Consider the following 57,671-nt stretch of genomic DNA (forward strand, 5'->3'; position numbering starts at 1 on the left):
TTTTTACGATCTTTTGGTTTTGCAAAATTGACCCAATTTGTTTGTTAGAAGCTCCAAGTGGAATATGCACCTGCTTGACCGCCGTATCCTGTGGATTTAATGGCTTTAACGCTTTTTGAAAGAAATGGTATCCCATAAACCCAATTGTAACTGCTAAAATAACAATTAACGTAATGACGGAAATAATAATCCGGCGCCCAAGACTCCGATTAGGTTTGGGGGTCCGTTCAGTTGACTTGTTACTCATCGGAAGTTCCTCCTTTTACACTCACATTTATTATAGGTTTGAAACTACCTAATTTCCGCATTTAAGTCAGCTGTTAACCGTTTTTTAATCTTTTCAAAGGCAGTATTAACCACTTCATCCTTCAAAGTTTCACGGGGATTGACGTAGGTTAATGAATATGCCATCGATTTTTTACCATCCGGAACATTTTTACCTTCATAAACATCGAAAAGCCGGATTTCATGAAGGTAGGCGCCGCCCCGCTTTTGCATTAACTGAACAATCTGGTCGTTCGTGATTTCACTATCGACAATAATAGAAATATCCCGTTTAATTGACGGATACTTAGCAACTGCTTGATATTGATCATCATTTTTAGGTAAATCAATTAAGGCCTGCATATCAAGTTCAAATGCGTATGTTTCTTTGATCTTAAACTTCTTGGCAATTTGTGGGTGAATTTGCCCAACAAAGCCGACATCATGGCCATGAATTGAAATTTCAGCAGTTCGGCCAGGATGCATCTCTGGATATTGATCAGTAGCCGTATACGAAATATCGCCTTTAATTCCCAGATTAACAATGAACTGGTTGACCATTCCTTTTATTAAGAAAAAGTCGGCCGCTTTGACATGATTATTCCACGATGGGTTCGTCAAATTACCGGTTATCACGCCAGCAATGTGTTCAACTTCCTTTGGTCTAACCTGATCGGCGGAATCTTTGTAAAAGACCCGGCCAGATTCATACAGTGCAACGTCATCAACTTTACGAGCATGATTATAGGCCACATCATCTAATAGCCCGGACAGTAAATTCATCCGTAAAGTTGTGTGGTCCTGAGTCATCGGCCACAACAATTGGGTCGGCTCACTCGACTGCATCAAAAACATCTTCGCTTTTTCCTCAGTTGTTAATGAATATGAAATTGCCTGGGTTAAGCCAATGCCTTCGAGAATTTGTCTCACAGCTCTTTGAAGTCGTTGCGCAGCTGTTAGAACACCAATCGTTTGTCTGCCCGTCGGTAACGTTGCGGGGAGGTTATCGTACCCATAGATTCGGGCAACTTCTTCAAATAAATCTGCATCAATATGAATATCCCAACGGCGTGCAGGGATTGTGACTTGTAATTGATCACCATCAGTAATACTTGAAAATCCTAGTCGATCGAAAATCGCTTTAATTTCATCAAGTTTCAATGAAGTCCCAAGAACATGATTCGTTCTCTCAGCCGTAATCGAAATGACTGGTAATTCTGGATGATAGTCACTTGCCGTAATGGTTCCCTTAGCAATCTTGCCGCCAGCAAGTTGTTTAATGAGGCTCACAGCTTCATTGAGGGCATCCGCCACACCATCTGGATTAATTCCCCGTTCAAATCGTTGTGACGCTTCTGTGTGCAATACATGCCGTTGAGCGGTCTTTCGAATATGGAATGAATCAAAAATCGCAGATTCAATGACGACGTTTTGGGTATCGTTATCAATTTGGGTGTTAAAGCCCCCCATGACTCCTGCAAGCGCAATAGGCTGATCCTGGTCTGCAATTACGATGTCTTCAGTAGACAATTCATGATTGTCTTCGTCTAAAGTCGTCAGTTTCTCACCCTTAGCTGCATTTCTAACGGTAATGTTACCGTTAATTTTATCTTTATCAAATGAATGCAACGGCTGCCCGTACTTCAACAAAATATAATTGGTAACATCAACGACATTGTTAATTGGTCGAATACCAGCATTCCAGAGAATAATTTGTAGCCAAGCAGGACTTGGTGCGATTTTGACGTCCTCGACAACCCTTAGTTTATAAGTTTTTGCCAGCTTACTGTCAGCAGTCGCAGAAATTTCCGCTTGTGCATCTAAAGTAGCATCCTCATCAACCACTGGCTTCTTGATTTCTGGCTGTTGATCATAAATTGCTGCCAGTTCGTGAACGGTGCCAATGATACTAAGCATGTCACCGCGATTAGGCGTAACATCCAAGTCAATAATTGGATCATCCATGCCAAGGTAGTGGTAAATTGGTTCGCCAACTGGAACGTCATCATCAAACACGTAAATGCCATCAGCCCATTCCTTTGGTACAACATCCTTTGAAAAGCCAATTTCATCAAGAGCACAAATCATCCCAGATGACTCAACGCCACGCATTTTGGAGCGTTTGATTTTGACGTTACCACCAATTCGTGAATTTGGTAAAGCAACAATCACCTTTTGTCCGGCGGCAACATTAGGGGCCCCACAAACGATCTGGAGCGGCTCATCTTCACCAACATCGACTGAACAAATATGCAAGTGATCAGACTCGGGATGGTCCTTCATTGATAAAATATGACCAACTACTAATTTTTTTAATCCGTCTTCGGCAACTTTAACGGAATCAACTTCAACAGCAGTCCGTTCGATCTTTTCAGCTAAATCCTTCGCAGGCATATCAAGATCTAAATATTGCTTAAGCCATTTGTAAGATACTTTCATTATTCTAATTACCTCTCTTGCTGAATTGATTTAAGAAGCGGACGTCATTGAGATAAAAGTCCCGAATGTCATCAACGCCGTATCTAAGCATCGCAAACCGATCCGGACCAACGCCAAATGCGAAGCCCCCATAAACATCGGAATCAACACCGGCCATCTTCAACACGTTGGGATGTACCATTCCAGCACCCAGGACTTCAATCCAGCCAGTATGCTTGCAGACGTCGCAGCCCTTTCCCATACAGTTAAAACAGGTCACATCAACTTCAACAGACGGTTCCGTGAACGGGAAATAGCTTGGGCGCAGGCGAATATCAAACTTATCACCAAAAATATTTTGGGCCATTGTGATCAAAGTTCCCTTAAGATCAGCCATCGTAATATGTTCGTCAATGACTAATCCTTCAACTTGGTGGAATTGGTGAGAATGGGTTGGATCATCGGTATCACGGCGATAAACAATCCCTGGTGAAATCATCTTAAGCGGTCCCTCAGAAAAATCGTGCTTTTCAAGTGCCCGCGCTTGCATCGGTGACGTTTGTGTTCTCATTAGAATCTCTCTACTGAGATAAAAAGTGTCTTGCATATCCCGAGCTGGATGGTTCTTAGGTAAGTTCATCATTTCAAAATTATACTTATCTTCTTCAACTTCTGGACCGGTTAGAACTTCATATCCCATCCCTAAGAAGAGATCAACAATTTGGTCAATAATTTGTTGAATCACGTGTGGCTGTCCCTGAGCAACTGGTTTGCCTGGCAAAGTAACGTCAATCTTTTCAGTAGCAAGTTGTTGATTCAACTGAGCGGTTTCTAATTCTTCTCGATGATTTGAAACGGCTTCCGTAATTGCATCCCGAATTTTGTTTGCATAACTCCCAACTTCTGGACGCTCCTCTGGGGTTAATTCCTTAATTCCCCGAAGTGCGGCGGTAATGGGGCCCTTCTTTCCGAGAAGATGAACCCTAATTTCGTTTAATTTTTTTAAATCGTTAGCCTGATCAATATCGGCTAATCCTTTTTCTTTAATCTCGGACAACTTATCCCGTAACGACATAATATCCCTCCAAAGTTAATTTTTAAGCACAAAAAAAGCCTCGCCCACAAAGGGACGAAGCAACGCGGTACCACCCTAATTTGCTATTCAAAAAAGAACAGCACACTTAATATATCTTTAACGGTGATAACCGGAAATTTTTCGTTGGTAGCAACTCCCAATTTCAGCTCGAAAAATGAATTCGCAAAGTGATTTTACTCCGTTCACACCAACCACGAAGTCTCTGGTTAAAATCACAACCTACTACTTTTTTCTCAAACACATTACTCAATGAATAATAAGCTAAAATAAAAAAATGGTCAAGCTACTTTTTCAAGCCAGCATACCATTTTTCAGACCATGAATGAATTGAGTGCATAATTGGTGCTAATTCTTCACCCTGGTCAGTTAGTGAATATTCAATTAATGATGATTCTGGATGCTCTTGGCGATCGAGAATACCATCTTGCTCCAATTCTCGTAACCGTTCAACAAGTACTCGGTCACTGCACTTAGGAATTTGACGTGCTAACTCACGAAAACGCATGGTTCCTTCCTGCAATAAAACGTCAATAATCAAACCATTCCATTTCTTCCCAAGAAACGAAAAGGTTTTTTCAAACTTGGGACAAAGGTAATAGTTAATCTCGTCTTCTACACCAACTGCTTGCCTCATATAACTCCCCCTACTTAATAATATTTAGTTCGTTAATTATTTACTGACTGAAATTCTGCGAACCCGATTCTTAAGGTTATCATACTTAACCTTCATTGGACTCATAAACTCGTGAACAGCTTCATAATCATCAACCAGCGAGACTATAACACTTTCTTCATACTTTGGTCTAGCCAACGTTAATCCCCACATGTGCTTTAAGATAATATCGCGTTCAATAGGCGATAATTTGGTTATTTTTTCGGCATTCCGTAAGGCAACTCGTGGGTGAATAAATGCATGGGAACCAAGATCGAACTTAGTTGTTCTCCAATCATAGAAGAATAAGTCATGAAGGAGTCCTGCCCGCGCAACTGCACGATAATCCAAGCCACGTCTTTTGGCAATCTTATAACTGTCAAAAGAAACGGCTAGGGAATGTTCCAACCTCGTTGAATGATGATGTTGTTTGTAATTTGCTAATTTTTTAACGGTATCATTAGCCAACAAGTCAGCAACTATAGCGCAATATTCGGAATCATTTTTCCATTCATCCTTTTGCATATAATACCCCTTTACCTTTTTATTAATTGTTATCATACATGGAATTACAAGAAATATCAATTAAAAAGAACGCTATTTACATAAATGAAAGATTAGAATTCCAGTTGCCACTGCCACATTCAGAGATTCTGCTTCACCTTTCATGGGAATATACAAATTTTGATCAGTCCATGATAGTATTTCTGGTGAAACACCGTTTCCTTCATTTCCCATCACTAAACCAAAGGAATCAGTTGGTACAACGGTAGAATAAGGAACCGCCTCATCGTTTAATTCAGTACCAAACGTTTTGACACCGTGTTTTTTCAGCGCCGCTAACCAATCCAAAAGATTGCCGCTAAACAGCTGCATATGAAATTGGCTACCTTGCATTGCGCGGACAACTTTGGGATTATAGATATCGGCAGTTCCTTGACCAAAGACAATCCCACTAATTCCAGCAGCATCTGCTGTTCGAACCATTGTCCCGATATTGCCGGGATCTTGAATGTTATCTAATAATAACCATGACCCCTTTAAGTTATCAGGAAGCTTTTCATGATAATCTTCGGTTTTGAGAACCGCAAAGACTCCCTGTGGCGTTTCAGTTGATGAAATGTGATTGGCAATTTCTGGGGTAATTAAATAAACCGGCGTGTTAGCAGAATCAAAGTCTAATTCGTCTAAAAAGTCTTCATTAGTAACCATAACGGTCAGGAGTTGTTTATGATGGTTAATGGCTTCGCCAACAATATGCCATCCTTCAATTACATATTCTCCGGCTTTTGTTCGACCCTTTTTTGACTGTAACTTTTTCCATTCCTTGACTTTGCTGTTCTGATTCGACGTAATTGTTTCCATAGTATCCTCCTAAAAAAGTGAGCGGAGCAAAACGCTTAGAAACTGGAACATAAGTCTCCTCTGATAGAGATCCCTGGTTTTGGGGGATTTCTGTCAGAGGCGCTTATGTGGAAGTTTCTGTTTTGCGCAGCTGTCCTATAATAAATAATTTGATGGTGGTGATTAAATTGAATTCCTTGATTAAATCGGTTAAAATGACTGTTTCAGGTCGTGTCCAAGGCGTTGGCTTCCGTTATGCAACCATTCAACTTGCACGATCCCTTAAAATATCTGGCTGGGTACGGAATAATCGAGATGGATCCGTTGAAATTGTTGCGAGTGGTTATGAAGAAAACCTTAACAAATTCATTTCCCAAGTAAAAAAGTCACCGACCCCTTACGGAAAAGTTAATCATATCACAGTCAATTATATAACTAATTTTGACTATGACGGCTTTGATGTCAAATATTAAATTGAAATGTTAGCCATAATCGAGTAACATTACTCTTGTTTATGTACTAAATTAAGAAAGGTCTTACAAATGAAAAAACTCAAACGTGTATCGACCCTCGGGCTTCTCGCGGGACTTGCAGTATTACTAAGTGGTTGTGTCCAAACAACTAAATCCGGGAAACCATACGGGATCGTTTATGATTACCTGGCACGCCCCGCTCAAGCAGTTATGGAGGCGATTGCTCAGGTTGTGGGTAGCTATGGCTGGGCAATCATCGCCCTCACCGTTATTGTTCGAATGTTCCTGTTACCCATCATGATTCGTCAACTTAAGGCTTCCACCATTCAACAAGAAAAGATGCAGCTAATCAGACCACAAATGGCCGAAATTCAAAAGCGGCAAAAAGCTGCCAAGACACAAGAAGAACAAGCAGCCGTAAGTCAAGCAATGATGGCCCTGTATAAAAAGAATGGCATTTCAATGACTGGTGGGATTGGGTGTTTACCCCTTTTAATCCAGATGCCAATCTTTTCAGCCCTTTACTTTGCCATTCGCTATTCACCAGAACTTTCTCATACAGTATTCATGGGAATCCGACTTGGTCAATCCAGCATGTTACTGGCAATTTTATCATTCCTATCATATTTACTTCAAAGTTACATTGCAATGCTTGGGACGCCTAAAGCCCAAAAGAAGCAGATGGGAATGATGATGCTTCTTAGCCCAGTTATGATCCTATTCTTTACGATGAGTGCACCTGCAGGGCTCGGCATTTACTTCTTCATCGGTGGATTATTTGCCTGCCTGCAAACATTAATTATCAATTTGTACCGGCCACGGATTCGCAAGAACATTGCTAAGGAAATGGCGGGCCGTGAAACCGTAACAGTTGAAGATTTAATGCCTAATGCGGCCACAACGCCACAACAAGGCAATTCAAGCCTTCAAACCGTTCATAATCATAATAGACAACGAAATTCTGGCAAACAAAGAAACGCAGGTAACCAACAAAGATCCAGTAAAGCTTCTTCATTGGCACAATCAGCTGCACCAGTCAATGAAGAAACAAAGCAGCAAACTAATCATAATCGCAATGCGGGCAAACAGCGTAATGCCGGTAAACAAAGGCATCATCGAAATTAAATAACAATTTATGTTTAGAAAATTCTATTCAGCATTGATGAAAAACTAAAAAGAGAGGCTGCTATTCCAAATCAGGAGTAGCGGCCTCTTTGTATAAACAGTTAAGATTACATTATCAAGATGAGTTCAGTTATTATAAAAGCGATCAGTCAATTTAGATCTATACAGCATCCCTTAATTACTTATCCCCACCCTGATCAGGAGCAATTATCTCATCGTCCTTTTCATCAGGCATATCGGTCAAGATTGGTAAGTTAATTTGAAAGATAGAACCATATCCCAGTGAGCTTTCAATTGAAATATCACCATGGTAAGCTTCAATTAATCGATGGGCAATTGAAAGCCCCAAGCCATTACCACCCTTATCACGACTACGAGCCTTATCCACCCGATAAAAGCGATTAAAGACTTTTTTCATATCTTCTTGGGAAATTCCTTCACCGAAGTCTTGGATGGCAATGTTGACGGTTGCCATAGATGTCGAAAGTGATAAATGGACTTCCTTTCGCTTAGTGGAGTATTTAATTGCATTGTCTAATAGAATCACTAGAACCTGTTCAAGGTGATTTCGGTAAATTTTAACGTAGATGTTCTCGCTCGTATCATCATCAAAAGTAAACGTAAAATCTGGATGGATCATCTTAAAATCATTATAAACCTGGGCAAAGACTTCATTAACGTTGGTAATTTCTTCACCATAGTTAATTTCAATCTGCTCGGCTCGCGATAGATCCAGCATTTCCGAAACCAGACTCTTCATTCGCTTAGTCTCTTGCAACGACGCGTTTAGCGATTCTGAAAGGACTTCAGGATCATCTTTCCCCCACCGTAATAACATTTCGATGTGACCCTGAATAACCGCTACTGGTGTCCTTAATTCATGGGAAACGTCTTCAACAAACTGTTGTTGCTGATCAATATAGCGTTTCGTTTGATCCAACATCCCATTTAGTAATCCAGCCAGGTCTGAAAGCTCGTCATTGGATCTAAGTGCTGGCACCCGAGCATCAGAATCTGGGTCACTCTTAACGTCATTGATGGTCTGTTGAATTTCATTAATTGGTCGCAACAATTCAGCCGCCAAAATATAAGCAAACATCATTGCAACAATCACAGAAATGATTACTAAGATTGCCAAAATGGCTAATAACTTGCCAACCGTTCTGCGGTAATCTCCCAACTTATCAGTTACCTGTGCGTAACCAATAAGTGACCCGTTTTTCTTAGAAATCAGGGGTTCGATTCCCACCAACACCTTTTTTCCGTTGTGCTTAGTTGGCATAATCTTGCGTTTTTCACTCGCTTGAAATTTAACGGGATCCGCTCGTGATTCAAACAACTGTTGTTTATTCACGCCATAAACGTTGACAACAATGTTATCACGGGAAAAATTAACAATTAAAGAATCCGAATAGATGTTATCCGACGTGGAACTTGACTGACTTCCCGTCGTATCTTGGTCACCATTTGAAATACTTGGCTGCAAATAGCGATCGACGTCCGATTTATTCAGCGGTGATGAATAACCTGATAACCTTGATGAAACAGTCGTCAAAGTGTTATCAATATGCATTCGCTCTTGCTGCAAAAGGACATTCGTAAATCGATTGAACAATAAAAACGAAAAAACTAAGACAATCGTCAAGACACCAAGCGAAGTGAAAAATGCCCACTTCCACTTTAACGATGTTTTTCGCTGCTTATTTTTGTGTTGATTAAAGATCATGAACGCATCACGTACCCAGTACCTCTAACCGTTTGGATATAACTGTTTTCGCCAGGGCGGTCAATCTTGTTTCTGAGATATCTAATGTATACGTCAACCACGTTTGTTTCAACTTCTGAGTCATAACCCCAGACTTTTGTGAGTAATACATCTCGGGCAAGTACAACGTCAACGTTCTCCATAAGTGTCAGTAACAATTCATATTCACGTTTGGTCAGGTTAATAACCTCATCACCACGACGGACAATTCGACTTTCCTTTTCGATTGTCAAATCTTTAAAGGTAACTGACTTTTTACTACTCTTTTGTTGATCATTTTCAATTTGAATTCGGCGTAACAGTGCTCGAATTCGAGCTAGTAACTCTTCAATTGCAAATGGTTTAACAATATAATCATCAGCTCCGTGGTCAAAGCCGGAAACCCGATCAATCACTGAGTCCCTGGCCGTCATCATGATAATTGGGGTGTTTTTCTTTTCACGAAGGCGACGTGCAACTTCCATTCCATTTAGTTCCGGCAACATGAGATCCAATAAGATGACGTCAAAATTGTCATCTAATGCTGCTTGCAGCCCTGTGCGGCCATTTAATTCAACTTGAGTTTCATAACCTTCGTGTTTTAGTTCGAGTTCGACGAACCGTGCCAAATTCTTTTCGTCTTCAATAATCAAAATTCGACTCATAAATGATCAGCTCTCCTAAGTGTCTTAATTTATTTATTATATCTCTTGAAATATTTTAACATAACTCTCATTTTACCATAATTGTAAAACGGATAGTGACTAAGTTTGGCGTTTTACGTTTTTTTCAATTTAATTTAAGAAAAGTGGTTATTCCATGGAAATATTTTTCATTATTTGAATTTTGTGTATTTTTTCACTTGAAACTCACCCCACCCATGCTTATAATATAGATGTTTGAAAATATATTACAAAAAGGATGATTAATAGATGAAAGCAGCTGTTGTACGAGATCCAGTAGATGGATACGTTGATATCAAAGATGTTACTTTACGACCAATTCATGAAGGTGAAGCCCTTGTAAAGGTTGAATATTGTGGATTATGTCACACAGACCTTCACGTTGCCGCCGGTGATTTTGGTAAGGTTCCTGGCCGAATCATTGGTCACGAAGGTGTTGGTCGGGTTATTCAAGTTGCCGATGATGTTGACAACCTGAAGATTGGTGATCGAGTATCAATCGCTTGGTTCTACAGAGGCTGTGGTCACTGTGAATATTGTACAACTGGCCGTGAAACCCTTTGCCGTAACGTTCAAAACTCAGGCTTTACCGTTGATGGTGCCATGGCTGAACAAGTCATCGTTCCAGCTGACTACGCTGTTAAGGTTCCAGAAGGCCTTGATCCAGTAGAAGCAACCTCTTTAACCTGTGCTGGCGTTACGATGTACAAAGCACTTAAAGTTGGTGAAACCCGTCCAGGTCAATGGGTTGAAGTTGTTGGTTGTGGTGGCCTTGGCAATTTGGCTGTCCAATATGCCCACAATGTCTTTGGTGCTCACGTTGTTGCCGTTGATGGTAACGAACAAAAATTAGCAGCTGCCAAAGAAAACGGTGCTGATATCACGATCAACCGTCATGATCCAGATGTCGCTGAACAGATTCAAAAGAAGGTCGGCGGTGTTCACAATGCTCAAATTACTGCTGTTACCACCGATGCATTCACAACTTCAGTTAACGCACTTCGCCCAGATGGCAAATTAGTTGCCGTTGCCCTTCCAAAGGGTGATATGGCTTTAAATATTGATAAAACCGTTCTTGATGGTATTCAGGTTGCTGGTTCACTTGTTGGAACCCGTCAAGACCTCAAGGAAACCTTCCAATTTGGTGCTGAAGGCAAAGTTAAACCAATCGTTAAGACTCGCCGCCTTGACGAAGTTAACGATATTATCGACGAAATGAAAGCTAACAAGATTGTTGGCCGGATGGTCGTTGACTTTACCAAATAATTATTAACCAGTATCATTGAAAGCACTAACTTAAAGTATTTAGATCTCAGAAGTTAACGAAAAAGACCCCAATCCAAGTTGGATTGGGTGTCTTTTTCGTTAACTTCTAGCTTTGCCATCTATTGTAGTTATTTTATCAGTATAAGAATAGTGATCAAGTTTACTAATAAAAATAAAAAACAGCTTAGAATCCATGGCGTTCTAAACCGTTTAATAGAGCAGATTATTTGTTATCTTTGATCACTTTGCGGCCTTTGTAAAAGCCTGATGGTGAAACATGGTGTGGCATAGTGTATTCGCCGGTCTTAGGGTCTAGGCTCAAATTAGGAGTCGTCAACTTGATGTGACCACGACGCATACGCTTCTTTGCCTTTGAAGTTCTACGTGCTGGTGTTGCCATATTCTTTCCCTCCTCGTAAAAATAAAATATCCACTAGTGAAATTTTAAAGCCCGGTTATTTTGAATCTTGATCTTTGAAAAGATCTTTCAATTTTGCCAGACGTGGATCAACTGTTTTTAATTCCGCCTTCTGATTTTTATAATCGTCGGTGGACAATACATCCCAACCTTTGCCGCTGGGCATCCGTTTGCCAGCTATCTCATCAGGAGCTAAGATGTGCATTGGAATATGCAAAATCACGTTATCAATAACCGCTGACTGCATATCAATCTGATCGTCTTCATCAACAACGAAGACAACATCATCCTTTCCATATCGAGACTCAGCTGCCTTCGACGGCACATAATACTCTTCAACGGTAAAGTCTAACGGTAAGTCAACTGGCTCAAGTGATCTCGATGACGGTACGGTGAGCTTACCAACAATGTGGGTATCAATGATGACGTCTCCTTGATCGGAAAACGCGGTACCATCAATATTGAACTGAGTTGCATCGATAACCTCGTCGGAATATCGATCTAATAATTCATCCTTAATATCAACCTTCTCGTTAAACGTGAAAGGATCGGTATCAGCGTACTTTTGAAGATCCTTAAAGTACCATTTCAATCTAATTCCTCCAATGCAACAAAACTTATTATACCGGCAACAAATAGGCTTGTCAAGGTGTTTTGCTTGATAGCCGTCTCGCTAATTTTTCACAATAACTGGGTGTTTATAAAAATCTTGAGATGGCTGATCGATCATTTGAAATAACATCCCCGCCTTAAAATCCAATTGAATATATTGATCAACAACATCTTCATTGATCTTGGTTAAAAGCGGCATCGAAAGTGATTTCTTAATTTGACTAAGATACGCCCTACCCTGACTGGTAAAGCCAAGTAACCGTAAGTAATTTGGCTTTACCAACATATCATCATTATAAGCGTGGACCATTACGTAGGTGCATAATCGTTGAATCCGAGTGTACGTATACCGCTTTGTTTTAACGAGTTGTAAAAACTCCTTGAAAGTCGTTGCCTTGATTGCACAACTTTTTAACCGATATTCGATTCCTTCGGTCATCTGGTAAATTCGATGGAGTTCCGTAATCGGGGTTTCCACCAATTCAAACCTAAGCATTGGCCAAAAATCATCCCAGGTAATGGGTGGTTGCGTCTCCGTCAATCTGAGAGTCTCGGCTGGAACCGTTTGAGTAACGTCACCAACACCACTAATGAGTGCTTTACGAATAGCTGAGGCGCTCGCAATCGATCCACCTGATAAATGATTGTCGTTATGTGCCACGCTATTCCGCTTAATCGGGACGAGCTGAAGTGGTGATCCCAAGTTGAAATTCGCGTTAGCATATCCAAACGCCAGAACATCATTAGGCTCACTCAGCCGAATCCCCGTTTTGTTAAATAGATAGTCTTGGAAAATTGAGGCGTAAGGACGATCAAATTGTTTAAAGTGACCGTCCCGCTTTGGCTGATTGTCAATCAACTTCTGATAGTCCATATCAGGATTTTCAGCACCAAATGATAACCAATTACATTGTAGCCCAGCAGCAATTTGAACCGCTCCAGCAGCAAATATGTGAGATGGCTGAACAGCCGAAAAAAAAGGCAACTCAATCACAATATCAATGCCGTTTTTGAGCGCCACGGCTGCTCGCTGCCACTTATCGAAAATAGCAGGTTCACCACGTTGCAGCCAATTACCACTCATGATTGCCACGGTGACATCAGCACCTGTTCGCAATTTGGCCTGCTGCAACTGGTATCGATGACCATTATGGAATGGATTATATTCAGAAACAATGCCAACTGCCCGAAGCATGTCTATTACTCCTTAACGGATTCTACAAACCAACGCTTAGTATGTTCAACAAAAGGCTGCTCACCAAAATCGGTTGTAACCAATGGCGCACTGAAAGCGGCCGCTAGTAACATCTTTTCTATCGTAGCCCGATCATATGCCCGCTCCTGATGAAGTTCACTATAAGCATCATAAGCATCTTTCTCAGGATTATACTGAAAAAAGCTCAAATCATGCTCAACCGATGCGGGAGCAAAATCTGCTTCATAACTGGTCCACATAAACGCAGAATCTTCATTTCGATAATTGTACATATAACCAGGATAAACATCAATTGTCTGATAGGGCGTAATTACATCAAATAACAATTGACCTCCAGGATTCAAATGACCATTCACAGAATTAAGCGTCTGCTGAAAATCTTTTTGGTCAATTAAGTAATTGAGTGAATCATCATAACATGTAATCACATCATACTGACCTAAATCAGCCAACTCACGCATGTCTGCTTGAATAAACGTAATGTCAACTTGTTCAGCCTGCGCCCGCTGATCCGCCAGTGTGAGCATATCCGCAGACAGATCAACTCCGTCCACTGAATAGCCTAATTTAGCCAGTTTAACAGCAAGCCGTCCCGTTCCACAAGCTAAATCTAAAATTTTAACATCAGACTTTGCCGTTTTGGGCTGACTAATCCTACTTGTGGTATAAGCCAACCAGCGATCATACAAAGTTTCATCAAACAAATCATCATAAAACTGAGCAAACTCACTATAAATCATACCTCAACCCATGAGTCGATATTAACCATTGGGGCATCAGACCATAATTTTTCAAGATTATAGAAATCACGAACTTCTTTTTGGAAGATATGAACAATCACGTCTCCAAGGTCAATGAGCACCCAGCGACCACTATCCTTACCCGATACCTGGTACACATTAATATCGCTAGTTTCAACCTGATCAATGACTTCTTCGGCAATCGCTTTGACCTGCCGATCAGAATTTGCGTCAGCAATCACAAAATAGTCAGCCATTAAACTCACTTTTTGCATGTCTAAAACCACAATATCATTGGCCCGCTTACTATCAGCGGCCCGGACAACTATCTGAGAAATTTCTTTACTATCCATATTTACTCCTTATTTCAATCCAGAATCTGGAACCCAGCTATTATAAGTCACAATCGTCTGCGGAAATACTGGCTTATTATTTTCAACTAAGTAAGCTAACGTCTGTTTAGTTTGATACGCAACACCCAATTTAAGGTTATCAAAAGTTAACTGGCGCGCTTCATCCACCCCTGGGAAATCCCTTCCAGGCTCAATATAATCCGCCATATAAACAATTTGCTCCAGCGGCGTCATGTATTCATGACCAACTGTATGATAACGAACGGCGTTTAAAATTTCAATATCACTAATTCGCAGTTCATTTTTGACAAATAACCAGCCAACCACACCGTGCCAGATAGCGTTCCCATAGTTCAGTAACTCAGGATCTAAGTGATAGTGCTTAATGGCCTGAATAAAGTCGGCGTCGGGCCGTTGCTTAGCATAGTCATGAACCAAGCCAGCAATTCCCGCCCTTTTAACATCAACGTGATTCGTTTTAGCTAAATCCATTGCAGTTTGTTCAACCCGTAGTACGTGGTGAAAGCGACTATCCGTAAGGGCGTCTTTGAGCTTTTGAACTAATTGGTCACGTGTAAATGGCAGTTCTGCACTTGATAACTGATCATTCTCCATATAATTGGTGCTCCTTTATATACCTTTCAACACAGCTAGGAACTAAATAACGAATCGATTGATGCTGATGAATTTTCGACCGGATAAAGGATGACGAAATATCAATATACGGCACATCCACCCAAATAATTGGATATTTTGAGGTTGGCGTGTAACCATCCCGCTTCACACCAACAAAGGATACTAACTTAACAAGATCATCAATTCGATGCCATTTCGGTAAATAGTTTACCATGTCACCACCGATAATAAAATAATATTGGTTCTCTGGATGCTTTCGAACCAATTCGGCCATTGTATCGTATGAATAACTTATTCCACCGCGGTTCACTTCAGCCATTTCAATCGAAAAGCTAGGATTGTTCCAAATAGCGAGGTTAATCATCGCAACTCGATCCGCTGCATCAATCGCTAGCTTACGATCAACGTGCGGCGGGGTTGCATCTGGCATAAAGAGAATTTTGTCGAGCCCCAATTGATCCAACACCTGCTGGGCAACAATCAAATGACCATTATGAATTGGATTAAAAGTGCCACCAAGAATCCCGATTCGCTTTCGCTTATTTTGAACAATTGTTTCGGTCTTTGGTAGTGTTTCTACAGTGTGAACAACATTAGTCATTTTAAAATACCCCTAAATTGAGAATACTTTTTTTGATAATTCTTGATTATTCTGATTATTTGAAGGTTTAAATAAAACCAGTGTTTTGCCAATTACTTGAACAACCGTAATATTACTCTTGGTTTCAATGTATTCTTTAATATCCGCTAACGAAGCAGCCGCATTCTGTAATACATTCACCTTAATCAATTCCCGGCTATCCAGTGCTTTTTGAATTTCATCTAGCCAAATTTGGGATAAGCCGTTTTTACCAACTTCAAATATCGGCCGCATCCGGTTAGCGTTTGCGCGTAAAAATCGTTTTTGTTTTCCAGTTAAATTCATAGTTACCTCTTAGTTTCTAAATCATTGCCGGTCGTATGAGTACAGAGACGCCAGTTGGCGCCCATCCAGACACGGAAACCCCTTCTGGGACCGTTATCCAACCCAATCCTTCGATTACAAGATCACTCTTTTGGGTTATCTTAAATTTATGACCTTCCAATGGCGGAAAATCATCCTTGTCATCTTCTGAAGGGGGGGTTAAGAAACTACCAACATGGTTTGTGTAAAAGTCATCCGCATTTTCCAGCTTAGTTCGATGAATAAATAAATTGTTTTCGGCATAAACCGTAAAGCCACGCCTACCCTCACCTGCATTGTAGTCAAACCTTGCCACACCGCCAAAGAAAAGGGTCTGTTCTGGGTTTAATTGATATTCTTTTGGCTTGATTCTCTTCTGTGGCGTGACCAAATTAAGCTCTTTGCCAACAAGATGATGGGCCATCTGTTCTGGTTGAATAATCCCAGGAGTATCCACCAACAATTTGCCATCTTTGAGCGGAATATCAATCCGATCCAACGTGGTTCCAGGGAAACGAGAAGTTGTAATCAGCTCCTTGATTCCAGTAGACTGCCTAACAATCGAGTTAATCAGAGTCGATTTCCCGACATTCGTTACCCCGACCACATAGACATCCTTACCTTGACGATACTTCTCGATTTGATCAAGGAGCCGGTCAACGTCTAGGTTCGTCTTCGCAGAAATCAATTCCACATCAACTGGCCGAATTCCCGCAGCGTTGGCCTGCTGACGTAGCCAATCCTTAACCTTTGTCTTTTTAAGACGGGCCGGCAAAACGTCTAGTTTATTTCCAACCAACAAAATCGGGTTATTTCCTACAAATCGATGAAGACCGGGAATCATACTCCCATTCACATCGAATATATCCACAACGTACACAATCAGTGAATCAGTATCAGAAATACTTGTTAACAGCTTCAAAAAGTCATCGTCAGACAGACTTACCGGAGCAATCTCGTTATAATGGCGCAGTCTAAAGCAGCGTTGGCAATATACTTCACCGTTTTCGATTCCTTTTTTTAATGCCGATTCCGGCGTGTATCCCAATGCTTGCTTATCAGTCGTTTGAACTTTAGCCCCACAACCGATACAACGAACTACTTCACCATCCACAATAACTTCATTTTCTGCCATAAATTCCTCCTATTTCCAATGTAAATCAGGATATTTCTTGATCAACATGTTCCAAACAATCTTTTCAAATCCCCGGTTAATTGTTGTATTCCAGGCATCGGTTCTAACGAGTGGTTTGACAAGAATACTACGGACGCCACAACTGTTTGCTGAAACGACATCCGTCATTAACTGATCGCCAATCATCACGGTGTTTTTTTTACTTAAATGAAACGTTTTGATTGCATGCCGAATCCCGATAGAGAGTGGCTTCATTGCTCGGGGAACGAATGGCAATTCATAATCGCGAACCGCTTCTTGAATCCGCTTATGACTATTGTTAGAAACCACAATCACTTTAATGCCGTATTTCTTAACACTTGCTAGCCAATTGCGTAACTCATCGGAGCCAGCCTTTGAATTCCATGGTACCAAAGTATTATCTAAATCGGTTAGAACACAGTTGATATTATTATCCAACAGGAATTCCGGGGAAATACTATAAATATTTTCGATCATCCACGTTGGTTTAAATCGAGACAACATATGTCGCTCCTTAATAAATAGTTATTTTATTTAAAAAAACTTCCACCAAAGCTATCGGTGAAAGTCATTTTAACACATCAATTACTTGAGCGCTTCTTTAGCAGCATCAGTAAGTGCTTTGAAAGCATCTGTGTCACTAACAGCAAGGTCTGCAAGCATCTTACGGTTCATATCGATGTTAGCAAGCTTCAAGCCATGCATAAATTGGCTGTAACTAAGGTCATTAAGACGAGCAGCAGCGTTAATCCGAGCAATCCATAATTTACGGAAGTTACCCTTGTTGGCACGACGGTCACGGAATGCATATACCTGTGACTTCATTACTTGATCTTTAGCTGTTTTGAATAAACGAGATTTGCCTCCTCGATATCCCTTAGCTAATTTTAAAACACGCTTACGACGTGCATGTGTGACTGTTCCACCTTTTACTCGTGGCATTTTGAATTCCTCCTATATTTAAAAAGCATCATAGTTGATTGTATAGTTGATTTTATAGATGTGGCAATAACTTCTTGTAAGTCTTAATGTTAGTCTTGTCCATCATACTAGTACCACGAAGTTGGCGACGTTGCTTCTTTGTCTTGCCGTGGAAACGGTGACTGGTATAAGCATTAGCACTCTTAAAGCCACCGTTGGCAGTTCTCTTAAAACGTTTTGCTGCGGCACGATTTGTTTTTTGTTTAGGCATTGGTAAAATCCTCCTCAAGTATTTAACAAACTAGTTTATTTTTTGTCTGCGTCATTTGGCGAAAGCATTAAGAACATACTTCTACCATCCATTTTTGGCCGCTGAGTGACAGTGGCAACATCGGATGTTTCTGCAGCCATTCGGTCAAGGACTCTTCGACCAATATCCTTATGGGTAATTGCACGGCCTTTAAATCGAATTGAAACTCTGACTTTTTCGCCCTTTGCCAAGAACTTCTTGGCATTCTTTAGCTTAGTGTTAAAATCGTTAACATCAATCGTTGGGCTCAAACGAACTTCTTTGACACTGATGACTTTTTGTTTCTTACGGGATTCCCGTTCCTTCTTCTGTTCCTCGAAACGATACTTCCCATAATCAAGAATCTTTGCAACCGGTGGCTTTGCTTTAGGGGCAACCAAGACCAAGTCTAAATCGGCATCTTCAGCTAACTGAAGGGCTTCATTCTTTGACTTAACTCCTAGCTGATCACCATTAGCACCAATTAAACGAACCTCGCGAGCGCGGATTCCATCATTAACCATCATATCTTTTGCTATGGTACTTCACCTCCGAAATTTTTGAAAAAGCAGAAAGAGAGCGAGCACAGAAATGCGCCCGCTCTCAATTAAAGAACTTGAATCGTCAAGTTCTTACTCGATATCATGCCCAGCAAATTCAAGATTTACTCAGGCGAGAAGCGGGTAGCCTCTGCTTTCATTTGAACAACTATTAAATAATATCATCCAATCATCTGCATGTCAACCATAACCGACTTACTGGTTGACATACAAGCTGCTTAGCACAAAATTATTCTTCCCGTGAATATGATGCAATGTCTTTTGATACTTCATCAATGAAACTTGGTACTGATTCGGAATTGGTATCTTGTTCGCCATATTTACGAACGGAAACACTATTACCATTCACTTCTTCATCGCCAACAACTAACGTATAGGGAATTTTATGCGTTTGGGCATCCCGAATTAAGTAACCCATCTTTTCACCACGGGTATCAACGGATGAACGAATCTTTAATGCCCGAAGCTGATCATTAATTTGTTTAGCATAGTCAAGATGCTTATCTTGGCTAACGGGAATAATCTTAACTTGATGTGGTGCCAACCAAGTTGGGAAAGCACCCTTATAAATTTCAGTCAAGTAAGCAACAAATCGTTCCATTGTTGAAACGAGACCACGATGAATCATAACTGGGCGATGCTGCTTACCATCTTCACCAACGTAATGAAGATCAAAACGATCAGGCAACATAAAGTCCAACTGAATCGTTGATAGCGTTTCTTCGTTACCCAGAGCGGTCTTAGTTTGAACATCCAGCTTAGGACCATAGAAAGCAGCTTCACCTTCTGCTTCAACATAATCCAAGCCCATTTCATCCATGGCACCCTTAAGCATTGTTTGGGCCCTTGTCCACATTTCGTCGTCATCAAAGTACTTTTCAGTATTCTTTGGATCACGGTAACTTAGACGGAATGTGTAGTCATTAATATCGAAATCATGATAGACATCAACCATTAAGTTCAAAATGTTCTTGAACTCCTCTTGAATTTGATCAAGGGCAACGAATGTATGACCATCATTCAAAGTCATTTCACGAACACGTTGAAGGCCGGACAAGGCACCAGATTTTTCGTAACGATGCATCATCCCAAGTTCAGCGATTCTAAGTGGAAGCTCACGGTATGAACGAATATGGTGGTTATAAATTTGAATATGACTCGGGCAATTCATTGGCCGTAATTCAAGTTCTTCCCCATCACCCATGTCCATTGGTGGGAACATATCCTCACGATAATGATCCCAATGTCCTGATTGCTTATAAAGATCTAAGTTGGCAAGAACTGGCGTATAAACGTGTTGGTAACCGTTGGCAACTTCCTTATCAACGATGTAACGCTCAATCGTTCTTCTGATTGTGGCACCATTTGGCATCCAGTATGGAAGACCAGCCCCAACTTTAGGGTCAACAAAGAATAAGTCAAGTTCATTACCGATGACACGGTGGTCACGTTCATGAGCTTCCTTTCTCTTCTCAAGGTCAGCGTCCAGTTCCTTTTGTTTGTTAAATGCTGTCGCATAGATCCGTTGCAACATTGGGTTAGATGATTTGCCTTGCCAATAAGCACCAGCTACGGACAGCAACTTAAAGATTTTAACTTTCCCAGTTGAAGGTAAAACGGCTCCTTCAGCAATTGACTTAAAGTCATCAATCTTGAAAAATTTGACCTTCCCATCAACTTCGTTTTCCTTGATTAATTCTTTTTGGTAAGGATCGTTACCGGCAACCTTAGCTGCTTCATCGGCACTTAAGAAGACAACTTCAATTGGTAAATCCTGTTTGATAATTTTGTGCATTGACTGGCTTAGGCTTTCCAATTGATCAACACTAATTTGTGTATCCGGCTTGTCAGTATCAACAAAGAAGCCATCCTCGTCAGCGGCACTCTCGCCAAAGTTAATATTGTCGAAATCACTAGCAATGGCCATCTTCAAAATTTGGGCGGCAGTTGCTCGTAAAACACTGAGACCGTCATCACTATCAGAAGTGATAATTTCAATTTTGCCACCCTTATGTAGCGGTTCATCATTATTGACAAATTGACCATTAACCTTACCAGCAACAGCCTTTTTGCCCAAACTTACTGCGATTGATTTAGCGATTGCCTGGGCAGTAACACCATCATCAAACTGCTTAATACTACCATCTGGAAACTCAAATGAAAGTTGTGACATTTCTCTTACTCCTTTTTATTTTATTGGAACCACAAAAAAATCCCTAATATACAATTAAGTATATTAGGGACGCAATTAGCGCGGTTCCACCCGTATTGGATTTTTGGCCACATCAAAATAGTAAACCAAAAAGCTCTCAAGTGGTTGCTAACGGTACCAACCGGGATAGCATTCTCCGCAATCCGTCTTCAAGAAGTGGTAACAATTATCTTCTAAACAAATGGTCTTCCAGGCTAGAACCATTCTCCCTGTGATGAGAAACAATCGTCATGTCTCCTTGATTCATTGTTTATAAGTATAGAAGGGCTATTTTGAAAAGTCAATTCTAAATCAAAAATAGTGAGCGGAACAAAGTGATTAGAAATCGGAATGTAAGTCTCCTATCGAGGAAATTCCTGAACTTGGAATTTTTTCTGAAGGTGCTTACACTCCGATTGCTGCCTGGAGGAGCCTTCCTAACAAATTATCCAGGCCGACGATTGTCACCGGTCATTTCAACCTCGCGGGATAAGAATCGGACACGCTGCATCAACCGTTTCGCCTTAAGCGGCTCATCATCACCTCGTTGATTAATTCGAAGATGCTCTTGCTCAAGTTGATCCATCGAAAAGTTTGAGGTAAAGAATGTTGGCAACTGCTGTTGCATCCTATACTCCAAGATCACACCGAGGACTTCATCACGAACCCAAGATGACATCGAATCAGCACCAATATCGTCAATCATAAGAACTGGTGATTTTTTAATAACATCAATTTTGTCAGCAACGCTATTAGTAGCAATCGCCGCCTTCATTTCAACGGCAAAACTTGGAAAATGAACCATCGTTGTTTGAATATTTCGATCAGCGAGTTCATTTGCAAGAGCACCAGTTAAATATGTTTTACCCACACCGAACGGGCCATAGATATATAGTCCAGGATGAAAATGGCCTGGATCCGACTTCACCGCATTAATGAATTCGATTCCCTTGGTTAAAGCCTCAAACCGAGAAGCATCCTTATCAAACCCCTCAATTCTTGCCTGCTTAATATCCTTGGGCATCGAAATCGTCGTAATTCTGCGTGCTAAAGACTGTGATTTTTGCCTTGCAAGCGTCTGTGGTGAAGCGGTATAGGAGATATCAATTAAATGATCATTCACTACTAATTGTGGTAAATAACCAGGCGCAAATGATTGCTTATCTTGTTTGAGCTGACGCTTAACGTTGGCATATTCATACAACTTGGAAGCCGATCGTTCAATTGCGTTATCCGCTAGTTCATCGTGATGATCTTTAATAAACTGGGCAATTTCCGGATCGCTTTTGATATCGTTCATAATCTTATTAAAGGTTGCGCTAAAAGTGCCACCATTAAGCTTGCGGTCTTGCATCAGCTTTTTTACGTAGTCACTGACCCGTTCCATTGGTTCTCACCTACTTTTGCTTCTTTAATTTGTTGAGTTGCTGTTCAAGCAGCTTTTTTTGTTCTGCACTCAGTCCCTGCTTTGACTGACTACCTTGTGGCTTTTGCGGCTGCTTAGCCCAATCGGGTAACGTTTCCTTAACATTAATGCGCTTATTGGGATAACGCCGGGTTGCTTTCTTAGCCCTTTGTTTTCCCCGATTTCTCAGTGCCATGATTGCATCATTGGCATCACGAACATTTTTTTGTGACCAGTCATCGGCAATCGTTGAGATTAAGTTCTTATTAAGCGTTGAATGCTGTTCATCTACTAAAATATGATAAACCAAAATATTAATAACTTCGTTTGGAAACGTTCTTAAATTAACCAATTCCTGCAAAATCCGTTGTTCACCGCTCGTCACCAGACCGTGCTTTTGATCCTTAAGTTGCTGAAGGAACAAGGCTGGTGCGGTCGATTTACTAATTGAAATCAACTCCTCAGTAGCGGTATCAAATGACACTGTTGGCCGCTGAGCTGACTCACTAGATGATTCTTTAGCAGGATTTTGTTCCGGCTGTCGCATTTCAAACTGTTGGGAAATAATCAGTTTCAAGCGCCGTTGGTCTAATTGATTATTACTCAAATTAGTGGCCTTTTGAATCAACTTAACCATTTCAACTTCATCAATACCGTATAACAAATGCTCTGATAAAATCAAGTCATGAGCGGCCTTAACACTGGCGTCTTCAACATATGAATTCTCAAGCATTTCTAAGGTTAAGTTAAAATCAAAATCATTGTTTTTGGGGATTAATTTTTGATTATTAACATTTGTGGTGCCGTTATTGAGCGTCCCCTTCGTTTCGTTAACTGTCGCCGGAATATTTTTGATCAGATTACTAGGAACATCAAACACATCTAGCAATGATGCCGAAACGTTTTGTAATTCACCTAAATCCGGAATGGGGACAACTAACCGCGACACAATTTGCTTATAGGTATTATCGCCCACTTTACCCAGTAGCATAACTGCTAATATGTCGGTCTTTAAAAAATCTCTGGCAGATAATGGCTTTTGCACAGCGTACACCAGAGAATCTGCTGGATCTTTTGTAGCAAAGGTTCCTAACAAATTGACAGCTTCTAAGATTCGGCGTTGATCACTGATCTTATCAATTCCCGTATCCAACATACTTTGAAGTTCATAATGATTATGGGCAACTAATTGATTGTGGTCATTCACACTAAAAGTCCATAACAGCCGATAGAGCGAAAGCGCATCCCGACCAATGATTGGTAAATACAGGTTATTGAGAACATTATCGTCAATCACACTGTTTGCATCAGAATTAATGACAACAAATTTTGAATCAGGAGTCAATTTGCTAAATGAATTTGCCATCTATTTTGCCCCCGGATCCGTCTTCGTGTTCTTTTTCTTATCCTTTTCCATAATTTCTTTGAGTTCTTTATAAAAAACTGACATATCTTTAAATTGCCGGTAGACACTTGCAAATCTGATATAGGCGATTTCGTCGAGATTGACCAAGTCCTCCATCACATATTCCCCGATTTGCTGGCTTGAAACTTCATTCTCACCTAATGATCGCAGTTTATTCTCAACTCGATCAACCAGTTCAGTGATTGAATTCATTGAAACTGGCCTTTTTTCAGCAGACCGAACAATTCCCTTCATCAACTTTTCACGGTTAAATTCTTCACGGTTACCGTTTTTCTTAATGACAAGTAACGGTGTGACTTCAACCCGCTCAAAAGTCGTAAATCGGAAACCGCAGTGTTCACATTCTCTTCTTCGCCTAATAACTCGACCATCATCAGTAGGCCGACTATCAACAACTTTGGAACCATTGTATCCACAATGAGGACATTGCATGGATTTCACCTCGTTTGATTTGTTTCAGTGGCCAACCAGTCATCCACTTGGGCATGTGTTTGGTCAATTGTACCAGAATTATAAATAATTGTATCAGCCAAATTGCGTTTTGTCTGCAGTGGCCATTGATTTTTAATCCGATCACTAGCCTGACTAATACTAAGTTGATTACGTTCCATAAGTCGATGCAACTGGGTTACTGGATCACAATAAACCACCACCAGTTCGTCTACGATGTGTGCATAACCATTTTCAAACAGTGTTGGTGCATCCAAAACCGTCAATGGTGATTGGGTGTTTTGAATGAATTGGCGAAGAATCTCATCTCGAATAAAGGGATCGATTGTCCGGACTAATTGCTTCAAGTAGCCCTTGTTGCTAAATACAAGTTTGCCCAACCGTTGACGGTCAATCTGACCATCTTTGGCAACGATCGAATCACCAAACACGGTCAAAATTGCTTGGTAGCCAGCCTGACCCTTCTCTTCAACTTGATGAGTAATCACGTCAGCATCAATTACTGGAATATTCTTAGTTTTTAAATAATGACTAACCGCCGACTTACCTGTCGCAATTCCGCCGGTTAATCCAATTAATCTAGTCATTCTTTTCTCCATGTACAACTTGACAATGAGGGCAAAAATGCGTGCCCCGTTGAGCTAATTTAATTTTAACGATCGGTGTGCCACAACGAAGGCAAGGCTCACCTTTGCGACCATACACATTCAAATGATTTTGAAACTCGCCGGCTTCCCCATAGGCATTTGAGTATGAATGAACCGTAGTTCCATGGCCAGCGATTGCTTTTTGAATTTCGGTAATAATATTATGACGTAATCGCTCGATCTCATCCGCAGTAATCAGGTTAACTGGCTGCTCGGGGTGAATTTTGCTCAACCATAATACTTCGTCAGCGTAAATATTCCCTAATCCGGCAATTTTACTCTGATCCAATAAAAATGGCTTAACCATCTTTTTGCTCTTTGCAAAGATTGTTTTCATATAGTCAATCGTTAGATCGTGATCAGTCGGTTCGGGTCCGATTGTTTTCAAGCCAGCAACCGTCATTTCCTGTCCGGTATCAACGAGGTTCATTCGGCCAAACTTACGGCTATCGTTATACCGAAGCTCACGACCATCTGTGAGGTAAAAAATGACATGCGTATGCTTACCAATGGGGACCCCGTCTGGTTCAACGTCATATTTACCTTCCATTCGCAGATGAGATACGATCGTTAGCCCACCGCTAATTCTAATTAATAGATACTTTCCTCTTCTATCAATTCTCTCAATTATCTTGTTTCTCAAAGCCTGTTCAAAATCAGCCTTGGGAAGGTTAATCATTTTTTCGTATAAGACATCGACAGCCTTAATTTTGCTTCCAACGACCAGTTCAGTTAATCCTCGCCGAACGGTTTCTACTTCAGGTAATTCAGGCATAACACACTCCAATTCAATCCGTTTTTACTAATAGTTTTTATTAATAATTGTAAGCTCATCAGTGTCGTATCCAACTATTTAGCATCATACCACGTTTTCCCCCAATGACTCTCTACTTTCAAAGGAACGTTTAGGCTAATTGCGGAGTCCATTACTTTAGGAATCAGTTTCTTAACAGTTTCAAGCTCCTCATCTGGCACTTCAAAGATCAATTCATCATGAACTTGCAGCAGCATCGTTGTCCGCATTCCCTTTAACGCCTCATCCATATTAATCATGGCAATCTTAATGATGTCAGCAGCACTACCTTGGATCGGGGTGTTCATAGCGGTTCGTTCCGCAAATGACCTTAAATTGAAATTCCGTGAATTAATATCAGGCAAATAACGGCGCCGATGCGCAATTGTTTCAACAAATCGATGATTTCTAGCAAACTCCACGATATCTTCAGTGTACTTTTTTACCCCTGGATACTCTTCAAAATACCGTTCAATAAATTGATGAGCTTGCTTGCGGGTAATCCCCGTATTTTTGGAAAGGCCAAAGTCACTTATTCCATACACAATCCCAAAATTAACTGCCTTTGCCTGCCGACGTAACTCAGGGGTGACCTCATCGTTGGAATTCAGACCAAAAATTCTCCGTGCAGTTGTTGCGTGAATATCTTCGCCCTCCTTGAAGGCTTCTTGCATATTCTTATCGCCAGTAATTGATGCTAAAACGCGTAACTCAATTTGAGAATAATCAGATGAAAATATCTGCCAATTGGGATGAGAAGGCACGAAAGCCTGTCGAATCAGTCGACCTTCATCACTTCGAACCGGAATATTCTGCAAATTAGGATCAACAGAGGATAGCCGACCAGTTTGGGTTAATGTTTGTAAGTAGCGGGTATGAACCTTAGAGTCGTCTTGATGAATGACCTTTAACAAGCCGTCAACGTATGTCGACAATAATTTGGAAATTTGCCGATAGTCCAACACATTTTGCACAATTGGGGCATCTGGAGCTAACTTTTCCAATACATCGACTGCCGTTGAATAACCTGTCTTTGTTTTCTTTAAAATTGGTAACCGTAACTTTTCAAATAAAATAACCCCCAGCTGCTTAGGAGAGCCAATGTTAAATTCTTCGCCTGCTTGCTGATAAATAGTTTGCTTAATTTCACTAAGACGTTCAGTAAATTTACTTCCCATCTCCTCTAACGTTTCTGGATTAACTTTGATACCGCTAATCTCCATTTTGGCTAAGACAAAGGCAATCTTAATTTCAATTTCACGATAAAGTTTCGTCTGATTGTGTTTATCCAGATCAGCAAACATGTCATTATGCAGCTGGTCAATTGCCTTAGCTTTATGCACAATATGGGTCAGAAATTCTGGGGACTCAGCGTCAATTTCACGTTTTGCACCTTTTCCATAAACTTCTTCGTCAGTCTTAATGTTCTGAAATCCATGAAGACGGGCAACCGTTCCAACGTCATTGCTATTATTAGTTGTGTTCAGCAAATAAGACACTAATAACATATCAAAATCAACGTTTTTTAGTTCAATTGATTCGCGGTATAAGCCAACGTAAGTACGCTTAGCGTCAAATACATTTTTAGCAATTGTTGAGCTAGTTAACAGTGTCATCGCATCGGGATTAGTCAACAACGAAATGTCATTGGTAGCATACCATTTATCGCCATGACCAATGGCAAAGCCTAAAATTGGTGAAGTGTGATAATTTTCAGTTGCCATTTCGAGGTGAAACGATACTTCATCTTTAAATTCCTTCAACAACGCGACATTGTCTTTCGTAAGCACTTGATAATTAATCTTAGCAAGCTGCTCTTGATTGTCACCATCGTCGTCAACGGCTAGCTTGGCTAAAAAGGATTTAAAATTCATTCGTTCATAAAAATCCGTTAGTTGATCAAGGTCATCACCTTCATACTTTAGATCAGCTAACGAAATTGTCACTGGGGCATCCCGATTAATTGTTGCCAACGTTCTAGCGCGTTTTGCTTGATCTTGATCGTTAATGAGATGTTCCTTTAATTTTTTCCCAGAAACGTCATCAATGTGATCATATAAATTATCAATCGTTCCAAATTGTTGAACTAATTTGAGGGCAGTCTTGTCACCAACTTTTTCAACACCAGGATAATTATCAGAATTATCTCCTTTAAGCCCCTTGATTTCAATGATTTGGCTGGGTTTAACCCCTAATTTCTTTTCAACGTAGTCTGGCGTATATTTTTCTAACTCCGTAACCCCTTTTTTGGATACTTGCACCGTCGTTTTAGCTGACGTTAGCTGAGTTAGATCACGGTCACCGGTAATAATAACAACCTGATAATTACCGGCCCTTTCAGCTTGCCTAGCAAGGGTTCCAATGATATCATCTGCCTCGTAATCTGGCAATTCATAATCCTTAATTCCCCGAGCGTTTACAAGCTGCTTAATGAATGGAAATTGTTCTGATAATTCACTTGGTGTCTTTGCACGGCCACCCTTGTAATCAGAATACATTTTAGTCCGAAAAGTTACCTTACCGGCATCAAATGCAACTAAAACGTCAGTTGGTTTTTCTTCCTCCAAAACCTTGTCGAGCATCCGATTAAAGCCATAAATTGCACTGGTATGTAATCCTGATGAATTAGTAAACCTATCTAGTGACTGATATAACGCATAAAAAGCTTTGAAAGCAATGCTGTTACCATCAATTAATAATAATTTTTTTGTCATTTAGTTCTCCTCTGATTAAAACGCTTAACACAATTTTACCACGCCGAAGCTAGTCCTTCACCGTCTCAGACAGATTTTTCCGGAAAGCATCTATAAACAGCAAAAGGCCTGGACCAAAACAGATGTTTTGTCCAGGACCCTCAACTTTTGCCATTATTAATTAACTAATTACACCGCAATATTAACGATTATTACTATTACCGAATATTGATAATAACTGTAGGAACAGGTTCACGAAATCCAGATACAGTTGTAGTGCACCAAATACTGCTAATCCATTTAAAGAAGTTGTACTAACATCAGAATACTGATTATACATTTGCTTCATCTTTTGAGTATCATAAGCTGTCAAAATAGTAAAGATAACAACGGCAATGATCGAAAACACAAACGCAATAATACTACTTCGTAAGAAGAAATTGATCACCATGGCAACAATCAAAGCAATCAGTGCAGCTGTTGCTTGAGCACCCCACTTATCAAGATTTCGACGAGTAACTAAACCATAAACGGTCATCGAAATAAAAATTGCGGAAGCCGAAACAAATGCTGCGGCGATGGATGCGCCAGTGTACGCCCAAGCAATTGTGGAAAAGACAAACCCACTTAGAATCGCATATAGCATCAAAACCGTAAATGCAAGCGTTGGTCGCTTGAGTGCCTGAAATGATACGATGAATGGTAAAACAAACCACAGAATTAGAGCACCCCACATGATGCCACTGTTTGGGTTAACCGCTGTCCCAGATTGCCGAAGACTATTACTAATGAGAAATGCAGTTGCCGCCGACACCAGTACAGCGAGACTCATCCAGCCATACATCTTGGTTAGAAATGCATTTAAACCGGCCGCATTGTTAACCATTTTTCGTTCATTAGGTCGTTCATTTGGATAGTTATCCATAAAAGTCGCTCCTTTTAATTAATTCTTACTCTTGTTAAGTAATTTTAACAAACAGAAACTGACAATCAAGCAAAAACACTCAATTATCAGCTTCATTAGAATTCCTTAATTAATTTTCTTGCTTAAATGACTCAGTAGATCCTCGTAAGATTTCTCGTACTTTTGAATATCACCAGCACCCATGAAAATAACAACATCATTATCATAATCTAGTAGTGGCGACATATTATCGACAGATAAAATTCGGCCACCTTTCGTGATCTTCTTAGAAAGATCTTCACTTGAAACCTTACCGTGACTTTCACGAGGAGAACTATAAATCGAAGTCAGGAAAACTTCATCAGCTAAGTTAAGGCTCTTGGCAAAATCATCCATTAATGCAATCGTCCGGCTAAAAGTATGGGGCTGAAAGACAACGGCAATCTTTTTACTTGGATACTCCTGGCGGGCAGCATCGATTGTCGCCTTAATTTCGGTTGGATGATGCGCATAATCATCAATAATCGTCATACCAGAAATTTTTCGTTCAGAGAAGCGTCTTTTGACACCCTGGAAAGTCATCAATTCTTTTTTGATTTCATTGAGATCAACTTCCTCAAAGTAAGCAACGGCAATCACGGCAAGTGAATTAAAGATGTTATGTTCACCAAACAACGGTACTGAAAAATCACCAAGATCCTTTCCCTTATACAAAACATGAAAACTGGATCCACTAGTTGTCCGCTTAACGTCCACCGCTTGAAAATCATCAGTGTCATTTAAACCATAATAATAGATCGGAACACTGGCCTTCAATTGGCGAAGGCGCTTGTCGTCACCCCAAGCAAAGATCCCCTTCTTTGTTTGATTGGCAAACGTTTGAAAAGCATCCTGAACATCATCGATGCTCTCATAATAATCTGGATGATCAAAATCAATATTGGTCATAATTGCATAGTCAGGCTTGGTTGCAAGGAAATGACGTCGATATTCATCAGCTTCGTAAACGAAGAACCGGGCATTTGGCACGCCTTTACCTGACCCATCACCAATCAAATAATCGGTTGGCGCAATTCCAGACAAAACATGAGCCAGCAATCCAGTTGTACTGGTCTTGCCATGCGCACCGGAAACACCGATACTTGTCTTGCCCTGGATCATTTTTCCCAAAAATTCATGGTACCGATAGACCGTTAAACCCATCTCCCGAGCCTTTTTTATCTCTGGATGATCATCAGTGAATGAATTTCCAGCAATGACCGTTAGTCCTTCATGAATGTTTTTCTCATCAAAAGGTAAAATCTGAATACCCGCCTGTTCAAGGCCTCGTTGCGTAAACGTATACTGTTCAATATCTGAGCCCTGAACATGCTCGCCACGATCATGCAAAATTAATGCCATGGCGCTCATACCAGTTCCTTTAATTCCAACAAAATGATATACAGTGTTTGAATTCATATCTCAACCTACCCATCAATCTTAATTTTTAATGATTATCAACTGACTCATCCTGTTTCGGCTCAGAAGGACGATAATAAACCTTTCGTGGCTTTGCACCTTGCTGTTCAGAAATCAGTTGCTGTTCTTGTAAATCATCAATCATACTTGCAGCTCTATTATAACCGATTGAAAATACTCGTTGCAGTTTTGATGTAGAAATTGTATCTTCATGAGCAATATATTTCATCACTTGAGGCATCAATCTGTCATGGGAATTTTGCTTGCTGACCGTTTGCTTTAACGAATCAGGTGTAAATAAATATTTCGGCTCGCCCTGTTGACGGACAGCATCGATTACACCTGCTAGCTCTTGGTTAGTAACAAACGCACCTTGTAATCTAACTGGCGTGTTCGCATTTCCACCAAGATAAAGCATATCCCCGCGCCCCAGCAACTTTTCCGCCCCAGCTGAGTCAAGAATCGTTCTAGAATCGACCTGACTGGAAACCATAAAGGCAATCCGAGTTGGAATATTATTTTTGATGGTCCCAGTCACAATATCTACACTCGGTCGCTGAGTTGCCACAATCAAGTGAATGCCAGCTGCTCGTGCCTTTTGCGTAATTCGCACAATGGCATCTTCAACTTCACTTGATGCAACCATCATCAAATCAGCTAACTCATCAATAATAACCAGAATATAAGGCATCTTCAACCCATATTCTTTGGTCTGAACCGCCTTAGCGTTAAATTGCTCAATGTTCTTGACACCCGCAGCTGACAACTTCTCATAACGGTTGTCCATTTCCTCCGTCACCCATTTTAGCGCAGCTGCGGCACTCTTAGGATCGGAAATAACTGGAGAAAGCAGGTGAGGAATTCCATCGTAAGGGGCCAGTTCAACCGCCTTAGGGTCGATCAGCAGCAATTTTAAATCTGCCGGCGTCGCCTTATATAGCAGTGATACTAACAAACTATTGATAAAGACACTCTTCCCTGAACCCGTTGCCCCCGCAATTAACCCATGAGGCATCTTTCGGATATCTGTAAATCGAGGGGTCCCAGCTAGATCAACTCCAAGTGCCGTTGTTAGCGGTGATTGAGAAGCTTTAAATTTCCCATTTGAAATAACCTCTGACAATAATACCGGTCGTGGATGTGGATTCGGAATTTCAATCCCGATCGTTGATTTACCAGGAATTGGTGCCTCAATCCGAATATCCTTAGCGGCTAACGCTAATTTGAGATCATCATTGAGATTTGTGATTCGACTGACCTTAACCCCAAGTGCGAGCTTAACTTGGAATTGCGTAACCGTTGGCCCGTTCGTCCAGTCAACAACTTGGGCATCAACCTTAAATGCCGCAAACGTTTTATCAAGAACGTCAATCTGGTGTTCAATCCAATCATCAATTGCATCATCTTCCTGCTCTTTAGATGACGCAAGCAAAGTCAGCGCTGGAAAATGGTAACCAGGTTTATCAATTAATTGGGGTTCTGAAATTTCCTGAGAGCTTTGCTGGTTATCCGATTCTGCAGCCATTGGTGAAACCGCTAACTTCTTTTTGACTTCGGCAGGTTCACTAAACAATGCCAACGATTTAGGATTCTGGTGCTCCTCATTAACGATTGTTGCCAGAGACTGTCCAAGACCACGCCGGCTCCCATTCGCCCGTAAACGCGTTCGTAAATGATTAGCGGTCTTTTGACCATTATTGGATTTAATTTGTTCGGGTAACGCATCTTCACCAGATGTATCAATATCTTGATGATTATTATGATTGATCGGTTGTGCCGGCTGATTTGGTTTGTCGCTCGAAATATGTAAAGGAGGGGTTGTTTTTTGCCCCTCCAAAATTGGTGCCTGTTCATCGGCCAAGATAATAAGGTCATCTTTACGAAGTCTAAGCTTTTTGGTGAGCTCATCGTATAAATGACGTTGTCTTCTTTGCTGACTAATGAGGTAATTATTAGCGATTTGTTTCTTCCGCGCTGCATTCTTGGAGGACTTTTTTGGTGTAAACTGCCTGATTTCCTTCAAAAATGCAGGTGCCTCATCATCCGGCCGTGTCCGATCCGATTTTTCAATAAGCGGGCTGGAAGATGTGGGGATTTGATGCTTTGGCACAACACGCCGATTATTCTGTTCAGTTTTGCTCTTTTTAGGCAAAGAACGCCTTGTTGATTTTCGCCTAAAAAATGCTGGTCCGTCATAACTCGTCATGTCCTACCCACCTAATTAAATAAGTTCTGTGCATTATCGAAGTCAAACGGATCACCGACTTGATAATTATCAGGTAATATCAAAGCGCCAGGAACTTGAGGGGCATTTGGCAACCCCAGCTCTCTTCCTGAACAAATCATCCCATCGCTTTCAACCCCGCGGGGTTTTCCTGGCCAAATGATTTGACCGTCTGGCATCATCGCCCCACTTTTAGCAACAACGACTTTAATATCTGCCTTCATGTTGGGGGAACCACTCACAATTTGCAATTCACGACCACCATCAACCTCAGTTTGAGTAATTTGCAAATGATTGGAACGAGGATGTTCTGCCACGCTTTTAACATAACCAACGACAAAACGCGGTTGATCATCAAATTTAATGTCACCTGGAAAATCATGGCTAACCAAATAGTCATTTAGTTTTTTTATTTGATCATGATTAAGTAATACCCGTCCGTTACTTTCAGCAACTTCCGGAAGAATGGCACTCACGTTTAAAAAGTTGTAACCCAACGTCGTCTCGTGCTGCCGATCATAAATTCTAGCCACGTTATCATGAATAGAAACTTGCTGATCAGCTACGTCTTGATTCATAATTACGACCATCGTGTCACCGGTACTCTTAGGGTTATAACTTGCGATTAACATTAATTTTTCCTTCCAAACTTACTTTATTTTTAATGAGTCGATAAAATCCTCAACTTCTTTTTTAGTTTTCCGATCGCCATTTGAAAAGCGGCCGATTTCTTTACCATCTGAATAAGCAATGAAACTAGGGATTCCCATCACATTCATTTCACCTGCAAGATCAATATTTTCATCACGATCCACCTTGAGGAATTGATATTCAGGATAATCAGCCTCAATTTGTGGCATCGCAGGCTTAATGAAACGGCAGTCAGGGCACCAATCAGCCGTGAAGAACAGCATATATCTACCATCCTTAAGTTGTTCGGTTAATGAGTTTAAATCTGTTTTTGGCAAATCTTTCATTATTAATCATCCTTTCAATGGTAATATGAACTAAAGTATAGCGCAAAACGCGTAAAAATTCCGCCAGTTTGCTCAAATACTCATCGTATATTACAGTATAACTAATTATTGGAAAAAAGGGGTAACTTATGAAAAAGCAATCTTTACTGTATAGCTTGGCATTAACTGGATTAGCTGTTGAGGCCTATCTTCAATATAATGAATCAAAAAAACGAAAGCAATTTTTACATAGAATCGTTGACCAAACTAAGCATGACTGCCTTTTAACAAATAGTCATTACATAGGTAGTTGGCGGATTCGCCCAGATACATCATCTGATCACGCCCAGTTTCACTTTGGATTCAATTATCAAGATGCAACTGGCAATCTAGAAGTTCAAGAATTCTGGGCAGATGTTACTAATGGTAAAATTATTAAAAGGCGCCTTATTCAGCCTTAAACTGAGCAACTAACTTATAAATTGGCCCATTAGGACTGAATTTCTGCTCGTATTCAGTTTCGATATTTGTCTCATTCTCTGGCGAATGATGTAAATCTAATGAGATATCCTCAAACGCCATCGGAAAATGGTTCATCGTCATTAGCGAATATTCAAACAACCCACGATTATCGGTTTTAAATTCAATCGTGCCATCATCTTCAAGCACCCGTTGATAGGTTCTCAAAAATCCTGGTGACGTTAATCGTCGCTTGGCATGCCGCTTTTTAGGCCACGGGTCAGAAAAGTTTAAAAAGATTTTCCCAATCTCGTCTTTTAAAAAGATTTCATCCAAATCGGCACCATCCGTTAAAACAAATTGTAAGTTAGGAACAGGTGCATCCATGAAAATTCTTAAGGCGGTTGCAATAACGGACTTTTGAAGTTCAACGCCAATATAATTAATTTCAGGATGGGCTTTTGCCATTTCAATAATGAAGCGCCCCTTGCCAGTCCCGACTTCAACGTTTAAGGGCTGCTTTTTTGCAAATCGGGTCTGCCACTTTCCAAGCCAATTTTGGGGATCCGTTACGATGTATTCTTCATGGTCTCTAATATATTTGTCTGCCCATGGTTTATTTCTAACGCGCATAAAATTCTCCTAACTTCCAACTTGTTATCTACAGATATAAACGAGTTTAAGTACTCCGCTATTAATGGGTATTTAGCATGTAAGCGAATAAATCAGGACATGTCAGTTTTAATTCTGGTTTACTCGCTTATTTTGGCAACTAATATTTGGTTTATCATGCCAATTCTCCATACTTACTGCTCAATTTAATAATGAACTAGTCACGATTCCGTTCACCTCTTAAAATCCGTCTGGGAACATATAGCCAGATAAAAGCCCATATTTCAAGGGCTTCACCAATGATCACACCAGCAATCGTAACGACATTATCAAAGTTGACTGCAATCACGGCAATGCCAAAAACAACCGCTACGCTACTTAGCATTAAAAAGAGGACCCTTTGAAAACTTTTCATCTGAAATTGATTTGTAATCGGATAAATGTGGACAAACGCGTTATCGTCGAAATGAAAGTAAAATGGGATCATTTGAAAACCAATTAGATATAAAAACAATAAACATAAAATAATTGGCAGAGCCTCTCCCTTAATGAACACCAAAAAGACGGTCCCAATCACCATCAAACGAACGTATAACCCACTCATTTCATTATCCCTGGCAATGCTATGTGAATACAAATAAAGATACGTATTCTTGGGAATTAATTTAATTTGGCCTAACAACCCATCTAAATAGCGACGACGTTTAACTGATCCCGCAATTGATGGGACATCTGTAAACAGATTGAAGAACTGATAAACCGTGTGCATCCGACTATTTTCATCAGCAATCATGGTTTGCCAATCAAGTGGCCGATTAACCCAAGAGCGGCGACTTAACAAGCTGTCCAATGCAACTAAAACGGCAGCTAATAATGACACTAAATAACTAAAATAAATGGCATTGCCTAAAATAAGCACGGGTACAATTAACCGCCATAGCAGCCGATTCCCTCGCAACAACCAAGTTTGCTTTAGCCGATATTTTCTAGCAAAATCAACGTTTAACCAAGTTGTTTTAAGACAGAGCATCGTTCCTAATAGCATTAGGAGCTCCAGGCCACTAACTTTTGTCGTCACTTGGACAAACGGTAACATGACAAACCAAATTAGTACTTGAATCAGTCCCGCCAAAATGAGGCTATAGTTGAATCCTCGTCTTAGGTAATCAGCCATTTCAGACTCTTTTGGGAGCAAAAAGACATAATCAGGATCCTTAACAAACGTTGCCAGCCGACCAAGTTGAACGCTAATTAATAATACCCCAACAATAACTAACGGGGCCCACCAGGTGCCAGCATGAAGCTGTTTTAAGGCGTTTGAGTATGCGTAGCCTAGCCCACCAATCATAAAAAGCAGTGCCAACACAAAGTAATCGTTAAACACCAGCCGCAGATATTTCATCATCTCAATTAAATGGTTGACCAGCCGCCGCTTAAATAATTGCTTCATGATTGCCCGCCTTCCCTCGCAAGGGTCAAGTAGATATCATTTAATGAATCGCCCGCATCTGGGAATAGGTCACGGAGCTGTTCAATTGTCCCCTCCGTCCGGACCTTTCCGTCGTGAAGAAGAACAAAGCGATCACAGTAACGTTGCGCAGTATCTAAGACATGGGTCGACATCAAAATGCTTGCCCCTTGCTTTTTTCGCTCAGAAATTAAATTAAGCAGGTCATTTACAGCTAACGGATCCAACCCCAGGAATGGTTCATCAATAATGAACAGCTTGGCATTGGTCAAAAAGGCACAAACGATCATCACCTTTTGCCTCATCCCCTTAGAAAAGTTATCGGGAAACCAATCTAGCTTATTATCTAGGCGAAACATTTGTAAGAGCTTGTGAGCCCGTTTCCATGAAACATCTTGATCTAGATTGTAGGCCAACATGGTCATTTCTAAATGTTCTTTTAAGGTTAGTTCCTTATAAACAATGGGTGCTTCAGGAATGTAAGCAATCTGCTGCTTATATTTTTTAACATCTTCATCAAGCGTCGTCCCGTTTATTTTGATTGAACCACTAAACGGTTTTAATAAACCAATAATATGATTAATCGTTGTTGATTTACCGGCACCATTAAGGCCGATTAATCCAACTAATTCCCCGTCCTTAACGTCAAAAGTAACGTCTTTTAAAACGGGAACTTGTGAATAACCACCAACTAGGTTGGAAATTTCTAAAGTCATCGTTTCACTCCACATTCGTCATAAATTTACAGAACAGATTATACCATACTAAGCTAGCACATGAATGAGTCCAACAAGACATTAATGTTATAATACCAGTAGTATTTGCAGAAAGAAGGTTGTCATTAATGAAAGATTGTATTTTTTGTAAGATTGTTGCCAACGAAATTCCAAGTTACACAGTTTACGAAGACGACATTGTTAAAGCCTTCCTTGATATTTCTCAAGGAACCCCTGGTCACACACTGGTTATCCCCAAAAAACATATTCCAGACATTTTTGAGTATGACGAGGAACTTGCGAGCCAAGTATTTGCCAGAATCCCTAAGATTGCTAGAGCAGTTAAAGCTTCTAACCCCGACATTAAGGGAATGAATATCTTGAATAATAACGGTCAGGTTGCCTATCAATCCGTTTTCCATTCACACTTTCACCTTATTCCCCGCTATAGCAGCAACGATGATTTTAAGATGATTTTCAAAGATAATTCCAATAAATACGATTCGGATGCTTTGAAGAAAATCCAGGACTCAATCGTGGCGCATATGGGTGATTAAGATGAAAACATTCTTTAAAATTATGGGAGCCTCAGCTTTTGTTGCAGGCGCCTACCTCTATTCCAGAAAGGAAACCCCTGCTGAATTCATCGCTCGAACTAAGAAAACCCTTCAAGCTCAAAAGGAGGCCGTTTCCGACTGGCAAACGGCTTATACCGATTTCAAAAAATCGATGGCCCATTTTAAGGACCAATTGCCCGAGCTTACTTCGACGATTAATGCCCTTCAGCGAGATATCGATGAGGCAATGTTTCAAATCCAACCACGAGTTGATGAAATTAATAAAGTCACTTCAAAGATGGGAAAAAGTGATAACTGAAACTTAGACAATTATGAACATTTGTTTAAATTCAGGTGCAAGTTATAAATATTCTGGATATTATGTTATTATTATCTGGAACGTTTGCTTAACAAACGAATACTATTGTAGAAATGGATGTGTTTTTGTATGAAAAAGTGGCTAATCGTTTTAGCCGGCGTACTTATGAGTTTTACCCTTGCAGCATGTGGTAGTAAATCTGTTGCCACAACTGATGGCGGTAAAATTACCGAAAGTGCTTATTACAGCAGTTTAAAGAGTACTTCAAGTGGTAAGCAAGTATTGCAACAGATGATCTTAAACAAGGTCCTTGAGAAGCAATACGGTGATAAAGTTAAGAAGTCAGAGGTAACGAGTGAGTTTAACACGTATAAGAAACAATACGGCTCATCATTTAACGCTGTCCTTCAACAAAATGGCATGACTGTTTCTCAGTTAAAAGATTCGATCCGTTCAAATCTTTTACTTAAAGCAGCTGTTAAGGACAACATTAAAATTACCGATGCACAACTTAAAGATCAATTTAAGTCTTATCAGCCAAAAGTAACGGTTAACCAAATTTTGGTATCAAAGAAGTCAACTGCTGAAACGGTTATCAAACAACTTAAAGATGGTAAGAGCTTCTCAAACTTAGCTAAGAAGTATTCAACGGATACTGCTACTAAGAATAAGGGTGGCCGCATTGCCGCATTTGACAATACAAACACAACGCTTGATGCTAATTTCAAAAAGGCTGCTTTTAATTTAAAGAACGGTCAATACACGAAGACCCCTGTTAAGACTCAGTATGGTTACCAAGTTATTCAAATGGTCAACCATCCTGCTAAGGGTACTTACAAAGACCACGAAAGCGAATTAAAGAGCCAGATTGTTGATAAGAAGATGGCTGATAGCAACACACTTCACTCAGTTGTTTCTAAGGTTCTAAAGAAGGGTAATGTTACAATTCAGGATAAAGATCTTCAAAACGTCTTGTCTGACTACCTTTCATCAAGCTCCAAGAAAAAGTAATTCCTATAATTAAGAAGTCGTTACCTAGAACTTCGAAAAAAGATGGTATTCTTGAAATTATCGAGAATGCCATCTTTTTGTGCTTACATTAATCTAAAGACTAAGCGTCATCTTTGATTAAAACAACTGGCTCTGTGAAGGCTGACCAGACTTATTATTCTCAGGGTTAACAGTTGGCTTGGGCTTATAGAAGCGACGATTATCTAGCCCGAAGATTCTATCAGTATACTCGCCAGGATCGACATTTTTTAATGCCCCCTGAATCATCATAATCGTGGCATCAAGTTCATCAAGGTGATGTAAAATTTCAGCTTCCAATATCTTAGGGCGTTCAGGTGACCCATATTCCAATAAGCCATGATGAGCTAGCACCATATGCCTTAATAAAATTAAATCTTGTGAATCCTTACTAATGCCTAATTTATCTGCGGCTTCAGCAATCTCTGCATCCATAATACTTAAATGGCCCAAGAGATTTCCAGCTAGCGTGTATTCCGTTGCTACTGGGCCTGACAGCTCAATCGTTTTCCCTAAATCATGCAGAATTGCTCCCGCGTACAGTAACGGTGCATCAATTCCATCATATTGGCTTACAACTGAATGGGCTAATCGTAAGATTGAAATCGTATGAAATGCAAGACCGCCAGCAAAATCATGATGATTGGATTTAGCGGCCGGGTAAGTAAAGAACGCGTCCGAATGCTTGGATATTAAGGCCCGCACGATTCGATTATAGGTCGCATTGGTGATTTCGAAAATGGTTTGGTTGATGATCTCTTGCATTTGAGTACGGGTCATCGGTGCTCGTTTAACAAATCCAAGTGGATCATGGGGTTCATCTTCTCGAGCAAGTCGCATTGCCATGATTCTCACTTGGGGGGCGTTCATATAATTTTCACGCTTCCCTTTTAATAAAACAACCCGTCCTTGGACAAATTGTTTAATATCCTGGTCTGATGCATCCCAATACTTACCCGGCAATTGGCCAGATGGATCTTGAAACACTAACGAAATAAAGTTCTTGCCATTCTTGGCAACGCGCTTTTTGGCTTCTTTTAGTAACACATAGAGCTCAAATTCTTCATCAAGCTTCAAATCCATTAATTGTTTTGCCATCGCATGATCCTCCTAAAAATAAAGTGAGCGGAGCAAAGCGGTTAGAAGTCGGAGCATAAGTCTCCTCTGGTGGGAATTCCTGGTTCTGGAATTTTCACCAGAGGTGCTTATGTGTAGACTTCTGCTTTGCGCAGCGGTCCTAAAATAAAAGTGAGCGGAGCAAAGCGATTAGAGATCGGAGCGTAAGTCTCCAGTAGCAGGAATCCCTGGTCCTGGGATTTTTGCTACTGGTGCTTACGAGCAGATCTTTGCTTTACGCAGCGGTCCTAAAAAAGTGAGCGGAACAAAGTGGTTAGAAGCTGGAGCCTAAGTTATCTCGACCAGAAATCCCGGTTTTGGATTTTGGGTTGAAATGACTTAGGTGCAAGCTTTTGCTTTGAGGAGCTGTCCTAGTAAAGTGAGCGGATCCAGGCGATTAGAAACCGAAATGTAAGTCTCCTCTGAGAGGAATTCCCGGGTTTGGAATTTTTCTCGGAGGTGCTTACATGCAGGTTTCTGCCTGGAGTAGCTGTCCTAAAACTGACTTAAGTCTATCACATCAAATTCGTTAGTATTTTCTTCCAGATTAGCCGTAAAATAAAGAACCTGGGTTTGGTCACTAACCTCTTTGAGGACTTCAAATGCCGCTTGACGCCGCTTTTTATCAAAATTAACAAAACCATCGTCAATCATAATGGGAAGTGGGTATTGATCACTAAAACCAATGGCCATTGAAAAAACTAGCGCAAGGTATAGCTGCTCCAAAGTACCCTTAGATAGCTCATTAATGGCAAACTCAACATCGTCATTTCTAAGAACACTAATTTCATTTTCAAATAAAATATCCTGATACCGTTGTCCCGTTAAAATGGCAAAATACCGTTTTGCAAGCTTTAAAATTTTGGGTACCCGTCCTCTGGTTGCAATATTTAACACATTTTGAATCCACTTGTCAGCCAGCCGCAACGCGATCAACCGATGCACATCTTCTAAAATATCGGTTTCTAAATTGGCAAGTTCCTGCCGGAGATCAAAGTAGGTTCCACTTTTAACTAAATTCGCTATTTGAATTTTAAGTTCAGCCTTCTTTTCACTAAGGGCACTCAATTGTTTTTGGAGCTGGCTAACTTGCTTGTCCTCGTGATCAATTTTATTAGTTAACTGAGATTTGTCAATTTCGCTTGGTATCAATAGTTTAGAGTCTTTAAGTTGTTGAGATAACTCGTTTTTTCGTCTCAACTTTTCTCTCAGCTGTTTTTGCTGGTTAATACCAGCAATAAAGTCATCATCTGATTTAACGTGACGACTTTGGAGAAAAGCAGTCTTCTGCTGATTAGCTTCTTCAAGCTTTTTGGCCGCCTGATCCTCTAATTGCTGATAAATCGTCAAATTCTTTTGTTTCGCCTGGTAATCGGCAACTTGTTGCTGCCAATCAGTAATCGTTCGTTCGAGCTCATCAATATTTTCTAAGTAGTTGGTTCGATCAAATTGCACCCAGTCTTGAGCGAAACGCCAATCATCGATAAATTGATCATATTGGCGCTGTTCCGCCCCAAGTTGACTGGCAATATCTTCCTCACTCGTCTGCAGTGCCTGAAGCTGTTGCAACTGAGCTTGGATTGGGATCCACTTTGACTGATCAATTCCCGTTAAAGCATATTTTGAACGGATGGTGGCTAATTTGCTTTGAATCGTTGTTAACTGCTGCTTCAGCTCTTGATCATCTACTTGAGGCATTATCGGAACTATCGCCGGCTTATCTGATTGGTCCAATCCCCAAATCAAAATGCCAATCGCCAACAGGTAACCAACCCAGCTAAATGGTAACTGGTGAAGTAAGACTGTTCCAATCGCAACAATTCCGGCACCGACGTAATAGCCAATACGTGATTGTTTAACAACTGGTCGGTGTCTCGTTTGTCGTGAATTGGTTTTAGTGCCAAGTTGATCAAAAAGAGTTGCCTCCTGTCTCAAAAGGTCGTTAACTGTTGCGACCCCACTATTTGGAAACGGCTTAGGAACAGTTCCGGAAGCGTTTTTAGGTAATCGCAATTGTAGGTCATTCATTTTAACTTGATTAGCCTGGCGCTGGTCAGTTAAAAAAACAATGTGGGCGGCCAAATCACGCTGATGTGGCAACTGGGCTGTTAAGCGTTCGATTGTTTGCCGATTGCTTTCGTAAAATTTACGAGCAGGACTATCAGTAATTTCTTCCTTCAGAACAGAAATTTTGACTTGATTTTCACCAACCTGCGCACGTGTGGATTTAATGACCAAATTAAGGCGATTAAATTCTGCCTGATCCGCATCAGTGAACGCAGCTTTAAGATCCTGCGTAGTCACTTGATCCAAAGCTGCCCGTTCTTGGACTAGCGGTAAAAAGCTCATCAAATGTCGATCCTTATCAAGTTGTTGTTGGGCAGCTGATAGCTCAGCCTGATACGAATTAAAGTTAGTGAGTGCCCTATCTAGTTCTGCTTGGCGATCCAAATACTCAGGATAAGCCTTTTGAGCATTGGTAATTTTAGCAGACAGTTCATGATATTTTCGTAATTTAACGTTAATGAGCTTGGTTCGCCCTCGAGGCTTATACAAATTATCGGCAGTTTTAGTAAGCGCCCTTTGTAATCCAACCCATTTGTCGGCATCAGTCACCCCAATTCGCTGAATCTGAATTGCAAGACTCATTTCATCTGTTTTATAAAATTGTTTTTCGTCAAAATCACCAAAATAAAACAACTGATTATATGATTGGCGATCAATTGGCGAAATCATTTCCAAAAAAGTATTGGCAGGTAACTCAGTGTCATGGTCGACATCAAAAAGTTTGACGTCACCTCCCTTTGGGCCATCCGTTCTAACTAATTTATAATTATGACCGGCTTCTGAAAATCGTAATTCCCCACCATACGCTTTAGAGGTTCTTGGTCGGTATTGCCCATGAACGGCTTGTTTTTTATTTTGAAAGCCAAATAACATCGATTCAATAAAATCGATAATGGTACTTTTACCAGCCTCATTAGGGCCATAAATGACCTGTAGCTTGTGATCAATGGGGATCCGTTGATCAATCCATTTGCCATAGCCATAAATGGTTAGTGATTTGATATTCACTTGCCGTCCCCCTCATCAGAATTAGTGACGTTTTCCTGTAAAATTGCCGTTGTTTGATTAAAAAGGTCCTGTTCTGTATCCGCCATGAAAATATCGTCTTTAATAAATGGATACTTTGCCAGTCCCTTATTTAGTAGTTTAGCAACCTGTTCACTCGTGAGTGTTTGATGCTTAGCTTCATCAAAAAAATTCTGGTCTATATTGCTTAGCACCACTTGGCTGGTAGAAGTAAACTTAATTGACGTAATCCAACAATTGAGCTGCTGCCAATTCTTAGCATTCATTTGCTGAACGGCTGAAAGCAAATCACCGTCAATTATAGCTTGCCGTATCTCCTTAGAGTGAGACCGTTTATCAGCTAATTCAATTCTGACAAAATGAAGTTTGGCATATTTCTGCGTTGAAATCTTATTCATGATGGTGTTAGCAAGATTATCGACAGAGTCACTCGTCACTGAGATCTGCAGCTTTTCCCAAATAATTGGTGCTGTTGCATGAAACTCGGTTGTCAGGTGTCGCCCATTGCTTTGAACCAGCAAGTAGCCTTTATCACCACTTTCGTTGATATGGCGCCCCTGCGTATTTCCTGAATAATTGATTAAACCTTCATCGTCTAAAGATTGCCGCTTATGAATATGACCAAGGGCCCAGTAGTCGTAATCCTTTGATTTAAGCTGTTCCAGGGTAAACGGTGCATAATTAGCCTCAGGAGATTTAAGCGTGCTCAGACTGCCGTGTAGCATCCCAATGTTCCAATCAGCATCAATTGCTTCTGGATAATTGTTAATAATCGGATCATTAACCCATTGATTACGAAAGCTAAACCCAGTAATTGCGGCAATCTGCCCGTTAGACAATTCGATTGTTTTTGTTTCAACATCATTTCCAAAGACATGTGTATTACTGGGATAACCAAGTTTATCAAAATCACCATTATAATAATCATGATTGCCAAAACTAATGAAGACCTGAATGTGTGCGGCTGCTAACCTTTGCAATTGCTGAATCAAAAATACCCGGGCTGAAACACTCCGTTCCTGGCGGTCAAATAAGTCACCGGCTATTAGAACAAAATCAACCTTTTCTGAAATTGCGTCATCAGTTAGTTTCTGAAATGACTCAAAGGTTGACTTACGAATTCGTTCCCATAATGGCTGTGGAAGCGAATCGTTATGTAATCCCAAAAACGGGCTATCTAAATGTAAATCCGCTGCATGGATAAATTTCACTTAAGTTGCCTCCTCACCAAATTCAATCCGAAAATAAAAAACATGCGTCGCTTGCCATCCTCACTTAATTCATCAATTATTTAAGAAGCACGCATTTCAATATGACATTTAACAAAGGAGTGCCGCAATTCCCCCAGGAAATAACGGCACTCCTTTGTTAAATTCTGAGATCCAAGCATCTATTGATCCCGTCTTATGAGCTTAAAATCTGGGATCAACCGCCATTGCCATGACCTTTTAGCTTCGGTAAAGCTCCATGAGCGGTTTCGTCACCAAATCATTAACGTCACCCAAAACCGTATTGAGTGCTTTTTCATTTTTCATTAAATCTGAAATAATTGAGCTCTGCCCCATCTTACTAGCCATTGCTTGGGCATTTGCAATCTCTTCTTGAGTTGGCTGAGTACCTTGCATTTGCTTTTGTTGTAACTGCATTTGAGTCGTTTGGAATTGTTTGAACAATTGGAACGTGTCTGGGTCAGCCTTAAGACGCTCATACGTTGCCTTTAAGTCCCCAAATTCCTTAGTAGTGACTAACTCCTGCTGTAGTTGGGTAGCGAGTTCAGTTAATTTATCATTCATTAAATTATCCACCTTATCTTCGTATTTATTTTAGTTTAACATAAAGCTAACCAGATGCGAATGCTCCATCAAGAAGCATTGTAGATTCTCTCGATTAATGGCCAAACCAATTTTTAACATCATCAATCAGCTGCTTAGCCTTTTCTTCAACCTGACTAGAATATTCATTAGTTTTCTTTTGAATTGTATCCCAAACACTACCGTTATTGGTTTGATCTTGAACAATTGATTGCGCGTCTTTAGTATTAAAGGTTGAATTTTTCGTATATGGCAACATTGTCTGCATTTCATTTTTGAACAGCGGGCCAACGCCGGTCCCACTCAGGTTCTCTAAATGATGAGCCTGACTAGTACTATCAAAGCCTTCCCACGTAGCCACTACCAAGTCAGGGGTATATCCGATGATCCACTTATCCTTAGTTGCATCAGCGGACCCGGTATCATCGGCTTCGGTACTCCCGGTTTTGCCGGCAACTTGATAGCCATATGGTTTGGCATCTGCACCAGTCCCATTGTTGAATACCCCGAGCATCATACTCGTCATCTGCTTAGCAACCGCTGAGGACATAATTTGACGCCCCTGTTGCTTTTCCGTATTATCTACCACAACCTTACCAGTTGAGTCGACAATTTTGCGAATGTAAAATGGCTTGACAATTTTACCGCCGTTTGCGAATGCCGTATAGGCACCTGCCATCTGTTGGGGGGATACGCCACCAGACATCCCACCAAGTGCCAGGGCTAAGTTCTTATCCTTTTTAGTGACTGGAATGTTGAAGTCCTTCACTGATTGATATCCCCGGTCCACCCCGATTTGATTCAGTAACCAAACCGCTGGGGCATTCATACTTTGAGCTAATGCCTCGTACATCGGCACTTTCCCCTGGTATACATTGTTATAATTCTTTGGTGTGTAATGATTGGTACCATAGGATTTCTTCTTATCAACTAATTCAGAATCAAACTTATACCCAGCCTCAAGTGCAGGAGTGTATACCGCCAATGGCTTCATCGTCGACCCCGGCTGCCGGTCAATTTGAGTTGCCCGGTTGTACCCACGGAAAACATGCGCCCCACGACCACCAACAACGGCAGTAACCCCACCGGTTGTTGGTGATACTCCGATCGAAGCAGCTTGAACCTTGGTCCCATCGGTAGCGTTTGCCGGGAAATAATAGTTGTTATTAAACGTCGTCTGCATTGCTTGCTGTTGAGATTGATTAAGATTCGTGTAAATTCGATAACCACGGTTCATAATCTCGGATTCGGTTAACCCATATTTGCTAATTGCTTCATCGATAACAGCATCAAAGTAATACGGATAGCGATAACCATCCTTTCTGACATAGGTATCTCGAAGGACAATCGGGGTTCGTTTATAATAATTAGCTTGCGCTTGAGTCAACTTGTTATTCTCAACCATTAGCTGTAAAACAACGTTTCGCCGCCACTTTGCCGCTTTTGGATGATCAATCGGGTTAAATGCACTAGGCGACGTCAACATCCCAGCCAGAACAGCGGAATCCGGAACGGAAAGGTCAACCGCATTTTGGCCAAAATACTTTTGGGCAGCATCCTGAACCCCCCACACCCCATTGCCAAAGTAGGCATTATTAAGGTACATTGTCAGAATTTCTTTTTTGGAATAAACGTTCTCAACCTGAACTGATAAAAACAGTTCTTTTAGCTTTCGGGTCATCGTTTGCTCCTGGGATAAATAAGCATTCTTAACCAATTGCTGAGTTAACGTACTCCCGCCACCGCTAATATAATCACGATGTAACAGCTTGTTCTTAACAAGCAAAAACATTGCCCGGGCAATTCCCTTAACTGAAAAACCATACTCATGATAAAAGTTACGATCTTCAGTCGAAAGAACGGCTTTAGGAATATTTTTTGAAACTTTATTTAATTGGACATAGGTGCCCTTTTGTGCATATAGTTCTCCCGCTTTGTGATTACTAGTATCAAAGATCTCGGTTGTTTTGGCAAGCGAGGATTCCAAATTTTGGACGTGAGCCGTCTTAGCCAAAAAAACCAAATAGGTACTCATCATTAATCCAACGCTTAAGAATAAAACAACCAACCATTTAACCAAATGATACTTGCGACAAAAACGGTTAAATCGTTTAAATAAAGGTCCAGCCTTTTTTCTAAATGATTTGGTTGAATTGTTGTTCATACTCATACTCCTTTTATAAATACTTACACATTGTATCACATCATTGATTTTGGGTTTTTAGCTGTCTTGAAAACTTAATGAGGTTTTAAAGTGTGACGATAAAAGAAGCAGGAACCGCAAGTGGCTAATTTTCAAAATAGGAATAAAAGAATATTGTATTTTCGCCAATATAAAACGAGTGCGAGACAGCTTGAACCGTTGTCTCACACTCGCTTAGTGGCTTAGTATAAAATTATTTTAACTTAATTACATTGCATCAGGTGCTTTAACGCCTAACAAATTAAGTGATTCCTTTAAGACGATTGAAACTGCTTTAACCAGTGACAAACGTGCACCTAATTGATCATCTTCAACTAAAATCTTGGAATGGGCATAGTACTTATTGAAAGCTTTAGCTAATCGCAGTGCATACTTAGCGACTTCGGATGGTTCAAAGTCCTTGCATGCACTTTCAATGATGGCTGGGAACTCTTTCAATGATGTCAGTGTTTCCCAAGCAGCTGGATCATCAAGGGCCTTATCAGCACCATGGAAGTCAATCGTACCAGCTTTTCGAAGGATACTTTCAGCTCTAGCATGTGAATATTGAACATATGGGCCGGTTTCGCCTTCGAACTTTAATTGATCTTCAAGAACAAAGTCGATGTTATTAGTCCGTTCATTCTTTAAATCACCAAAGATAATGGCACCAACACCAACCTCCTTGGCAACCTCTTCTTTATTTGGCAAATCAGGATTCTTCGCTTCAATTTGCTTCTTAGCAAGTTCGATAGCATCGTCAAGAACTTGATCCAACAAAATAATTCGGCCAGATCGGGTTGACAATTTTTTACCGTTAACGGTAATTAGCCCAAATGGAATATGATGAAGATTTTCAGCTGATGGGAGTCCCATCTCTAATAAAACAGCCTTTAATTGCTGGAAGTAATACGTTTGTTCTGAACCGACAACGTACAAGTTCATCGCTGGTTTATAGGTTCTATCACGATAAATTGCGGTGGCAATATCACGAGTAATATAAAGCGTAGCACCATCACTCTTAAGAATTAATGCGGGGTTCAAATTGTACTTATCAAGTTTCACCACCTGGGCACCTTGTGATTCAACTAATAAGCCTTTATCCTTAAGAATTTGGATTCCTTCGTCCATCTTGTCATTATAGAAAGCCTCACCATTATAGGTGTCAAAAGTTACGCCCAATTTATCATAAATCTTGTTAAACGATTCAAGTGAAACTTTACGGAACCATTTCCAAAGGTAAACTTCCTCTTCATTACCATCTTCCAATTTCTTAAAGGTTTCCCGAGCTTCATCGTCTAGTTCTGGATGTTCCTTATCTTCTTGATGGAATTTAACATAATATTTAACTAAATTATTAATTGGGTCTTTACGAACATCATCTTCATTACCCCATTTTTTATAAGCCACAATCAGCTTACCAAATTGAGTTCCCCAATCCCCTAAATGGTTATCTTTGATTGGATGATAACCGTTTTTTACCAAAATCTTGGCAATCGAATTACCGATAACAGTTGAACGCAAATGACCCATTGAAATCGGTTTGGCAATATTGGGTGATGACATATCAATTGGAACATTACCACCCTTACCATTATCATTTTGACCATAAGCGGCACCCTGTTCAATAATATCAGTTAAGATTTCATTACTAAACTGACCTTTGTCTAGGAAAAAGTTAATATAAGCACCCTTGGCTTCAACCTTTTCATAAGAAGTCTGATCAATCTTAGCAACTAAATCAGCTGCAATCTGGTTAGGTGCTTTATGAAGAACCTTAGCGAGTGCAAAAGCTGGGAATGCTAAATCCCCCATTGTCTGTGTTTTTGGCTGCTCTAGCTTCTCGTAAACTTCCGCTGACGATAACTCATCGTTTAAAACGCTCAAAATTGAATTTGTAACCTGTGCCTTATAATCCATAACTAATTTCCTCCGTCTACAAATATACAAAAAAACTCTTACAAAAAAATTGTAAGAGACGAGTAAACCCGCGGTACCACTCTATTTGATAAAAAATATCCGCTCAAATTATTAACTTATTATTCTAAAAAGCGCGCTTCGCTGACTAAATAATTCGGCTCTCACCATCCCGAAATCGCTTAATACTTAGCAACCAACTACTCCTCTTTTATCGCCGAATAATCTAACTTCTTAGAAGTAACCTGATGACCCTAATACAGTCAACGTTAATTGATGTTACTTCGATACCCCGTAGCAATGCCTGCTACGAAGCGGGTAACGGGAATCGGACCCGCGACGCAAGCTTGGGAAGCTTGAATTTTACCACTAAACTATACCCGCATAACAAAAACAATTATATCACGCTTGCTTGTCTTTGTCATAATGTTTTGAAATTTATAAAGAACTCGCAAAAAGATTGCTTTTTGATACTAAATTATTGATACTAAAGTAAAGAGGTGTTTGGGATGTGGATCATACTTAATTACGCATGTTGGGGGATTTTTTTTCTGAACTTCATTTGGGGATTCACCCGGCCCATCAAAAAACGAGTAATCGATTCGATGATGATTTCTAGATTGTTCTATTGGTTAATCGTTATTAGCCAAGTTGTCATTGCGTTACGATCATTTCACCGTCATCCCGCAATGGTTATCATAGGTGTCCTTATAACCCTCGTTGTAATCGCCCTCACTGAAAATGCATATGGTCGCAAACAAGATACTCACTACACGCCGAGATTGTTATGGCTGCTAGTGATTATTACGCCACTGGCGGTCATCATCCAGACACTTGTCAACTATTAACTAGTTGACTATTTTTTTTGTCTTCGTATCTTTTCAATCCATTCAATTGAGCGGTCGGCTAGCACTGCCTGTGCATCAATTACTGGATACTCATGATTGCCAGCTCGCTGTTCAGCCACCGATAATTCTGTGCATCCAAGCACGACAATATCGCAATGAAAGTCATTGACCATTTCAGCTAAAATATGATGATAAAGATCGGCGTCGACAGTATTTTTTTGTTTAACATCATCGTAGATCAACTCCATTGTTTGATCCGCAATTTCCGCCGTGGGTTTAAATAATTCATAGCCGGCATCAATAATCTCACGGTCATAAATACCATCATGAAGTGTTCCTTTAGTCGCAATCAAACCGACTTTTCTAGCATGAGGAACGTGATCCTTAATTGCTTTGATTGTCTCATGCGGCATATTCAGAATTGGGACATCCGTTAATGCCTGCAAGTCATCATAGAAATAATGGGCTGTATTACAGGGAATTGCAAAAAAAGCCGGATGCAGTTGACTTTGCTGTTTGATATCTTCAGCTAACGGAACAAATGGATTCGGCTTAGAATGATCCAAAATATAATTTGTTCTGTCAGGAACCGTAGAATGATTGACCAAAATATAATTTAAGTAATCCTGATCCTTAGTCGCTGGTGTCCGCTCATTCAGAATATGAATAAAGGTCTCGGTCGCCTCAGTTCCCATCCCACCAATAATTGTAAAAAAGTTATCCATTATTAATCAGTCCTTACTTAGCAACAAAATACCGTTTAAAATTCTTGGCATAATTATGAAACATCCATTTGTATAACGCATACCGCTTCACATTCTTGTCTTGTGCGTACCAGAATGTATCACCATAGCGGCCTTCTTTGATTAACTGAATTGCGTCATCCTTGGCAGCATTTTCCTTAGCATATGTCTTAAAAATTTTGGTTGATACCCCTAGCCAAAGAAAGTATTTATTTTTATCTTGATTGGCGTATAGCGTTGGCTTAGTCTTCAAAGAATCAAACACGTAATCTTGAACGACCCAGTCGGCAAGTTTATAGCCATTCAAAGTCACAAAGAAACTGCTTCGTCCCGTTCGTAAGTTAATTTCAAATAATTTATAGGAATTATCCCTGGTATCAAACTTAATGTCAAAATTAGCGTAACCAGTAAAATTAATTTCCTCCAAAAAGGTTTGAACCCGATCATAAATATCCTGGTTAAATTCGGGAATAATTGCCACGTAGTTACCAATCGCAGAAGGTGACGGGTCTTCCAAAAGTGGGTGACCCAAACACATTAATTTAACTTTGTGATTTTTATCAACATAAACATTCAGTGTTCGCATATTGCTGTCATCACCTGGAATGAAATCCTGGAGAATAAAGTCTGACGTATAGCCGTTATCGTAACTTTTAGCAATAACATCCTTAAATTCTGCTTCATCCTGAATGATGAACGCCTTCTTACGACCCTCAAAATGAATATCTAGCCATTCCACACTGTTTGCCGGTTTAAGGGCAACTGGATATCCAAATGGCTGTTCAATTGTATCTCCTGATTCATATAGTTGTTTGGAAATGATTTTCGTTTTAGGATATGGCAAATCGTATTTGTCACACATTTTGTAAAAATTTTCTTTATCATTTAATTTCTTAATCAAATCATAATCAATGTATGGACAAACAAAAACATCTTCTAGTTCTGCCTTGTGCTTAGAAATAAGTTCAGCGTACCCATCACCGCAACCGATTAAAATAACCGGTTCAGTATGATCAGCGTATCGCTGCTTTATCCGTTTCATAGAATTAATCCACGTTGGATCCTCGCTGAACCCTGGAATTAGTTCTAAATCAACAACCTTGGTGTACCGGGTTGGTGCTAATCCTACTTGGGCAAACGCTTTGACTGGTTTGCCATAAATTTGGTAGAGACAGCGGGCCATTCCGTATACATTAAAATCACTTCCCAAAAGAACGGGGGTAAAATCACCATTTTGATTAGTCATTCAATTAAAGTCCTTTCACTAAATTTGCAACAATTGCGGCATCCCCTTCATAGGGAACGTTTTGACCATTAATTTTTTGAAACGCGTCGTGCCCCTTACCTGCAACAAGGACAACGTCTCCAGGTTGACTTTCGGTTACCGCCTTAGTGATTGCTGTTTTGCGGTCAGCAATATAGGAAACGGCCACCTTCTTTTTATCAATGTGGTCAGCGATCTTTGCTGCAATTACCTTAGGATCTTCGGTAGCTGGATCATCTGCCGTTAAGTAAGCTTGATCCGCGAACTCATTAATTGCCTTTCCAAGGCCCTCACGCCGATCAATCCCCTTGTCACCAGTACTACCAGTAATCACGGTAATTTTTCCCTTAGGCGCTTGGCTCTTCAAAAAGTTTAATACTGAGTGAAGGCTCCCATAGTTATGGGCATAATCAACATACATTGTCCCATGAGACTTACTTCGATAGATCTCCATTCGCCCCGGAACCGTCGTGTGCGCTAACCCATTTCGAATGTCATCGACACTCGCGTTCATCAGTGCACTTGTAATCGCTGCTGCAACGGCATTACCTTCATTGTAGTCTCCCGGAATGCCCACTTCATACTGACCATCAATTCCAAGCCTTTTAGCGTGATCAGTATTGGCAGTTAGCTGAATCTTATTATTGGTAAGTGAATCTTCAAGCGATGTATATTGAAAATCAACTGGGATTCCTAGTTCACTGACGACTGCTGTTCGACCATAAATATAAATATTTTCTGGTTGGGTCGTTGCCTTGGCTGCATAATAAATATCCTTTATATGTGTGCCATCCGCGTTGAGAAGACAGATATTGGCGTTAACCAATAGTTGTTCCTTACAATGTAAATAGTCAGCAAAAGTCGGATGCTCGTTTCTGCCAATATGGTCGGGAGAAATATTCAAAAAGACGCCAACATCATAATGAAGACCGTAAACCCGATTCTTCTTATAAGCCTGCGAAGAAACCTCCATTACTAAGTGTGACATGCCATTTTTAACAGCTGAATTCATATTCGTAAATAAATCCAAGGATTCGGGGGTGGTCAAACTCGATTTAACAACGTCATTGGCCCCAGTTCCTACCACTGTGTTAATAGTTGAAAACAAGGCCACTTTTTTACCGTAAGTCCGGTCTAAAATTGATTTGGTGAAATATGCCGAGGTCGTTTTCCCCTTAGTTCCTGTAAAAGCAATTGTTGGTAACCCATTTTGTGGATATCCAAAAAATGCCGCACTTAACAGCGACATTGATTTTTGGATATTAGTCACGATAATTCCAGGGATGACCACATTATCGTATTGTTTTTCAGAAACGTAGGCAAGGGCACCCTGACTTTGAGCAGCCAACAAGTAATCCGGTTTAAAGTTTCCCTTACAAAAAAACAGGCACTTTCCAGAGACTAACTTAGAATTGTAAGCAATCTGCTTAAAGTTCAGGCTTAAATCACCCAATTGACTATCAACTAGTAAATGATGCTCTTTTAAGATCGTCAAAATTTCGTCAAGCGTAATCTGTGCCAATTCGTATACCTTCCATTTCCTGATGATGTCTAGATTTGTGTCCGATGTACTAAGCTAACCGTATTTTCCGTAGTGTCTTCAGGGAAATACACTTGATACCAAAGGATGAAGGTGTAAATGGTAAAGATCTTTTGCATGTTAGACTTACCTTCAGCATGTTGTTTCAATAATCGATCAAGCTGATCTGTATTGAAAAATTTCTGCCCAGTATCTGAATGAAACGCATGCACAATCCGGTCATGATACTTCGGATCATTTATCCAACTCGCAATTGGTGATGGGAAACCTAACTTTTCCTTCAGAGCAGTTTTCTTTGGCATCTCCCGCTCAGCCGAAGTTCGAAGCGAAATTTTGGTTTCGTCAGGGGTGATCCGGGTCTTAACCGGCATCGTTTCAGCAAACTTAGCAACTTCCTTATCAACGAATGGCACCCGAACTTCAAGTGAGTTACACATACTCATTCGATCAGCCTTATGCAAGATATCGTATGGTAACCAAGTATTGATGTCGAAATATTCCATTTGCGTCATTTCATCTTTGTCAGCCACATCATCAAAGATATGTTTCGTATAAGCCCCTGAATCCACGTTAATTGAAGGATCCTTCAACACTTTATTTCGGTCTTCATAGTTGAAAACATAGTTAACCCGGTAGTAACGTTCACTAAGAGGTTGGGCACCCCTAACCAAGAAACGCTTACCATGAAACCGCGGAAGTCGTTTAGCAACTGCTGCCAAGCCCTTTCGAACTGGTTTGGGAACGTATTTTTGGTAACGATCAAACGGGATTGCTTCTAAGTACGTATTGTACCCACCGAAAAATTCATCGGCTCCCTCACCAGACAGGGCAACCTTTACATGCTTCGAGGTTTCCCTTGATAGATAGTAAAGTTGGATAGCGGCTGGATTAGATAACGGCTCATCCATATAGTACATCATGGTTGGGAGGAAATTAAAGTAATCGTCGCCATCCATATAAATCGGTGTGTTTTTCTGGTTGATAGTCTTGGCAAACTCAGTCGACCACGCCAATTCACTATACTTAGAATGGTGGAAGCCAATTGAAAATGATTGAATTGGCTTGAGCTTAGCAGCTTCATTCAAAACATAACTAGAGTCAATTCCACTAGATAAGAAGCTACCAACCTCAACGTCGGCAATCATGTGGGCCTTAACAGAGTCATCAATCAACTTGCCAATCTTATCAGCGTCTCCCTCAACCGTTTGACTATTATCGATATGATCATAATTAAACTTGAAATATCGATGGGTTTCCGTCTTACCATCCTTGTGAAGGAAATATTGCCCCGGAAGTAACTTATACACATTTTTGAACATTGTTTCACGGGACGGAATAAATTCAAAACTTAAGTGGATTGGCAACAGTCTGAGGTTGAGTTGCTTTTTGAAACTTGGGTGCTCCAAAAACGCCTTGATTTCTGATCCCCATAAGAATGTGTCACCATCATCGTAGTAATAAAGTGGCTTAATTCCAAAATGATCCCTTGCACCAAACACTTCATTCTTCTTTTGATCATAAATGACAAACGCAAACATCCCACGAAGTTTATCAAGCAAGGCTGGTCCCCACTCTTCATAGCCATAAATCAGGACTTCTGAATCAACATCGGTTTTGAATACATAACCAAGGTCGCGCAATTCTTCGCGAATTTCTTTGTAATTATAAATTTCACCATTAAACGTCAAGACTTTAGTCTGGTCAGCATTATACATTGGCTGAGCACCGTGGGCCAAATCGATAATAGAGAGTCGGCGGAATCCCATGGACACGTCATCATTGGCAAAGTAAGCCTCGTCATCGGGGCCACGATGCTTAATTCTATCCGCCATATCATTAATTGTATTTTCAGGAACATCTTTTTGGTTAACGTAACCAACAAATCCGCACATAACTTAATTCCCCTTTTGCTAAATCAGTCTTCATCAAAATATAACGCCTATTATTCTATCAGATAACCGCTCAAGCTACCAGTAATATAATGTTTTCTTAAGAGAGGCAGCAAAGTTGAGTTAAAAAACAGTTGAATTTCATTTTCGCATTTTTTTACGTTATAATTTATATATGGTGAGAAACATTGAAAGGAGTGGTATTTATGGATGAAATCGTATTTTTCAATCCTGGTGATTCAATTGGTAACTTCCATGATCATAATGAGGCGGTTAAAACTGCTCAAATATACAAAGAAAAACAGAATCAAAACAAACGGGTCCTCGTCGTTCATGGCGTTGATAATAAGGACTTCGATATTTTCTTAGCTGATGACGTGATTTCTCACGACAACGAAAAAAATGCGGTTCAAAAACCATACAGGGTTTCTGACCGGTTATAATCACATTAGTTATTCCTATAGATGATAAAAGGATTGGCAATTTTAAAATCGCCAATCCTTTTATCATCTATAGACTGCCATCAAACTCATTCATCCTTTGAGTTAACGACCAGTACTTTAGTCGTTGCGTTTCGGACAACGTATGCAGTTGTCGACCCAATGAGCAAACGGTTCAAAGCATCAACTCCAGATTTTCCAATCACAATCAAATCAATATCATGTTGATCTGGGTAAATGTGCGCAATAATATTTTTAGGATTTCCAATATCAACGGCTGTTTCATACTTAACACCTTGTGAATCAGCATACTTCTTTGCTTCATCAATTATTTTACCAGCAACTTCCTTTTGATCATCATACATATTGGCAGGTAACCCAGTGCCACCTGTACCATAATAAAAGTTGGTGTTGTTAATTACCGTAATTAAATTCAACTTGGACCCGAACTGTTTGGCTAGCTTAACCGCTTCTTGAAGAGCTTGCTCAGAATTTTTACTGCCATCAAGTGGTACTAAAATGTTCTCATACATGCTTATCGTCCTTTCTTTATTGAAAGCGCAATCAACGCCACTACACTTATTATAATGCAACGTTTATCATAAAAAAGCAATAAATAAGTATTATGATATAAATTTACTCACAAGCGACTCAAATTCACCTCCTAATATCCGTGACCTTCTTCCAATTCAATTTTATTTGATATAATAATGTCATTGGAGAAAGGATGATATTTATTAGCATATTAGCAATTGTCATTGACGCTGTCATGTTTGGTGCCTATATATTTCAATACCAATTTGGAAATCAAGTTAGTTATACACTGGGGATGCTCGCTCAAGTCATCGCTACCTTGGCTTTGGTGGCGATGCGTGTCTCTTATAGTAAGGGTAAGCGTTGGACCAACTGGCGGCCCTATGGTTATCGCGAACCAACTTTCGGCTACGGGATCGTTGTCGTATCGATGATTATCAATCTAATTGTCTTATTTTTATATGGTCTAAATATTTTTGGGTAAATAACATTATTTTCCAACGATAATCCAGTGACGAAAGGTGGAATTTTGATTGACTACAAAAGCGGTATACATTAAGCAACTCGGTTTGCTCCCTCATCCAGAGGGTGGTTGGTACAAGCAACTTTATCATAGCGAGGATACATTTTTTGCTCCTGAAAGCAACGGTGATCGTTACAGATACACATCGATCCTATTTTTGTTAGACAGTACGCACCCCTCCCATTTTCATCGGCTTAATCACGACGAGCTTTGGTACTTCCACGATGGCAGTCCGGTAACGATCCATTGCATCGATGTGAATGGCAATTACCAAACAGTGAGGCTTGGGAAAAACATTCTTGCCGGAGAACGGTTACAATTTCGCGTAACCAAAAAGACGATTTTTGCCTCAGAGGTAACGGACAGCAATTCGTTTGGCTTAGTGAGTTGTATGGTCTCGCCGGGATTTGATTATCATGATTTCGAATTGTTTACCAAAGCGGAACTATTAGCTGACTATCCAAGTTACACAGAATTAATCGACAGGCTCGGAAGCTAGTAGTAATCAGCTTCCTTTTTTTATTAAAAATTATCCCTAATTATCATTCTACTGGT

At 40.3% G+C, this 57,671-nt stretch carries 58 protein-coding genes, 1 tRNA gene and 2 other annotated features (1 of these 61 running past the window's edge); of the genes, 11 read left to right on the top strand and 48 right to left on the bottom strand.

The annotated features are described in order from the left end of the window. The 6 genes from mltG to FC98_RS01145 all read right to left on the bottom strand — a co-directional run. A protein-coding gene (gene mltG, locus FC98_RS01120) for an endolytic transglycosylase MltG (RefSeq protein WP_056949053.1) crosses the window boundary here: on the bottom strand, nt 1-247 show its 5' portion. The gene continues 881 nt to the left of window position 1, outside the view; only the first 247 of its 1,128 coding nucleotides appear in the window; it begins with the start codon at nt 245-247; its stop codon lies off the left edge, out of view. Between the two features lie 44 nt (nt 248-291). Continuing rightward, entirely contained in the window at nt 292-2,703 is a 2,412-nt protein-coding gene (gene pheT, locus FC98_RS01125; RefSeq protein ID WP_008856879.1) for a phenylalanine--tRNA ligase subunit beta, read from the bottom strand. Nucleotides 2,704-2,707: 4 nt separating this feature from the next. After that, the gene (gene pheS, locus FC98_RS01130) at nt 2,708-3,757 is read right to left on the bottom strand and encodes a phenylalanine--tRNA ligase subunit alpha (protein WP_056949054.1); all 1,050 of its coding nucleotides are present in this window, start codon (nt 3,755-3,757) and stop codon (nt 2,708-2,710) included. Between the two features lie 47 nt (nt 3,758-3,804). Next, nucleotides 3,805-4,025, bottom strand: a binding site (T-box leader). Between the two features lie 36 nt (nt 4,026-4,061). Beyond that, nucleotides 4,062-4,412 carry a winged helix-turn-helix transcriptional regulator gene (locus tag FC98_RS01135; RefSeq protein WP_008856881.1) on the bottom strand — a complete coding sequence of 117 codons (351 nt, stop codon included), beginning with the start codon at nt 4,410-4,412 and terminating at the stop codon, nt 4,062-4,064. A 36-nt stretch (nt 4,413-4,448) separates the two neighbouring features. Continuing rightward, nucleotides 4,449-4,955: an HD domain-containing protein gene (locus FC98_RS01140; protein ID WP_056949056.1), complete on the bottom strand. Its 507-nt coding sequence runs from the start codon at nt 4,953-4,955 to the stop codon at nt 4,449-4,451. A 72-nt stretch (nt 4,956-5,027) separates the two neighbouring features. Continuing rightward, nucleotides 5,028-5,795: a TrmH family RNA methyltransferase gene (locus FC98_RS01145; RefSeq protein WP_008856883.1), complete on the bottom strand. Its 768-nt coding sequence runs from the start codon at nt 5,793-5,795 to the stop codon at nt 5,028-5,030. A gap of 179 nt (nt 5,796-5,974) precedes the next feature. Between FC98_RS01145 and FC98_RS01150 the strand changes: the two genes are divergently transcribed. Next, on the top strand, nt 5,975-6,247 hold the full coding sequence (locus FC98_RS01150) for an acylphosphatase (protein WP_172633919.1): 273 nt from the start codon (nt 5,975-5,977) through the stop codon (nt 6,245-6,247). Nucleotides 6,248-6,316: 69 nt separating this feature from the next. Continuing rightward, nucleotides 6,317-7,372 carry a membrane protein insertase YidC gene (gene yidC, locus FC98_RS01155; protein ID WP_056949058.1) on the top strand — a complete coding sequence of 352 codons (1,056 nt, stop codon included), beginning with the start codon at nt 6,317-6,319 and terminating at the stop codon, nt 7,370-7,372. Between the two features lie 178 nt (nt 7,373-7,550). Here yidC and FC98_RS01160 read toward each other — a convergent pair whose 3' ends face one another. Beyond that, nucleotides 7,551-9,098 carry a HAMP domain-containing sensor histidine kinase gene (locus FC98_RS01160; RefSeq protein WP_008856886.1) on the bottom strand — a complete coding sequence of 516 codons (1,548 nt, stop codon included), beginning with the start codon at nt 9,096-9,098 and terminating at the stop codon, nt 7,551-7,553. Further along, nucleotides 9,095-9,781 (bottom strand): response regulator transcription factor, encoded by a 687-nt coding sequence (locus FC98_RS01165; RefSeq protein WP_054654269.1) that lies wholly within the window; start codon nt 9,779-9,781, stop codon nt 9,095-9,097. Before FC98_RS01165 ends, FC98_RS01160 begins: the two co-directional genes overlap by 4 nt. Nucleotides 9,782-10,048: 267 nt before the next feature. Between FC98_RS01165 and adhP the strand changes: the two genes are divergently transcribed. After that, complete coding sequence (gene adhP / locus FC98_RS01170) at nt 10,049-11,065, top strand: alcohol dehydrogenase AdhP (protein WP_008856888.1); 1,017 nt, start codon at nt 10,049-10,051, stop codon at nt 11,063-11,065. A 223-nt stretch (nt 11,066-11,288) separates the two neighbouring features. Here adhP and rpmF read toward each other — a convergent pair whose 3' ends face one another. The 25 genes from rpmF to FC98_RS01295 form a co-directional block, all read right to left on the bottom strand. Continuing rightward, nucleotides 11,289-11,465, bottom strand: coding sequence for a 50S ribosomal protein L32 (gene rpmF / locus FC98_RS01175; protein WP_008856889.1), 177 nt, complete (start codon nt 11,463-11,465; stop codon nt 11,289-11,291). A gap of 55 nt (nt 11,466-11,520) precedes the next feature. Next, nucleotides 11,521-12,075, bottom strand: coding sequence for a DUF177 domain-containing protein (locus tag FC98_RS01180; RefSeq protein WP_008856890.1), 555 nt, complete (start codon nt 12,073-12,075; stop codon nt 11,521-11,523). An 81-nt stretch (nt 12,076-12,156) separates the two neighbouring features. After that, a complete protein-coding gene (locus tag FC98_RS01185) occupies nt 12,157-13,290 on the bottom strand; it encodes a nucleotidyltransferase (RefSeq protein ID WP_056949060.1) in 1,134 nt (377 codons plus the stop codon). A 5-nt stretch (nt 13,291-13,295) separates the two neighbouring features. Continuing rightward, on the bottom strand, nt 13,296-14,051 hold the full coding sequence (locus FC98_RS01190) for a class I SAM-dependent DNA methyltransferase (protein WP_008856892.1): 756 nt from the start codon (nt 14,049-14,051) through the stop codon (nt 13,296-13,298). Next, nucleotides 14,048-14,404 (bottom strand): ribosome silencing factor, encoded by a 357-nt coding sequence (gene rsfS, locus FC98_RS01195; RefSeq protein ID WP_008856893.1) that lies wholly within the window; start codon nt 14,402-14,404, stop codon nt 14,048-14,050. Before rsfS ends, FC98_RS01190 begins: the two co-directional genes overlap by 4 nt. Before the next feature lie 9 nt (nt 14,405-14,413). Next, nucleotides 14,414-15,019, bottom strand: coding sequence for a bis(5'-nucleosyl)-tetraphosphatase (symmetrical) YqeK (gene yqeK, locus FC98_RS01200; protein ID WP_056949062.1), 606 nt, complete (start codon nt 15,017-15,019; stop codon nt 14,414-14,416). Beyond that, nucleotides 15,009-15,641 carry a nicotinate-nucleotide adenylyltransferase gene (locus tag FC98_RS01205; protein WP_054654273.1) on the bottom strand — a complete coding sequence of 211 codons (633 nt, stop codon included), beginning with the start codon at nt 15,639-15,641 and terminating at the stop codon, nt 15,009-15,011. Before FC98_RS01205 ends, yqeK begins: the two co-directional genes overlap by 11 nt. A 12-nt stretch (nt 15,642-15,653) precedes the next feature. Next, nucleotides 15,654-15,965, bottom strand: a complete 312-nt coding sequence (gene yhbY, locus FC98_RS01210) for a ribosome assembly RNA-binding protein YhbY (RefSeq protein WP_054654275.1) — start codon at nt 15,963-15,965, stop codon at nt 15,654-15,656. Between the two features lie 16 nt (nt 15,966-15,981). Further along, nucleotides 15,982-17,118, bottom strand: a complete 1,137-nt coding sequence (yqeH, locus tag FC98_RS01215; protein WP_008856898.1) for a ribosome biogenesis GTPase YqeH — start codon at nt 17,116-17,118, stop codon at nt 15,982-15,984. Nucleotides 17,119-17,127: 9 nt separating this feature from the next. Continuing rightward, complete coding sequence (locus FC98_RS01220; protein ID WP_040471529.1) at nt 17,128-17,643, bottom strand: YqeG family HAD IIIA-type phosphatase; 516 nt, start codon at nt 17,641-17,643, stop codon at nt 17,128-17,130. Between the two features lie 81 nt (nt 17,644-17,724). Continuing rightward, nucleotides 17,725-18,081, bottom strand: a complete 357-nt coding sequence (rplT, locus tag FC98_RS01225) for a 50S ribosomal protein L20 (RefSeq protein ID WP_008856900.1) — start codon at nt 18,079-18,081, stop codon at nt 17,725-17,727. Nucleotides 18,082-18,133: 52 nt separating this feature from the next. Then, a complete protein-coding gene (gene rpmI, locus FC98_RS01230; RefSeq protein ID WP_008856901.1) occupies nt 18,134-18,331 on the bottom strand; it encodes a 50S ribosomal protein L35 in 198 nt (65 codons plus the stop codon). Between the two features lie 35 nt (nt 18,332-18,366). Further along, nucleotides 18,367-18,876: a translation initiation factor IF-3 gene (gene infC / locus FC98_RS01235; RefSeq protein ID WP_008856902.1), complete on the bottom strand. Its 510-nt coding sequence runs from the start codon at nt 18,874-18,876 to the stop codon at nt 18,367-18,369. 38 nt (nt 18,877-18,914) lie between these two features. Then, nucleotides 18,915-19,051: a sequence feature (ribosomal protein L20 leader region), on the bottom strand. A gap of 87 nt (nt 19,052-19,138) precedes the next feature. Continuing rightward, nucleotides 19,139-21,082 (bottom strand): threonine--tRNA ligase, encoded by a 1,944-nt coding sequence (gene thrS / locus FC98_RS01240; protein ID WP_008856903.1) that lies wholly within the window; start codon nt 21,080-21,082, stop codon nt 19,139-19,141. A 463-nt stretch (nt 21,083-21,545) separates the two neighbouring features. Further along, the gene (gene dnaI / locus FC98_RS01245; protein WP_056949064.1) at nt 21,546-22,487 is read right to left on the bottom strand and encodes a primosomal protein DnaI; all 942 of its coding nucleotides are present in this window, start codon (nt 22,485-22,487) and stop codon (nt 21,546-21,548) included. A 10-nt stretch (nt 22,488-22,497) separates the two neighbouring features. Continuing rightward, nucleotides 22,498-23,871: a replication initiation and membrane attachment family protein gene (locus tag FC98_RS01250; RefSeq protein WP_008856905.1), complete on the bottom strand. Its 1,374-nt coding sequence runs from the start codon at nt 23,869-23,871 to the stop codon at nt 22,498-22,500. Then, nucleotides 23,872-24,363: a transcriptional regulator NrdR gene (nrdR, locus tag FC98_RS01255; RefSeq protein ID WP_008856906.1), complete on the bottom strand. Its 492-nt coding sequence runs from the start codon at nt 24,361-24,363 to the stop codon at nt 23,872-23,874. A gap of 5 nt (nt 24,364-24,368) precedes the next feature. Next, a complete protein-coding gene (gene coaE / locus FC98_RS01260; RefSeq protein ID WP_040471530.1) occupies nt 24,369-24,968 on the bottom strand; it encodes a dephospho-CoA kinase in 600 nt (199 codons plus the stop codon). After that, complete coding sequence (gene mutM, locus FC98_RS01265) at nt 24,961-25,803, bottom strand: DNA-formamidopyrimidine glycosylase (protein WP_056949066.1); 843 nt, start codon at nt 25,801-25,803, stop codon at nt 24,961-24,963. The genes coaE and mutM overlap by 8 nt, the downstream gene beginning before the upstream one ends. A 74-nt stretch (nt 25,804-25,877) precedes the next feature. Further along, nucleotides 25,878-28,535: a DNA polymerase I gene (gene polA / locus FC98_RS01270; protein WP_008856909.1), complete on the bottom strand. Its 2,658-nt coding sequence runs from the start codon at nt 28,533-28,535 to the stop codon at nt 25,878-25,880. A gap of 181 nt (nt 28,536-28,716) precedes the next feature. Next, nucleotides 28,717-29,439, bottom strand: a complete 723-nt coding sequence (locus tag FC98_RS01275) for a Bax inhibitor-1/YccA family protein (protein WP_008856910.1) — start codon at nt 29,437-29,439, stop codon at nt 28,717-28,719. A 105-nt stretch (nt 29,440-29,544) separates the two neighbouring features. Continuing rightward, on the bottom strand, nt 29,545-30,876 hold the full coding sequence (gene murC / locus FC98_RS01280; protein WP_008856911.1) for a UDP-N-acetylmuramate--L-alanine ligase: 1,332 nt from the start codon (nt 30,874-30,876) through the stop codon (nt 29,545-29,547). Between the two features lie 28 nt (nt 30,877-30,904). Further along, nucleotides 30,905-33,082, bottom strand: coding sequence for a DNA translocase FtsK (locus tag FC98_RS01285; RefSeq protein ID WP_056949068.1), 2,178 nt, complete (start codon nt 33,080-33,082; stop codon nt 30,905-30,907). Nucleotides 33,083-33,093: 11 nt separating this feature from the next. Then, entirely contained in the window at nt 33,094-33,732 is a 639-nt protein-coding gene (gene ytpR, locus FC98_RS01290) for a YtpR family tRNA-binding protein (RefSeq protein WP_008856913.1), read from the bottom strand. Nucleotides 33,733-33,750: 18 nt separating this feature from the next. Continuing rightward, nucleotides 33,751-34,077, bottom strand: a complete 327-nt coding sequence (locus FC98_RS01295) for a thioredoxin family protein (RefSeq protein WP_008856914.1) — start codon at nt 34,075-34,077, stop codon at nt 33,751-33,753. A 128-nt stretch (nt 34,078-34,205) separates the two neighbouring features. Between FC98_RS01295 and FC98_RS01300 the strand changes: the two genes are divergently transcribed. Next, nucleotides 34,206-34,517, top strand: a complete 312-nt coding sequence (locus FC98_RS01300) for a hypothetical protein (RefSeq protein WP_008856915.1) — start codon at nt 34,206-34,208, stop codon at nt 34,515-34,517. Here the strand turns inward: FC98_RS01300 and trmB are convergent. From trmB to FC98_RS01315, 3 genes are all read right to left on the bottom strand, one after another. Further along, on the bottom strand, nt 34,504-35,148 hold the full coding sequence (gene trmB, locus FC98_RS01305; RefSeq protein ID WP_054654277.1) for a tRNA (guanosine(46)-N7)-methyltransferase TrmB: 645 nt from the start codon (nt 35,146-35,148) through the stop codon (nt 34,504-34,506). The two genes, FC98_RS01300 and trmB, sit on opposite strands and share 14 nt — an antisense overlap. A gap of 196 nt (nt 35,149-35,344) precedes the next feature. Then, a complete protein-coding gene (locus FC98_RS01310) occupies nt 35,345-36,577 on the bottom strand; it encodes an ABC transporter permease (protein WP_054654279.1) in 1,233 nt (410 codons plus the stop codon). Beyond that, nucleotides 36,574-37,311: an ABC transporter ATP-binding protein gene (locus FC98_RS01315; protein ID WP_040471534.1), complete on the bottom strand. Its 738-nt coding sequence runs from the start codon at nt 37,309-37,311 to the stop codon at nt 36,574-36,576. The genes FC98_RS01310 and FC98_RS01315 overlap by 4 nt, the downstream gene beginning before the upstream one ends. A gap of 128 nt (nt 37,312-37,439) precedes the next feature. Between FC98_RS01315 and FC98_RS01320 the strand changes: the two genes are divergently transcribed. From FC98_RS01320 to FC98_RS01330, 3 genes are all read left to right on the top strand, one after another. Then, the gene (locus tag FC98_RS01320; protein WP_008856919.1) at nt 37,440-37,868 is read left to right on the top strand and encodes an HIT family protein; all 429 of its coding nucleotides are present in this window, start codon (nt 37,440-37,442) and stop codon (nt 37,866-37,868) included. A gap of 1 nt (nt 37,869) precedes the next feature. Beyond that, nucleotides 37,870-38,187 (top strand): hypothetical protein, encoded by a 318-nt coding sequence (locus FC98_RS01325; protein WP_040471535.1) that lies wholly within the window; start codon nt 37,870-37,872, stop codon nt 38,185-38,187. 129 nt (nt 38,188-38,316) lie between these two features. After that, complete coding sequence (locus FC98_RS01330; RefSeq protein WP_008856921.1) at nt 38,317-39,198, top strand: peptidylprolyl isomerase PrsA; 882 nt, start codon at nt 38,317-38,319, stop codon at nt 39,196-39,198. Between the two features lie 117 nt (nt 39,199-39,315). On the opposite strand, the gene FC98_RS01335 is transcribed toward FC98_RS01330, so the two are convergent. The 7 genes from FC98_RS01335 to FC98_RS01365 form a co-directional block, all read right to left on the bottom strand. Further along, a complete protein-coding gene (locus FC98_RS01335; RefSeq protein WP_008856922.1) occupies nt 39,316-40,314 on the bottom strand; it encodes a 3'-5' exoribonuclease YhaM family protein in 999 nt (332 codons plus the stop codon). A 513-nt stretch (nt 40,315-40,827) separates the two neighbouring features. After that, nucleotides 40,828-43,407 (bottom strand): ATP-binding protein, encoded by a 2,580-nt coding sequence (locus FC98_RS01340; protein ID WP_056949070.1) that lies wholly within the window; start codon nt 43,405-43,407, stop codon nt 40,828-40,830. Continuing rightward, nucleotides 43,404-44,636, bottom strand: coding sequence for a metallophosphoesterase family protein (locus tag FC98_RS01345; protein ID WP_054654288.1), 1,233 nt, complete (start codon nt 44,634-44,636; stop codon nt 43,404-43,406). Before FC98_RS01345 ends, FC98_RS01340 begins: the two co-directional genes overlap by 4 nt. 237 nt (nt 44,637-44,873) lie before the next feature. Beyond that, on the bottom strand, nt 44,874-45,218 hold the full coding sequence (locus FC98_RS01350; RefSeq protein WP_008858391.1) for a YlbF family regulator: 345 nt from the start codon (nt 45,216-45,218) through the stop codon (nt 44,874-44,876). Nucleotides 45,219-45,312: 94 nt separating this feature from the next. After that, nucleotides 45,313-47,400 carry a PBP1A family penicillin-binding protein gene (locus tag FC98_RS01355; RefSeq protein WP_056949072.1) on the bottom strand — a complete coding sequence of 696 codons (2,088 nt, stop codon included), beginning with the start codon at nt 47,398-47,400 and terminating at the stop codon, nt 45,313-45,315. A 246-nt stretch (nt 47,401-47,646) separates the two neighbouring features. Continuing rightward, nucleotides 47,647-49,338: an arginine--tRNA ligase gene (argS, locus tag FC98_RS01360; protein WP_056949073.1), complete on the bottom strand. Its 1,692-nt coding sequence runs from the start codon at nt 49,336-49,338 to the stop codon at nt 47,647-47,649. A 310-nt stretch (nt 49,339-49,648) separates the two neighbouring features. Beyond that, a tRNA-Gly gene (locus tag FC98_RS01365) sits at nt 49,649-49,719 on the bottom strand. Nucleotides 49,720-49,844: 125 nt separating this feature from the next. Between FC98_RS01365 and FC98_RS01370 the strand changes: the two genes are divergently transcribed. Continuing rightward, nucleotides 49,845-50,183 carry a YisL family protein gene (locus FC98_RS01370; protein WP_008858396.1) on the top strand — a complete coding sequence of 113 codons (339 nt, stop codon included), beginning with the start codon at nt 49,845-49,847 and terminating at the stop codon, nt 50,181-50,183. A gap of 8 nt (nt 50,184-50,191) precedes the next feature. Here FC98_RS01370 and FC98_RS01375 read toward each other — a convergent pair whose 3' ends face one another. The 4 genes from FC98_RS01375 to asnB are packed head-to-tail and all read right to left on the bottom strand — an operon-like array spanning nt 50,192 to nt 55,622. After that, the gene (locus FC98_RS01375; RefSeq protein WP_056949075.1) at nt 50,192-50,908 is read right to left on the bottom strand and encodes an aspartate/glutamate racemase family protein; all 717 of its coding nucleotides are present in this window, start codon (nt 50,906-50,908) and stop codon (nt 50,192-50,194) included. Nucleotides 50,909-50,921: 13 nt separating this feature from the next. Beyond that, the gene (locus tag FC98_RS01380) at nt 50,922-52,172 is read right to left on the bottom strand and encodes a carboxylate--amine ligase (protein ID WP_008858398.1); all 1,251 of its coding nucleotides are present in this window, start codon (nt 52,170-52,172) and stop codon (nt 50,922-50,924) included. A 4-nt stretch (nt 52,173-52,176) separates the two neighbouring features. Further along, nucleotides 52,177-53,712: a UDP-N-acetylmuramoyl-L-alanyl-D-glutamate--2,6-diaminopimelate ligase gene (locus FC98_RS01385; RefSeq protein WP_008858399.1), complete on the bottom strand. Its 1,536-nt coding sequence runs from the start codon at nt 53,710-53,712 to the stop codon at nt 52,177-52,179. A gap of 29 nt (nt 53,713-53,741) precedes the next feature. Continuing rightward, nucleotides 53,742-55,622 (bottom strand): asparagine synthase (glutamine-hydrolyzing), encoded by a 1,881-nt coding sequence (gene asnB / locus FC98_RS01390; protein WP_008858400.1) that lies wholly within the window; start codon nt 55,620-55,622, stop codon nt 53,742-53,744. Nucleotides 55,623-55,825: 203 nt separating this feature from the next. Here asnB and FC98_RS01395 point away from each other — a divergent pair, with 203 nt between their 5' ends. After that, nucleotides 55,826-56,062 (top strand): hypothetical protein, encoded by a 237-nt coding sequence (locus FC98_RS01395; protein ID WP_008858401.1) that lies wholly within the window; start codon nt 55,826-55,828, stop codon nt 56,060-56,062. An 86-nt stretch (nt 56,063-56,148) separates the two neighbouring features. Here FC98_RS01395 and FC98_RS01400 read toward each other — a convergent pair whose 3' ends face one another. Further along, a complete protein-coding gene (locus FC98_RS01400; protein WP_008858402.1) occupies nt 56,149-56,592 on the bottom strand; it encodes a universal stress protein in 444 nt (147 codons plus the stop codon). A 194-nt stretch (nt 56,593-56,786) separates the two neighbouring features. Between FC98_RS01400 and FC98_RS01405 the strand changes: the two genes are divergently transcribed. Beyond that, a complete protein-coding gene (locus FC98_RS01405) occupies nt 56,787-57,077 on the top strand; it encodes a hypothetical protein (RefSeq protein ID WP_054654293.1) in 291 nt (96 codons plus the stop codon). A 49-nt stretch (nt 57,078-57,126) separates the two neighbouring features. Then, the gene (locus FC98_RS01410; RefSeq protein WP_008858404.1) at nt 57,127-57,615 is read left to right on the top strand and encodes a cupin domain-containing protein; all 489 of its coding nucleotides are present in this window, start codon (nt 57,127-57,129) and stop codon (nt 57,613-57,615) included. Nucleotides 57,616-57,671 lie beyond the last annotated feature (56 nt).

This window comes from Lentilactobacillus kisonensis DSM 19906 = JCM 15041, assembly GCF_001434135.1.
GTDB lineage: Bacteria > Bacillota > Bacilli > Lactobacillales > Lactobacillaceae > Lentilactobacillus > Lentilactobacillus kisonensis.

What these genes read in the sequence shown, in the direction of transcription:
- pheT (WP_008856879.1), bottom strand. Translation starts at nt 2,703, where the DNA reads ATGAAAGTATCTTACAAATGGCTTAAGCAATATTTAGATCTTGATATG.
- pheS (WP_056949054.1), bottom strand. Translation starts at nt 3,757, where the DNA reads ATGTCGTTACGGGATAAGTTGTCCGAGATTAAAGAAAAAGGATTAGCC.
- FC98_RS01135 (WP_008856881.1), bottom strand. Translation starts at nt 4,412, where the DNA reads ATGAGGCAAGCAGTTGGTGTAGAAGACGAGATTAACTATTACCTTTGT.
- FC98_RS01140 (WP_056949056.1), bottom strand. Translation starts at nt 4,955, where the DNA reads ATGCAAAAGGATGAATGGAAAAATGATTCCGAATATTGCGCTATAGTT.
- FC98_RS01145 (WP_008856883.1), bottom strand. Translation starts at nt 5,795, where the DNA reads ATGGAAACAATTACGTCGAATCAGAACAGCAAAGTCAAGGAATGGAAA.
- yidC (WP_056949058.1), top strand. Translation starts at nt 6,317, where the DNA reads ATGAAAAAACTCAAACGTGTATCGACCCTCGGGCTTCTCGCGGGACTT.
- FC98_RS01160 (WP_008856886.1), bottom strand. Translation starts at nt 9,098, where the DNA reads ATGATCTTTAATCAACACAAAAATAAGCAGCGAAAAACATCGTTAAAG.
- FC98_RS01165 (WP_054654269.1), bottom strand. Translation starts at nt 9,781, where the DNA reads ATGAGTCGAATTTTGATTATTGAAGACGAAAAGAATTTGGCACGGTTC.
- adhP (WP_008856888.1), top strand. Translation starts at nt 10,049, where the DNA reads ATGAAAGCAGCTGTTGTACGAGATCCAGTAGATGGATACGTTGATATC.
- rpmF (WP_008856889.1), bottom strand. Translation starts at nt 11,465, where the DNA reads ATGGCAACACCAGCACGTAGAACTTCAAAGGCAAAGAAGCGTATGCGT.
- FC98_RS01185 (WP_056949060.1), bottom strand. Translation starts at nt 13,290, where the DNA reads ATGCTTCGGGCAGTTGGCATTGTTTCTGAATATAATCCATTCCATAAT.
- FC98_RS01190 (WP_008856892.1), bottom strand. Translation starts at nt 14,051, where the DNA reads ATGATTTATAGTGAGTTTGCTCAGTTTTATGATGATTTGTTTGATGAA.
- rsfS (WP_008856893.1), bottom strand. Translation starts at nt 14,404, where the DNA reads ATGGATAGTAAAGAAATTTCTCAGATAGTTGTCCGGGCCGCTGATAGT.
- yqeK (WP_056949062.1), bottom strand. Translation starts at nt 15,019, where the DNA reads ATGGAGAATGATCAGTTATCAAGTGCAGAACTGCCATTTACACGTGAC.
- FC98_RS01205 (WP_054654273.1), bottom strand. Translation starts at nt 15,641, where the DNA reads ATGACTAATGTTGTTCACACTGTAGAAACACTACCAAAGACCGAAACA.
- yhbY (WP_054654275.1), bottom strand. Translation starts at nt 15,965, where the DNA reads ATGAATTTAACTGGAAAACAAAAACGATTTTTACGCGCAAACGCTAAC.
- yqeH (WP_008856898.1), bottom strand. Translation starts at nt 17,118, where the DNA reads ATGGCAGAAAATGAAGTTATTGTGGATGGTGAAGTAGTTCGTTGTATC.
- FC98_RS01220 (WP_040471529.1), bottom strand. Translation starts at nt 17,643, where the DNA reads ATGTTGTCTCGATTTAAACCAACGTGGATGATCGAAAATATTTATAGT.
- rplT (WP_008856900.1), bottom strand. Translation starts at nt 18,081, where the DNA reads ATGCCACGAGTAAAAGGTGGAACAGTCACACATGCACGTCGTAAGCGT.
- rpmI (WP_008856901.1), bottom strand. Translation starts at nt 18,331, where the DNA reads ATGCCTAAACAAAAAACAAATCGTGCCGCAGCAAAACGTTTTAAGAGA.
- infC (WP_008856902.1), bottom strand. Translation starts at nt 18,876, where the DNA reads ATGATGGTTAATGATGGAATCCGCGCTCGCGAGGTTCGTTTAATTGGT.
- thrS (WP_008856903.1), bottom strand. Translation starts at nt 21,082, where the DNA reads ATGTCACAACTTTCATTTGAGTTTCCAGATGGTAGTATTAAGCAGTTT.
- dnaI (WP_056949064.1), bottom strand. Translation starts at nt 22,487, where the DNA reads ATGGAACGGGTCAGTGACTACGTAAAAAAGCTGATGCAAGACCGCAAG.
- FC98_RS01250 (WP_008856905.1), bottom strand. Translation starts at nt 23,871, where the DNA reads ATGGCAAATTCATTTAGCAAATTGACTCCTGATTCAAAATTTGTTGTC.
- nrdR (WP_008856906.1), bottom strand. Translation starts at nt 24,363, where the DNA reads ATGCAATGTCCTCATTGTGGATACAATGGTTCCAAAGTTGTTGATAGT.
- coaE (WP_040471530.1), bottom strand. Translation starts at nt 24,968, where the DNA reads ATGACTAGATTAATTGGATTAACCGGCGGAATTGCGACAGGTAAGTCG.
- mutM (WP_056949066.1), bottom strand. Translation starts at nt 25,803, where the DNA reads ATGCCTGAATTACCTGAAGTAGAAACCGTTCGGCGAGGATTAACTGAA.
- polA (WP_008856909.1), bottom strand. Translation starts at nt 28,535, where the DNA reads ATGACAAAAAAATTATTATTAATTGATGGTAACAGCATTGCTTTCAAA.
- FC98_RS01275 (WP_008856910.1), bottom strand. Translation starts at nt 29,439, where the DNA reads ATGGATAACTATCCAAATGAACGACCTAATGAACGAAAAATGGTTAAC.
- murC (WP_008856911.1), bottom strand. Translation starts at nt 30,876, where the DNA reads ATGAATTCAAACACTGTATATCATTTTGTTGGAATTAAAGGAACTGGT.
- FC98_RS01285 (WP_056949068.1), bottom strand. Translation starts at nt 33,082, where the DNA reads ATGACGAGTTATGACGGACCAGCATTTTTTAGGCGAAAATCAACAAGG.
- ytpR (WP_008856913.1), bottom strand. Translation starts at nt 33,732, where the DNA reads ATGTTAATCGCAAGTTATAACCCTAAGAGTACCGGTGACACGATGGTC.
- FC98_RS01295 (WP_008856914.1), bottom strand. Translation starts at nt 34,077, where the DNA reads ATGAAAGATTTGCCAAAAACAGATTTAAACTCATTAACCGAACAACTT.
- FC98_RS01300 (WP_008856915.1), top strand. Translation starts at nt 34,206, where the DNA reads ATGAAAAAGCAATCTTTACTGTATAGCTTGGCATTAACTGGATTAGCT.
- trmB (WP_054654277.1), bottom strand. Translation starts at nt 35,148, where the DNA reads ATGCGCGTTAGAAATAAACCATGGGCAGACAAATATATTAGAGACCAT.
- FC98_RS01310 (WP_054654279.1), bottom strand. Translation starts at nt 36,577, where the DNA reads ATGAAGCAATTATTTAAGCGGCGGCTGGTCAACCATTTAATTGAGATG.
- FC98_RS01315 (WP_040471534.1), bottom strand. Translation starts at nt 37,311, where the DNA reads ATGACTTTAGAAATTTCCAACCTAGTTGGTGGTTATTCACAAGTTCCC.
- FC98_RS01320 (WP_008856919.1), top strand. Translation starts at nt 37,440, where the DNA reads ATGAAAGATTGTATTTTTTGTAAGATTGTTGCCAACGAAATTCCAAGT.
- FC98_RS01325 (WP_040471535.1), top strand. Translation starts at nt 37,870, where the DNA reads ATGAAAACATTCTTTAAAATTATGGGAGCCTCAGCTTTTGTTGCAGGC.
- FC98_RS01330 (WP_008856921.1), top strand. Translation starts at nt 38,317, where the DNA reads ATGAAAAAGTGGCTAATCGTTTTAGCCGGCGTACTTATGAGTTTTACC.
- FC98_RS01335 (WP_008856922.1), bottom strand. Translation starts at nt 40,314, where the DNA reads ATGGCAAAACAATTAATGGATTTGAAGCTTGATGAAGAATTTGAGCTC.
- FC98_RS01350 (WP_008858391.1), bottom strand. Translation starts at nt 45,218, where the DNA reads ATGAATGATAAATTAACTGAACTCGCTACCCAACTACAGCAGGAGTTA.
- FC98_RS01355 (WP_056949072.1), bottom strand. Translation starts at nt 47,400, where the DNA reads ATGAACAACAATTCAACCAAATCATTTAGAAAAAAGGCTGGACCTTTA.
- argS (WP_056949073.1), bottom strand. Translation starts at nt 49,338, where the DNA reads ATGGATTATAAGGCACAGGTTACAAATTCAATTTTGAGCGTTTTAAAC.
- FC98_RS01370 (WP_008858396.1), top strand. Translation starts at nt 49,845, where the DNA reads ATGTGGATCATACTTAATTACGCATGTTGGGGGATTTTTTTTCTGAAC.
- FC98_RS01375 (WP_056949075.1), bottom strand. Translation starts at nt 50,908, where the DNA reads ATGGATAACTTTTTTACAATTATTGGTGGGATGGGAACTGAGGCGACC.
- FC98_RS01380 (WP_008858398.1), bottom strand. Translation starts at nt 52,172, where the DNA reads ATGACTAATCAAAATGGTGATTTTACCCCCGTTCTTTTGGGAAGTGAT.
- asnB (WP_008858400.1), bottom strand. Translation starts at nt 55,622, where the DNA reads ATGTGCGGATTTGTTGGTTACGTTAACCAAAAAGATGTTCCTGAAAAT.
- FC98_RS01395 (WP_008858401.1), top strand. Translation starts at nt 55,826, where the DNA reads ATGGATGAAATCGTATTTTTCAATCCTGGTGATTCAATTGGTAACTTC.
- FC98_RS01400 (WP_008858402.1), bottom strand. Translation starts at nt 56,592, where the DNA reads ATGTATGAGAACATTTTAGTACCACTTGATGGCAGTAAAAATTCTGAG.
- FC98_RS01405 (WP_054654293.1), top strand. Translation starts at nt 56,787, where the DNA reads ATGATATTTATTAGCATATTAGCAATTGTCATTGACGCTGTCATGTTT.